General features: G+C 71.8%; 52 protein-coding genes and 1 riboswitch (2 of these 53 cut by a window edge). Of the genes, 23 read left to right on the top strand and 29 right to left on the bottom strand.

All coding sequences use genetic code 11. The annotated features are described in order from the left end of the window. Positions 1–685, bottom strand: partial view of a DUF6049 family protein gene (locus AB0E83_RS00525; RefSeq protein ID WP_362103930.1) — the 5' portion only. Its footprint begins 1,733 nt before the window's first position; only the first 685 of its 2,418 coding nucleotides appear in the window; its start codon is at positions 683–685; its stop codon lies off the left edge, out of view. Between the two features lie 270 nt (positions 686–955). Here AB0E83_RS00525 and AB0E83_RS00520 point away from each other — a divergent pair, with 270 nt between their 5' ends. Further along, positions 956–2,398 (top strand): CCA tRNA nucleotidyltransferase, encoded by a 1,443-nt coding sequence (locus AB0E83_RS00520; protein WP_362103928.1) that lies wholly within the window; start codon positions 956–958, stop codon positions 2,396–2,398. Positions 2,399–2,467: 69 nt separating this feature from the next. Here the strand turns inward: AB0E83_RS00520 and AB0E83_RS00515 are convergent, their stop codons facing one another. The 3 genes from AB0E83_RS00515 to AB0E83_RS00505 form a co-directional block, all read right to left on the bottom strand. Further along, complete coding sequence (locus AB0E83_RS00515) at positions 2,468–3,748, bottom strand: MFS transporter (protein ID WP_362103926.1); 1,281 nt, start codon at positions 3,746–3,748, stop codon at positions 2,468–2,470. 84 nt (positions 3,749–3,832) lie between these two features. Then, complete coding sequence (locus AB0E83_RS00510; protein ID WP_282695001.1) at positions 3,833–4,915, bottom strand: inositol-3-phosphate synthase; 1,083 nt, start codon at positions 4,913–4,915, stop codon at positions 3,833–3,835. Between the two features lie 47 nt (positions 4,916–4,962). Then, positions 4,963–5,637 (bottom strand): helix-turn-helix transcriptional regulator, encoded by a 675-nt coding sequence (locus AB0E83_RS00505; protein ID WP_362103924.1) that lies wholly within the window; start codon positions 5,635–5,637, stop codon positions 4,963–4,965. Between the two features lie 406 nt (positions 5,638–6,043). Here AB0E83_RS00505 and AB0E83_RS00500 point away from each other — a divergent pair, with 406 nt between their 5' ends. Both AB0E83_RS00500 and AB0E83_RS00495 read left to right on the top strand, forming a co-directional pair. Continuing rightward, positions 6,044–8,911, top strand: coding sequence for a transglycosylase domain-containing protein (locus AB0E83_RS00500; RefSeq protein ID WP_362103922.1), 2,868 nt, complete (start codon positions 6,044–6,046; stop codon positions 8,909–8,911). A 167-nt stretch (positions 8,912–9,078) separates the two neighbouring features. After that, positions 9,079–10,632: a glycosyltransferase 87 family protein gene (locus AB0E83_RS00495; protein WP_362103920.1), complete on the top strand. Its 1,554-nt coding sequence runs from the start codon at positions 9,079–9,081 to the stop codon at positions 10,630–10,632. A gap of 25 nt (positions 10,633–10,657) precedes the next feature. Here the strand turns inward: AB0E83_RS00495 and AB0E83_RS00490 are convergent, their stop codons facing one another. The 3 genes from AB0E83_RS00490 to AB0E83_RS00480 all read right to left on the bottom strand — a co-directional run bounded on the left by AB0E83_RS00490 (position 10,658) and on the right by AB0E83_RS00480 (position 13,350). Then, positions 10,658–11,689: an alanine racemase gene (locus AB0E83_RS00490; protein WP_362103918.1), complete on the bottom strand. Its 1,032-nt coding sequence runs from the start codon at positions 11,687–11,689 to the stop codon at positions 10,658–10,660. A 110-nt stretch (positions 11,690–11,799) separates the two neighbouring features. Beyond that, a complete protein-coding gene (locus AB0E83_RS00485) occupies positions 11,800–12,918 on the bottom strand; it encodes a peptidoglycan bridge formation glycyltransferase FemA/FemB family protein (protein WP_362103916.1) in 1,119 nt (372 codons plus the stop codon). A gap of 117 nt (positions 12,919–13,035) precedes the next feature. Next, positions 13,036–13,350: a hypothetical protein gene (locus AB0E83_RS00480; RefSeq protein ID WP_362103914.1), complete on the bottom strand. Its 315-nt coding sequence runs from the start codon at positions 13,348–13,350 to the stop codon at positions 13,036–13,038. Positions 13,351–13,676: 326 nt separating this feature from the next. Here AB0E83_RS00480 and rpsF point away from each other — a divergent pair, with 326 nt between their 5' ends. The 4 genes from rpsF (at position 13,677) to rplI (ending at position 15,406) form a co-directional block, all read left to right on the top strand. After that, a complete protein-coding gene (rpsF, locus tag AB0E83_RS00475) occupies positions 13,677–13,967 on the top strand; it encodes a 30S ribosomal protein S6 (protein WP_004950685.1) in 291 nt (96 codons plus the stop codon). 72 nt (positions 13,968–14,039) lie between these two features. Beyond that, positions 14,040–14,624 carry a single-stranded DNA-binding protein gene (locus AB0E83_RS00470; protein WP_362103912.1) on the top strand — a complete coding sequence of 195 codons (585 nt, stop codon included), beginning with the start codon at positions 14,040–14,042 and terminating at the stop codon, positions 14,622–14,624. Between the two features lie 80 nt (positions 14,625–14,704). Continuing rightward, positions 14,705–14,941, top strand: a complete 237-nt coding sequence (gene rpsR, locus AB0E83_RS00465) for a 30S ribosomal protein S18 (RefSeq protein ID WP_005315025.1) — start codon at positions 14,705–14,707, stop codon at positions 14,939–14,941. Positions 14,942–14,959: 18 nt separating this feature from the next. Continuing rightward, positions 14,960–15,406: a 50S ribosomal protein L9 gene (gene rplI / locus AB0E83_RS00460; protein ID WP_362103911.1), complete on the top strand. Its 447-nt coding sequence runs from the start codon at positions 14,960–14,962 to the stop codon at positions 15,404–15,406. A gap of 83 nt (positions 15,407–15,489) precedes the next feature. Here rplI and AB0E83_RS00455 read toward each other — a convergent pair whose 3' ends face one another. Next, positions 15,490–16,827 (bottom strand): MATE family efflux transporter, encoded by a 1,338-nt coding sequence (locus AB0E83_RS00455; protein WP_362103909.1) that lies wholly within the window; start codon positions 16,825–16,827, stop codon positions 15,490–15,492. Between the two features lie 442 nt (positions 16,828–17,269). Here AB0E83_RS00455 and dnaB point away from each other — a divergent pair, with 442 nt between their 5' ends. After that, positions 17,270–18,739, top strand: coding sequence for a replicative DNA helicase (dnaB, locus tag AB0E83_RS00450; RefSeq protein WP_362104262.1), 1,470 nt, complete (start codon positions 17,270–17,272; stop codon positions 18,737–18,739). Between the two features lie 37 nt (positions 18,740–18,776). Then, positions 18,777–20,159, top strand: a complete 1,383-nt coding sequence (locus tag AB0E83_RS00445) for a serine hydrolase domain-containing protein (protein ID WP_362103907.1) — start codon at positions 18,777–18,779, stop codon at positions 20,157–20,159. Positions 20,160–20,227: 68 nt separating this feature from the next. Here the strand turns inward: AB0E83_RS00445 and AB0E83_RS00440 are convergent, their stop codons facing one another. The 3 genes from AB0E83_RS00440 to AB0E83_RS00430 form a co-directional block, all read right to left on the bottom strand. Further along, entirely contained in the window at positions 20,228–20,680 is a 453-nt protein-coding gene (locus AB0E83_RS00440) for a GNAT family N-acetyltransferase (protein WP_362103905.1), read from the bottom strand. 40 nt (positions 20,681–20,720) lie between these two features. Continuing rightward, positions 20,721–21,179: a MarR family transcriptional regulator gene (locus AB0E83_RS00435; protein WP_362103904.1), complete on the bottom strand. Its 459-nt coding sequence runs from the start codon at positions 21,177–21,179 to the stop codon at positions 20,721–20,723. 110 nt (positions 21,180–21,289) lie between these two features. Continuing rightward, positions 21,290–22,153 (bottom strand): GNAT family N-acetyltransferase, encoded by an 864-nt coding sequence (locus AB0E83_RS00430; RefSeq protein WP_362103902.1) that lies wholly within the window; start codon positions 22,151–22,153, stop codon positions 21,290–21,292. Positions 22,154–22,400: 247 nt separating this feature from the next. Here AB0E83_RS00430 and AB0E83_RS00425 point away from each other — a divergent pair, with 247 nt between their 5' ends. Continuing rightward, a complete protein-coding gene (locus tag AB0E83_RS00425) occupies positions 22,401–23,630 on the top strand; it encodes a globin domain-containing protein (RefSeq protein WP_362104260.1) in 1,230 nt (409 codons plus the stop codon). Here AB0E83_RS00425 and AB0E83_RS00420 read toward each other — a convergent pair. The 5 genes from AB0E83_RS00420 to AB0E83_RS00400 all read right to left on the bottom strand — a co-directional run bounded on the left by AB0E83_RS00420 (position 23,562) and on the right by AB0E83_RS00400 (position 27,382). Beyond that, the gene (locus AB0E83_RS00420) at positions 23,562–24,041 is read right to left on the bottom strand and encodes an NUDIX hydrolase (protein WP_362103900.1); all 480 of its coding nucleotides are present in this window, start codon (positions 24,039–24,041) and stop codon (positions 23,562–23,564) included. The two genes, AB0E83_RS00425 and AB0E83_RS00420, sit on opposite strands and share 69 nt — an antisense overlap. A 112-nt stretch (positions 24,042–24,153) precedes the next feature. Then, positions 24,154–25,050, bottom strand: a complete 897-nt coding sequence (locus AB0E83_RS00415) for a LysR family transcriptional regulator (protein ID WP_362103898.1) — start codon at positions 25,048–25,050, stop codon at positions 24,154–24,156. Positions 25,051–25,323: 273 nt separating this feature from the next. After that, on the bottom strand, positions 25,324–26,484 hold the full coding sequence (locus tag AB0E83_RS00410; protein ID WP_362103896.1) for a cystathionine gamma-lyase: 1,161 nt from the start codon (positions 26,482–26,484) through the stop codon (positions 25,324–25,326). Between the two features lie 4 nt (positions 26,485–26,488). Further along, positions 26,489–26,995 carry a low molecular weight protein-tyrosine-phosphatase gene (locus tag AB0E83_RS00405; RefSeq protein WP_362103894.1) on the bottom strand — a complete coding sequence of 169 codons (507 nt, stop codon included), beginning with the start codon at positions 26,993–26,995 and terminating at the stop codon, positions 26,489–26,491. Between the two features lie 9 nt (positions 26,996–27,004). Next, positions 27,005–27,382, bottom strand: a complete 378-nt coding sequence (locus AB0E83_RS00400; RefSeq protein ID WP_030493801.1) for a phage holin family protein — start codon at positions 27,380–27,382, stop codon at positions 27,005–27,007. 50 nt (positions 27,383–27,432) lie between these two features. Between AB0E83_RS00400 and AB0E83_RS00395 the strand changes: the two genes are divergently transcribed. From AB0E83_RS00395 to AB0E83_RS00380, 4 genes are all read left to right on the top strand, one after another. Next, positions 27,433–27,750, top strand: coding sequence for a cupin domain-containing protein (locus tag AB0E83_RS00395; protein WP_189851978.1), 318 nt, complete (start codon positions 27,433–27,435; stop codon positions 27,748–27,750). A gap of 231 nt (positions 27,751–27,981) precedes the next feature. Further along, positions 27,982–28,200 carry a DUF5326 family protein gene (locus AB0E83_RS00390; RefSeq protein WP_362103892.1) on the top strand — a complete coding sequence of 73 codons (219 nt, stop codon included), beginning with the start codon at positions 27,982–27,984 and terminating at the stop codon, positions 28,198–28,200. A 288-nt stretch (positions 28,201–28,488) separates the two neighbouring features. Beyond that, a complete protein-coding gene (locus AB0E83_RS00385) occupies positions 28,489–29,253 on the top strand; it encodes a helix-turn-helix domain-containing protein (protein ID WP_362103890.1) in 765 nt (254 codons plus the stop codon). Between the two features lie 138 nt (positions 29,254–29,391). Beyond that, positions 29,392–29,832: an SsgA family sporulation/cell division regulator gene (locus tag AB0E83_RS00380; RefSeq protein WP_362103889.1), complete on the top strand. Its 441-nt coding sequence runs from the start codon at positions 29,392–29,394 to the stop codon at positions 29,830–29,832. A 283-nt stretch (positions 29,833–30,115) separates the two neighbouring features. Here the strand turns inward: AB0E83_RS00380 and AB0E83_RS00375 are convergent, their stop codons facing one another. Then, on the bottom strand, positions 30,116–31,519 hold the full coding sequence (locus tag AB0E83_RS00375) for a YibE/F family protein (protein WP_362103887.1): 1,404 nt from the start codon (positions 31,517–31,519) through the stop codon (positions 30,116–30,118). A 38-nt stretch (positions 31,520–31,557) separates the two neighbouring features. Next, positions 31,558–31,705: riboswitch (TPP riboswitch) on the top strand. On the opposite strand from AB0E83_RS00375, the gene thiC reads away from it, so the two are divergent. Beyond that, positions 31,700–33,487 (top strand): phosphomethylpyrimidine synthase ThiC, encoded by a 1,788-nt coding sequence (gene thiC / locus AB0E83_RS00370; protein ID WP_362103885.1) that lies wholly within the window; start codon positions 31,700–31,702, stop codon positions 33,485–33,487. (Overlaps the previous riboswitch by 6 nt.) A 61-nt stretch (positions 33,488–33,548) precedes the next feature. Here thiC and AB0E83_RS00365 read toward each other — a convergent pair whose 3' ends face one another. The 3 genes from AB0E83_RS00365 to AB0E83_RS00355 form a co-directional block, all read right to left on the bottom strand. Next, entirely contained in the window at positions 33,549–34,175 is a 627-nt protein-coding gene (locus AB0E83_RS00365) for a hypothetical protein (RefSeq protein ID WP_362103884.1), read from the bottom strand. A 161-nt stretch (positions 34,176–34,336) separates the two neighbouring features. Then, complete coding sequence (locus AB0E83_RS00360) at positions 34,337–35,749, bottom strand: metallophosphoesterase (RefSeq protein ID WP_362104258.1); 1,413 nt, start codon at positions 35,747–35,749, stop codon at positions 34,337–34,339. 330 nt (positions 35,750–36,079) lie between these two features. Beyond that, complete coding sequence (locus tag AB0E83_RS00355) at positions 36,080–37,186, bottom strand: LacI family DNA-binding transcriptional regulator (protein ID WP_362103882.1); 1,107 nt, start codon at positions 37,184–37,186, stop codon at positions 36,080–36,082. A 391-nt stretch (positions 37,187–37,577) separates the two neighbouring features. Between AB0E83_RS00355 and hisC the strand changes: the two genes are divergently transcribed. Beyond that, positions 37,578–38,675, top strand: a complete 1,098-nt coding sequence (gene hisC / locus AB0E83_RS00350) for a histidinol-phosphate transaminase (RefSeq protein ID WP_362103880.1) — start codon at positions 37,578–37,580, stop codon at positions 38,673–38,675. 15 nt (positions 38,676–38,690) lie between these two features. On the opposite strand, the gene AB0E83_RS00345 is transcribed toward hisC, so the two are convergent. Next, positions 38,691–39,065 carry a cyclophilin-like fold protein gene (locus AB0E83_RS00345; protein WP_362103878.1) on the bottom strand — a complete coding sequence of 125 codons (375 nt, stop codon included), beginning with the start codon at positions 39,063–39,065 and terminating at the stop codon, positions 38,691–38,693. A 203-nt stretch (positions 39,066–39,268) separates the two neighbouring features. Here AB0E83_RS00345 and AB0E83_RS00340 point away from each other — a divergent pair, with 203 nt between their 5' ends. The 4 genes from AB0E83_RS00340 (at position 39,269) to AB0E83_RS00325 (ending at position 47,448) form a co-directional block, all read left to right on the top strand. Continuing rightward, positions 39,269–40,777, top strand: a complete 1,509-nt coding sequence (locus AB0E83_RS00340) for a cytochrome ubiquinol oxidase subunit I (RefSeq protein WP_362103876.1) — start codon at positions 39,269–39,271, stop codon at positions 40,775–40,777. Between the two features lie 18 nt (positions 40,778–40,795). Then, a complete protein-coding gene (gene cydB / locus AB0E83_RS00335; protein ID WP_362103874.1) occupies positions 40,796–41,797 on the top strand; it encodes a cytochrome d ubiquinol oxidase subunit II in 1,002 nt (333 codons plus the stop codon). Between the two features lie 138 nt (positions 41,798–41,935). Continuing rightward, the gene (gene cydD, locus AB0E83_RS00330) at positions 41,936–45,487 is read left to right on the top strand and encodes a thiol reductant ABC exporter subunit CydD (RefSeq protein ID WP_362104256.1); all 3,552 of its coding nucleotides are present in this window, start codon (positions 41,936–41,938) and stop codon (positions 45,485–45,487) included. 245 nt (positions 45,488–45,732) lie between these two features. Continuing rightward, a complete protein-coding gene (locus tag AB0E83_RS00325) occupies positions 45,733–47,448 on the top strand; it encodes a GAF domain-containing protein (RefSeq protein WP_362103872.1) in 1,716 nt (571 codons plus the stop codon). Here the strand turns inward: AB0E83_RS00325 and AB0E83_RS00320 are convergent. Beyond that, the gene (locus tag AB0E83_RS00320; RefSeq protein WP_362104254.1) at positions 47,445–48,302 is read right to left on the bottom strand and encodes a Cof-type HAD-IIB family hydrolase; all 858 of its coding nucleotides are present in this window, start codon (positions 48,300–48,302) and stop codon (positions 47,445–47,447) included. The two genes, AB0E83_RS00325 and AB0E83_RS00320, sit on opposite strands and share 4 nt — an antisense overlap. 354 nt (positions 48,303–48,656) lie before the next feature. Between AB0E83_RS00320 and AB0E83_RS00315 the strand changes: the two genes are divergently transcribed. Next, positions 48,657–49,571: a DUF72 domain-containing protein gene (locus AB0E83_RS00315; RefSeq protein ID WP_362103870.1), complete on the top strand. Its 915-nt coding sequence runs from the start codon at positions 48,657–48,659 to the stop codon at positions 49,569–49,571. A gap of 215 nt (positions 49,572–49,786) precedes the next feature. Here the strand turns inward: AB0E83_RS00315 and AB0E83_RS00310 are convergent, their stop codons facing one another. From AB0E83_RS00310 to AB0E83_RS00295, 4 genes are read right to left on the bottom strand one after another with little or no spacing between them, the layout of a single operon-like run. Then, positions 49,787–50,188: a DNA-binding protein gene (locus tag AB0E83_RS00310; RefSeq protein WP_362103868.1), complete on the bottom strand. Its 402-nt coding sequence runs from the start codon at positions 50,186–50,188 to the stop codon at positions 49,787–49,789. After that, complete coding sequence (locus tag AB0E83_RS00305) at positions 50,185–50,433, bottom strand: hypothetical protein (protein ID WP_362103866.1); 249 nt, start codon at positions 50,431–50,433, stop codon at positions 50,185–50,187. The genes AB0E83_RS00310 and AB0E83_RS00305 overlap by 4 nt, the downstream gene beginning before the upstream one ends. A gap of 55 nt (positions 50,434–50,488) precedes the next feature. Next, positions 50,489–51,625 (bottom strand): hypothetical protein, encoded by a 1,137-nt coding sequence (locus AB0E83_RS00300; protein ID WP_362103864.1) that lies wholly within the window; start codon positions 51,623–51,625, stop codon positions 50,489–50,491. A 52-nt stretch (positions 51,626–51,677) separates the two neighbouring features. Beyond that, positions 51,678–52,028: a hypothetical protein gene (locus tag AB0E83_RS00295; protein WP_362103863.1), complete on the bottom strand. Its 351-nt coding sequence runs from the start codon at positions 52,026–52,028 to the stop codon at positions 51,678–51,680. Between the two features lie 101 nt (positions 52,029–52,129). Between AB0E83_RS00295 and AB0E83_RS00290 the strand changes: the two genes are divergently transcribed. Together AB0E83_RS00290 and AB0E83_RS00285 are read left to right on the top strand one after the other, a co-directional pair. After that, entirely contained in the window at positions 52,130–53,023 is an 894-nt protein-coding gene (locus AB0E83_RS00290; RefSeq protein ID WP_362103861.1) for an LLM class flavin-dependent oxidoreductase, read from the top strand. Between the two features lie 254 nt (positions 53,024–53,277). Further along, positions 53,278–54,546, top strand: a complete 1,269-nt coding sequence (locus tag AB0E83_RS00285; RefSeq protein ID WP_362103859.1) for a hypothetical protein — start codon at positions 53,278–53,280, stop codon at positions 54,544–54,546. Here the strand turns inward: AB0E83_RS00285 and AB0E83_RS00280 are convergent. The 3 genes from AB0E83_RS00280 to AB0E83_RS00270 all read right to left on the bottom strand — a co-directional run. Beyond that, positions 54,527–54,979, bottom strand: coding sequence for a hypothetical protein (locus tag AB0E83_RS00280; protein WP_362103858.1), 453 nt, complete (start codon positions 54,977–54,979; stop codon positions 54,527–54,529). The two genes, AB0E83_RS00285 and AB0E83_RS00280, sit on opposite strands and share 20 nt — an antisense overlap. A 7-nt stretch (positions 54,980–54,986) precedes the next feature. Continuing rightward, positions 54,987–55,532: an RNA 2'-phosphotransferase gene (locus tag AB0E83_RS00275; RefSeq protein WP_362103856.1), complete on the bottom strand. Its 546-nt coding sequence runs from the start codon at positions 55,530–55,532 to the stop codon at positions 54,987–54,989. Between the two features lie 96 nt (positions 55,533–55,628). Continuing rightward, on the bottom strand, positions 55,629–56,054 hold the 3' end of the coding sequence (locus AB0E83_RS00270) for a MerR family transcriptional regulator (protein ID WP_362103854.1). It continues 516 nt past the right edge of the window; only the last 426 of its 942 coding nucleotides appear in the window; its start codon lies beyond the right edge, outside the window; it ends in the stop codon at positions 55,629–55,631.

Genomic DNA, 56,054 nt, shown 5'->3' with positions numbered 1-56,054 from the left:
CGTCCTGGAAGACGGGGGTCTGCTGGTCGTCCGAGGCAGTGTCGGCCGAGATGTGGGCCGAGGAGACCAGCGGCCAGAGGTAGGTGAGCTGGGTCCGCTTGCCCGTGGGCTCGGGCTGGTACGGCAGGAAGGTCCGCTCGATGCCGAGGACGCGGTCGTACTGCTGGTCCGAGGTCTGCCCGGTGAGGGAGACGCCCAGTTGGTAGACGCCGCCCTCCTCGTCGAGGCCCAGCTTGGAGACGGGCACGGAGATCCGGAAGTCATGGCTGACGCCGGCCTCCAGGCGCTCGATCTCGATCTCGGGGGCGTCCAGCGGCTGCGGATCGCTGTCGGAGCGGAAGCCCTTCCGCCGGGTGACCTGGTCGATCTCGCTGCGGCTGGTCATCCGCGGGCCGACCCGCAGGTTCACCGTGGCGTCGGTGACGGCCCGCTTGCCGCGGTTGGTCAGGGTGCCGGTGACGGTGACGGTGTCCCCCTCGACCGGGGCGCTCGGGGCGAGCGTGTCGATCGACACATCGACGGTCCGCGACCCCGTGCCCTCCTCGGCGGCCCGGGCCGGCGTCGCGGAGGGGTGCTGGAGCAGGCCGGCGAGGAGCGGTGCCCCGACGGCGACGGTGAGGGTGCGCCGCAGCCATCGGCGGGCGGGGGAGGGACCGGTTCCCTGGAAAGCTGCCGCCTCAGCCACGCGTTCGCCCGTCCTCGTCGTTGTCGGTGGTGCCCGTGATGCCAGTGGTTCCGGTTGCTGTGTCCAGGCATGGTAACGAGGCACGGCGGGGCCGAGTGCCGGGGACTCCTCCAGCCGATGACGCGGAAGGAGGCCGTTCTCACAGGAACCCCACAGACGTCCCGCGCCCGGGCGGGAGCGACGGGGACGGGCGGGGCGGGGAGCGTACGGCGGGAGGGCGCCGGAAAACGGGGACGTCGGGGCGGAGCGGTGCACGTACCCTTTTCTGTTGTGCCGAACGCCAACGAAGACACCTCGACCGAACTGAGCCAGGTGCAGCGCCGCGCCGTCAGCGAACTGCTGCGCGTGTCCCCTGTCGCCGACGATCTCGCCCGCCGCTTCCAGGAGGCCGGGTTCCGTCTCGCCCTGGTCGGCGGCTCGGTACGGGACGCCCTGCTCGGCCGGCTCGGCAACGACCTGGACTTCACCACGGACGCCCGCCCCGAGGACGTCCTGAAGATCGTCCGGCCCTGGGCCGACGCGGTCTGGGAGGTCGGGATCGCCTTCGGGACCGTCGGTTCGCAGAAGGACGGGTACCAGATCGAGGTCACGACGTACCGCTCCGAGGCGTACGACCGCACCTCCCGCAAGCCCGAGGTCTCCTACGGCGACTCCATCGACGACGACCTCGTCCGGCGTGACTTCACCGTCAACGCGATGGCCGTGGCACTGCCCGAGAAGGAGTTCATCGACCCGTACGGCGGCCTGGAGGACCTCGCGGCCCGTGTGCTGCGCACCCCGGGCACGCCCGAGGAGTCCTTCTCCGACGACCCGCTGCGCATGATGCGGGCGGCCCGCTTCGCCGCTCAGCTCGACTTCGAGGTCGCTCCCGAGGTCGTCACGGCGATGACCGGGATGGCGGACCGGATCGAGATCGTCTCCGCCGAGCGCGTCCGGGACGAGCTGAACAAGCTGCTGCTCTCCGCGCACCCGCGCAAGGGGCTCGGCCTGCTCGTCGAGACCGGCCTCGCCGCCCACGTCCTTCCCGAGCTGCCCGCGCTGCGGCTGGAGAGCGACGAGCACCACCGGCACAAGGACGTGTACGAGCACTCCCTGACCGTCCTGGAGCAGGCGATCGACCTGGAGGAGGACGGGCCGGACCTGGTGCTGCGGATCGCCGCCCTCCTCCACGACATCGGCAAGCCGCGCACCCGCCGCTTCGAGAAGGACGGCCGCGTCTCCTTCCACCACCACGAGGTGGTGGGCGCCAAGATGACCAAGAAGCGCATGACCGCGCTGAAGTACTCCAACGAGATGATCAAGGACGTCTCGCGCCTCGTGGAGCTGCACCTGCGCTTCCACGGGTACGGGACGGGCGAGTGGACCGACTCGGCCGTGCGCCGTTACGTCCGTGACGCCGGCCCGCTGCTCTCCCGGCTCCACAAGCTGACCCGCTCGGACTGCACCACGCGCAACAAGCGCAAGGCGGCCGCGCTCTCCCGCGCCTACGACGGCCTGGAGGACCGCATCGCCCAGCTCCAGGAGCAGGAGGAGCTGGACTCGATCCGCCCGGACCTCGACGGCAACCAGATCCAGGAGATCCTGGGGATCAAGCCGGGCCCCGCGGTCGGCCAGGCGTACAAGTTCCTGCTGGAGCTGCGTCTGGAGAACGGCCCGATGGAGCACGAGCGGGCCGTGGCCGCGCTCAGGGAGTGGTGGGCCGCGCGCGACTGACGCGCCCCCGTGTTTCACGTGAAACATCGCGGCCGTCGGCGCTCGGCGGTCCGTGTTTCACGTGAAACATCACCCCTCCTCGTTCCCTTCTCCCTCCCTGCCCCGGTCTCCGCGCAGCAGCAGGGCGATGGCCGCGTACCCGGCCGCCACCAGCACGATCAGCAGCGGGGAGCGGCCGTCGGGCGGCAGCATCAGCGCGGCGACCCCGGCCGCCGCGACGAAGGCGACGTTGAACAGCACGTCGTAGAGGGAGAAGACCCGGCCGAGGTAGGCGTCGGCCACGTTCGTCTGCACCACGGTGTCGGTGGCGATCTTCGCGCCCTGGGTGATGAGTCCGAGGACGAAGGCGGCCATGAGGAAGGGTGCCGGCGCGAAGGGCAGGGCGAGGGCCGGGACGAGGACGGCCGCCGCCGCCGAGCACAGGACCATCCAGCCGAAGGGGCCGAACCGGCCCACCGCCCAGGGGGAGAGGAGGGCGGCGGCGAAGAAGCCGGCTCCCGAGGCGGCGACGGCGATCCCCAGCAGCCCCAGTCCCTCGGACTCGGTGGTGCTCCAGGCGTAGCGGCAGAGCATGAGCACGGTCACGAGCAGGGCGCCGTAGCAGAAGCGCATCAGCCCGACCGCGGTGAGCGCCCGCGCGGCCGGCCGGTGCTCGGCGAGGTGGCGCAGTCCGGCGGCGAGCCCCCGGGCGGTGGAGGCGAGCGCGGTGGAGAGCCGGGGCGGCGTCCGGTCCGGGTCGGGGCCGAGCAGCGTACGGGCGATCCGGAGCGAGGCGAGAGCGGCGCACAGATAGAGGACGGCGCCGAAGGCGACCACGGCCGCGTCGGAGCCGTCGGCCAGCAGCCGGACGCCGAAGGCGAGCCCGCCGCCGGTGGTGGCGGCGAGGGTGCCGGCGGTGGGCGAGAGCGAGTTGGCCATGACGAGCCGTTCCTCGTCGACGACCCGGGGCAGGGCGGCGGAGAGTCCCGCGAGGACGAAGCGGTTGACGGCCGTGACGGAGAGGGCGGAGGCGTAGAAGAGCCAGTCCGGGACGGAGGCGAGGACGAGCACGGCGGTGCCGCCGGCGAGCAGGGCGCGGAGCAGGTTCCCGTAGAGGAAGACCTGGCGGCGCTGCCAGCGGTCCAGGAGGACCCCGGCGAAGGGGCCGACGACGGAGTACGGGAGCAGGAGCACGGCCATGGCGGAGGCGATGGCCGCGGGGGAGGTCTGCTTCTCGGGGGAGAAGACGACGTACGTGGCCAGGGCGACCTGATAGACCCCGTCGGCGCACTGGGAGAGCAGCCGGACGGCGAGCAGGCGCCGGAAGTCGCGCAGGCGCAGCAGTACGCGCAGATCACGTACGACGGACATGGCAGCAAGACTCACATACGGCGAGGGTCCCCGGGCAGTGCCGCGGGGACCCTCGTCAGGTGGAACGAATCGGACCCGGTGGGGTCAGCGCTCGACCTCGCCCTTGATGAACTTCTCGACGTTGGCGCGGGCCTCGTCGTCGAAGTACTGCACCGGCGGGGACTTCATGAAGTAGGAGGACGCGGAGAGGATCGGGCCGCCGATGCCCCGGTCCTTGGCGATCTTCGCGGCGCGCAGGGCGTCGATGATGACGCCCGCGGAGTTCGGGGAGTCCCAGACCTCGAGCTTGTACTCCAGGTTCAGCGGGACGTCACCGAAGGCGCGGCCCTCGAGGCGGACGTAGGCCCACTTGCGGTCGTCGAGCCACGCGACGTAGTCGGACGGGCCGATGTGGACGTTCTTCTCGCCGAGGTCCCGGTCGGGGATCTGGGAGGTGACGGCCTGCGTCTTGGAGATCTTCTTGGACTCCAGGCGCTCGCGCTCGAGCATGTTCTTGAAGTCCATGTTGCCGCCGACGTTCAGCTGCATCGTGCGGTCGAGGATGACACCGCGGTCCTCGAAGAGCTTGGCCATCACGCGGTGCGTGATGGTCGCGCCGACCTGGGACTTGATGTCGTCGCCGACGATCGGGACACCGGCCTCGGTGAACTTGTCCGCCCACTCCTTGGTGCCGGCGATGAAGACCGGGAGGGCGTTGACGAAGGCGACCTTGGCGTCGATGGCGCACTGGGCGTAGAACTTCGCCGCGTCCTCGGAGCCGACGGGCAGGTAGCAGACGAGAACGTCGACCTGCTTGTCCTTGAGGACCTGGACGACGTCCACCGGGGCCTCGGCGGACTCCTCGATGGTCTCGCGGTAGTACTTGCCGAGGCCGTCGAGGGTGTGGCCGCGCTGGACGGTGACGCCGGAGGCGGGCACGTCGCAGATCTTGATGGTGTTGTTCTCGCTGGCGCCGATGGCGTCCGCGAGGTCGAGGCCGACCTTCTTCGCGTCGACGTCGAAGGCGGCCACGAACTCCACGTCACGGACGTGGTAGTCGCCGAACTGGACGTGCATCAGGCCGGGCACCTTGGACGCCGGGTCGGCGTCCTTGTAGTACTCGACGCCCTGCACCAGCGACGCGGCGCAGTTGCCCACGCCGACGATGGCTACGCGAACCGAACCCATTCCGGTTGCTCCCTGTGTGATCGTGGAAGCCCTGCTGGCGCAGGGTTTCACTTGGCGGTGTCGTCGGACGGATCCGGCCGGGTACTGCCCCCGTGCCGGGGCAGGCCGCCCGTCTCTCCAGAATCGTTGTCGTGCGGAGCGTCGGTGCCGGGCCGCTGGTCGCGTCCCGCCCGTTCGCTCTCGATGAGCTCGTTCAGCCAGCGCACTTCGCGCTCCACGGACTCCATTCCGTGGCGCTGGAGCTCAAGCGTGTAGTCGTCGAGTCGCTCGCGCGTCCGGGCCAGCGAGGCGCGCATCTTCTCCAGGCGCTCCTCCAGCCGGCTGCGGCGGCCTTCGAGGACCCGCATCCGCACCTCGCGCTCGGTCTGGCCGAAGAACGCGAAGCGGGCGGCGAAGTGCTCGTCCTCCCAGGCGTCGGGGCCGGTGTGGGAGAGGAGCTCCTCGAAGTGCTCCTTGCCCTCCGGGGTCAACCGGTAGACGATCTTGGCCCGTCGCCCCGCGAGTGACGAGGCGAGCGCCTCCTCGGGCGCGCTGCCCGGTTCCTCGATCAACCAGCCGTTGGCGACCAGCGTCTTGAGGCAGGGGTAGAGCGTCCCGTAGCTGAACGCCCGGAAGATGCCGAGCGAGGTGTTGAGGCGCTTGCGCAGCTCGTAGCCGTGCATGGGGGCTTCGCGCAGCAGACCGAGCACGGCGAACTCGAGGATGCCGGAGCGTCTGCTCATCCGTCGCCTCCTCCGTCCCGGGTCCTGTGCTCGGAAACCTTGTGCCGAAACCTCGCGCCGATGCTTATGCCGCGCTGATGTATCGACTCGATACATCACGACGATAGAACGGCCCGAGAGGTCGGACAAGTGGGGGTGCCGTGACCGGCGTCACATCGTCAATTCACAGCGTGCGACTTGCCTGATTTGGGGTGAACTCCGGCGCAAGAGGGGTTTTGGCCGTGCGTAGTCTGTGCGGCATGCACACCACCGGGAACCAGGAGCCGCGCTGGGGCGTCAGTGCAGCGGGTGACCGGCTGCGGTACGAAAGGGGCCTCCGATGGGCTCCGGTCGTACGCATTTCGGGGGGACCGGAACTCAACTGCCGCTTCCAGGCGTACACGCCTGCCCGAGGAGTAGTCGTTCGATGAGCGAGCATCGTCGCAGGATGCCGTCGCAGGAGCCGCCGACGGGCGGCCGCGCGGCGGCACGACGCGCCGCCCAGCAGCCGACGGGCCGCAGGTCGGCCCCGGCCCATGACCCCGGTACGGGGACGCCTCCGTACGGATCGCCGACCCCCTACGGGTCCTCCGGTTCGTACGGTTCGTCCGATCCGTACGGGTCCTCGTCCTCCCACGGGGAGGAGGCGCGCCCGTACGGCGGACGCGCGGAGGCCCGCCGCGCCGCCCAGCGCGGCGGTCGCCGGCGCGCGCCCGCGGGCGGTCCCGGCGGGCCGAGCGGCCCCGGCGGCGGTGGCCGCCGCGGTGGCGGCGGTGGCGGCGGACGCGGCGGCGGTCCGGGCGGACGTCCGCCGGGCAAGAAGCGGCTGATCGACTACCCGCGCCACGACAAGGACGGCTGGCGTCGCTGGATGCCGTCCTGGAAGCTCGTCACGGGCACGTTCCTCTTCTTCTTCGCCCTGCTCATGGGTGGTTCCGTCTTCGCGTACATGAAGGTGGGCATCCCCCAGGTGGACGCGACGGCGACCTCGCAGAACAACATCTACTACTGGGCCGACGGCAGCCGCATGGTCGCCACCGGCGCAGGCCAGAACCGCCAGATCATCGGCCTCGAGCAGATCCCGAAGGTCATGCAGGAGGCCGTGGTCTCGGCCGAGAACAAGACCTTCTGGGACGACTGGGGCGTCGACCCGATGGGCATCGGCCGCGCCGTGTGGAACATGGCGAAGGGCGGCGAGACCCAGGGCGGCTCGACCATCACCCAGCAGTACGTGAAGAACGGCCTGCTCAACGACCAGTCGCAGACGCTCTCCCGGAAGGTGAAGGAACTCTTCATCTCCATCAAGGTCGGCAACGAGCTCGACAAGCGCGACATCATGGCCGGCTACCTCAACACCGCGTACTACGGGCGCGGTGCCTACGGCATCCAGGCCGCCGCCCGCGCGTACTTCAACAAGGACGCCAAGCACCTCAACGCCTCCGAGTCGGCGGTGCTCGCCTCCGTGCTCAAGGGCGCCACGTACTTCGACCCGGCCGGCTACCCCGAGGTCGACCCCGAGGCCACCCCCCAGAAGAACCTGGACCGGCTCACCAAGCGCTGGTCCTGGATCCTCGACGAGATGGTCAAGGACGGGAAGATCCCGGCGGAGGAGCGGGCGAAGTACACGGCCCTGCCGAAGATCCAGAAGCCGAAGCAGGACGCCCAGCTGAGCGGCCAGATCGGTTACCTGGTCGCCACCGCGAAGGCCAACTTCCGCAGCAAGTACGACATCAGCGCCGAGGCCCTGGATCTGGGCGGTTACGAGATCCACACCACCTTCGACAAGAAGAAGGTGAAGGCCATGGAGGACTCGGTCAAGAAGATCTACGACGAGTACATCGACGAGAAGAAGCGTCCCGAGGACGACACCAACGTCGAGTTCGGCGGCGCCTCCGTCGACGTCAAGACCGGCGCCCTCGTCGCGATCTACGGCGGCCAGGACGCGACCAAGCACTACACCAACAACGCCGACACCACCGGCGCCCAGGTCGGTTCGACGTTCAAGCCCTTCGTGCTCGCCGCCGCGATGAAGGACGGCGTCCGCGACCCGGAGGGCCCCCCGGACCAGGGCCCCTCCACGCGCACCCTCGTCGACCCCGACAAGAGCCGCTACAACGGCAAGGACGACCTCAAGGTCCGCACCTACAAGGGCGAGATCTGGCACAACGAGAAGGGGGAGGAGTGGGAGCAGAACAACGAGGGCGACCAGAGCTACGGCAACATCAGCCTGCGCCGGGCGATGATCGTCTCCGCCAACTCCCCCTTCGTGCAGCTGGGCATGGACGTCGGCATCGACAAGGTGCGTGAGGCGGCCGTCACCGCCGGCCTGCGCCCCGACTCCCTGGTGAAGGGCGAGGTCCCGTCGTTCTCGCTCGGCATCTCCAGCCCGAGCGCGATCCGCATGGCCGGCTCCTACGCCACCTTCGCCAACCAGGGCGTTCGCAACGAACCGTTCTCGGTGACCAAGGTGCTCAAGAACGGCCGGGTCATCTACAAGCACGATGCCCAGGGCCAGCAGGCCTTCTCCACGGCCATCTCCTCCAACATCACCGACGTGCTCCGCAGCGTCGTCGAGGACGAGGACGGCACCGGCAACAACGCCGCCATCCCGGGACGCCACGTGGCCGGCAAGACCGGTACCACCGACGACAACATGTCGGCCTGGTTCGTCGGCTACACCCCGCAGCTCTCGACGGCGATCGACATGTACCGCTTCGACGACGACGAGACGAAGAAGAACCGCAAGTTCCAGGAGATGTATGGAACGGGTGGCCAGGACTCGATCCACGGCTCGTCCTTCCCGTCCCAGATCTGGAACGACTACATGACGGACGCGGTCGCCGGCATGCCGGTCGAGGAGTTCCCCGAGCCGGAGAAGCTGCCGGACGCCCGCGCGGTCTACGGCGGCGGCGCCACGCCCAAGCCGACGGCCACCCCGACCCCGACCGAGACGGCGACGCCGACCGAGACGGCCACCACCGCTCCGACGACGACCCCCCCGGCGACGCCCACCGACCCGGGCCGTCCGACCACCGACAAGCCCAAGCCCGGCAAGACCACCTGTGGGGTCTTCGACTGGAACTGCGACCCCGGCTCGGGCGGTGGCGACTCGGGCGGCAACGACGGCGGTCCCACCGGCCCGACACCGACGGACAGCACGTCACCGACGACGACGCCCCCGGCGACGGAGACCGGCGGCAACGGGAACGGCGGCGACGGCAACGGCGGCGGCTCGAACGGCGGCGGAGGCGGCGGAGAGCCGACCGAAGACTCCAGCGGCAGCATCTTCGGCTGACGCCGCCGGCACCCCGGCGAGGCGAGGGCCGTCGCGGCCGCTCCGTACGACACGTACGGAGCGGGCCGCGGCGGCCCTTCGTGTTTCACGTGAAACAACGGGCCCGGCAGCGGTTTTCCGTCCTGGCCACGGCCGGATTCCCAGGTCCGTACGGCAGGATGTCCCCCATGCCGAGCCTGAAGAAGACGAGCGGCCTCCCGGAGGGACCCGCGGCGCCGGACGGAGCGCGCGGGAGCACCTTCCCCACCGTCGCCCCCACCCGGCGGGACGAGGTGGCCGCCGCGGGCAGCGAGCTCATCGGCGGTCGCTACGGGCGCCACTCCCTGCCCGGCAGCGGTCCCGCCGGCGGGCAGTTCACCCCGGTGCGGGTGGTCGCCCTCGTCGCCATCGGCATGTTCGCCCTCGGCATGGTGCAGAAACTGCCCTGCTACAACTGGGCCTGGTTCCGCGGCACCACCTCCCAGTACACGCACGCCTGCTACTCGGACATCCCGCACCTCTTCGCCGGACGCGGCTTCTCCGAGGGCCTGGTGCCCTACTTCGACCGGCTCCCCGGCGACATACCGTTCCTGGAGTACCCCGTCCTGACGGGCCTCTTCATGGAGGTCGCGGCCTGGCTGACGCCCGGAGGGGAGATCCAGGAACGCGAGCAGGCGTACTGGCTGATCAACTCCGGCCTGCTGATGGCCTGCGCGGCCGTCCTCGCCGTCTGCGTGGCCCGGACCCACCGCCACCGCCCCTGGGACGGCCTGCTGGTCGCCCTGGCGCCCGCCGTGGCGCTGACCGCCACCATCAACTGGGACCTGCTCGCCGTGGCCCTCACCGCCGCGGCGATCCTGATGTGGGCCCGCTCCCGGCCGCTCGCCGCCGGTGTCCTGCTCGGCCTCGCCGTCGCGGCCAAGTTCTACCCGGTGCTGCTCCTGTGGCCGCTGCTGCTGCTCTGCCGGCGGGCCGGGACGTGGCGCGCCTTCGGCACGGCGGCGCTCGGCGCGGTGGGCTCCTGGCTGGTGGTGAACCTGCCGGTGATGCTCCTCGCCCCCGACGGCTGGAAGCAGTTCTACCTGTTCAGCCGCGCCCGGAACGTGGACTTCGGCTCGGTCTGGCTGCTCGTCAGCCAGCGCGGCGGGCAGACGATCCCGCCCGAGCGGGCCAACCTGTACGCGCTGCTGCTCCTGGCGCTGGCCGCGGGCGGGATCGCCTGGCTGGCGTTCACCGCGCCCCGCCGGCCCCGGCTGGCCCAGCTGGCGTTCCTGACGGTCGCCGCGTTCGTCCTCGTCAACAAGGTCTACTCGCCGCAGTACGTGCTCTGGCTGGTGCCGCTCGCCGTGCTCGCCCGGCCGCGCTGGCGCGACTTCCTGATCTGGCAGTCCTGCGAGGTCATGTACTACCTCGGCGTGTGGATGCACCTCGCGTTCACCGGCAGCGGCAACAAGCAGGGCCTGCCGCTGGACGGCTACCACTTCGCGATCGTGCTGCACCTGCTGGGCACGCTGTACCTGTGCGCCGTGGTCGTACGGGACGTCCTGGCGCCCGAGAAGGACCCGGTCCGGCGGGACGGCTCCGACGACCCCTCCGGGGGCGTCCTGGACGGCGCCCCGGACGTCTTCGTGGCCGGCCGGGCGGCCCGGCCGGCCCGGCACGCGGCCCCCGCGCCCGAGAACGGCGAGCCGGAGCCGCTCGTGACATGGGGAACCCCCGGGGCCGAGGGCTCCCGGGGGTGACCCGAAGACGTGACGTACGGCCGGCTCAGCGCTCCACGAGTCGGTCGTACTGCGTCGTGGTGTGCCGCAGGTGCGCCACCAGCTCGTCGCCGACCTGCGGCTCCTGTGCGTCGGCCGGCACGAAGAGGATCGACACCTGCATGTGCGGCGGCTCGGCGAACCAGCGCTGCTTGCCCGCCCAGACGAACGGCGACAGGTTCCGGTTGACCGTGGCCAGACCGGCCCGGGCCACGCCCTTGGCGCGCGGCATCACGCCGTGCATCGCCTTCGGGGCCTCCAGGCCCACGCCGTGGGAGGTGCCGCCGGCGACCACGACCAGCCAGCCGTCCGAGGCTGCCTTCTGCTGGCGGTAGCCGAACCGGTCGCCCTTGGCGACCCGGGTGACGTCCAGGACCGAGCCGCGGTACTCGGTGGCCTCGTGGTCGCCCAGCCAGAGCCGGGTGCCGATCCGGGCGCGGAAGCGGGTCTGCGGGAACTGCTGCTGGAGCCGGGCCTGCTCCTCGGCCCGCAGGTGGCTCACGAACATGGTGTGCAGCGGCAGCCGGGCGGCGCGCAGCCGGTCCATCCAGGCGATGACCTCCTCGACGGCGTCCGTGCCGTCCGGGCGGTCGAGCGGCAGGTGCAGGGCGAAGCCCTCCAGGCGCACGTCCTCGATCGCCGACGGGAGCAGCGCGAGCTCCTCCTCGCGGACACCGTGCCGCTTCATCGAGCTCATGACCTCGATGACGACCCGGGCGCCGACCAGGGCGTGCACGCCGTCCACCGAGGAGACCGAGCGGATCACCCGGTCGGGCAGCGGCACCGGCTCCTCGCCCCGCCGGAAGGGGGTGAGGACCAGCAGGTCGCCGCCGAACCAGTCCTTGATCTTCGCGGCCTCGTAGGTGGTCCCCACCGCGAGCATGTCGGCGCCGAACCGGGCCGCCTCCTCGGCGAGCCGCTCGTGGCCGAAGCCGTAGCCGTTGCCCTTGCAGACCGGGATCAGGCCGGGGAACTGGTCGATCACGGTCTTCTGGTGCGCCCGCCAGCGAGCGGTGTCGACGTAGAGGGAGAGCGCCATGGCCGGCCCGGAACCTTTCTGATGGCTGCGGTGGGGGGTTTAGCAGGTGTGTACGAGACTCGCGGAACTACTCGTGGGACTACGAGGTTACGCAAGCCCCGCGCGGTGCGTCAGCGGCGCGACATGTAGATGTCCAGCGCCTTGTGCAGGAGCTTGTTCAGCGGGAAGTCCCACTCGCCGACGTACTCCACGGCCTCGCCGCCGGTGCCGACCTTGAACTGGATCAGGCCGAAGAGGTGGTCGGTCTCGTCGAGCGAGTCGGAGATGCCGCGCAGGTCGTAGACGGTCGCGCCCATCGCGTACGCGTCCCGGAGCATCCGCCACTGCATGGCGTTGGACGGGCGGACCTCGCGGCCGATGTTGTCGGAGGCGCCGTACGAGTACCAGACGTGGCCGCCGACGACGAGCATGGTCGCCGCGGAGAGGTTCACGCCGTTGTGGCGGGCGAAGTACAGGCGCATCCGGTTGGGGTCCTCGTTGTTGAGGACGGTCCACATGCGCTGGAAGTACGAGAGCGGGCGCGGCCGGAACTTGTCGCGGACGGCGGTGATCTCGTACAGGCGCTGCCACTCGGCGAGGTCCTGGTAACCGCCCTGGACGACCTCGACGCCGGCCTTCTCGGCCTTCTTGATGTTGCGGCGCCACAGCTGGTTGAAGCCCTTGAGGACGTCGTCCAGGGAGCGGTTGGCCAGCGGGACCTGGAAGACGTAGCGGGGCTGCACGTCGCCGAAGCCGGCGCCGCCGTCCTCGCCCTGCTGCCAGCCCATCCGGCGCAGCCGGTCGGCGACCTCGAAGGCCTGCGGCACGACCTCGGTGGCCTGCACGTCCTTGAGGCGCTTGACGTCCGGGTCCTGGATGCCGGACTTGATCGCGGCCGCGTCCCAGCGGCGGATGACGACCGGCGGGCCCATCTTCACGGAGAAGGCGCCCTGCTGCTTGAGGTGGGCCAGCATGGGCTGGAGCCACTCGTCGAGGTTGGGCGCGTACCAGTTGATGACCGGGCCCTCGGGGAGGTAGGCCAGGTAGCGCTTGAGCTTGGGGAGCTGGCGGTACAGGACCAGACCGACGCCGACGAGCTCGCCGTTCTTGTCGAACCAGCCCAGGTTCTCCGAGCGCCATTCGGTCTTCACGTCCGCCCACGCCGGGACCTGGCAGTGGCTCGCGCCGGGCAGGGTCTGGATGTACGCCAGATGCTGCTCTCGGCTGATGGTCCTCAGGGTCAGGCTCATGCGGGGCGCTCCTCGGCAGGTGTGTCCCCATCGGTCAGGGGCTCCGGCTCTCGCGCCGAAGCCTACTGCGACCGGGGAGCGCCCCGAAGGGCCACGTGGCCCCTGACGTGCTCCGCGTCAGTTGATCACGCCGGTGAAGAGCCCTCCGTGAGCCATGCCGAGGTAGAACCCCACCGCCGCGGCGCCGAGCCCGATGATGAGGAAGAAGCGCTCCCGGGTGGTGACGGAGATGAACTGTCCGTAGGCCCCGGTCAGGATGCCGATCAGGCCCGACCACGAGCTGAGCAGGTGCAGGTTGTGGAACTGCGCCGTGACGAAGGACAGGACGCCGAGCACCAGGGTCACCGCGAGCAGCGTGTCCTGGAGCGGGTGCGGCTTGCCGTCCGTCGCGAAGAGGGAGTGGCCGGGGTCGGGTCGCATTGCCTGTGCCATGGAGCACCTCCTGGCGTGCCGTGCGGAGGGCGGCGCATCTTAGCGCCGCCGACGTCCGTTGTGTACAGATTGCGTCCCCTCCCCGGCGGATTTCAACCGCAAGGCGATGTGCGGGTACTCTGTACGGTCTGCGCCGGTGTCTGCCCTGGTCCTGCCAGCCTGGTTCCTCCAGCTTGGTTCTTCCAGCCTGGTTCTTCCGGGAGCCGCCGATCCGCTCCGCTCGTCGGGGCCGGTTGTCGGTGGCCGCCGATATCGTCGCTCACGCATCACGACCCTCCTGCCACGGAACGACCGTGGCCGCTGAGTCCAAAGGAGGTGGGTTCCACATGCGTCACTACGAGGTGATGGTCATCCTCGACCCCGATCTCGAGGAGCGCGCTGTCTCCCCGCTGATCGAGAACTTCCTCTCCGTCGTCCGTGAGGGCAACGGAAAGGTCGAGAAGGTCGACACCTGGGGCCGTCGTCGTCTCGCCTACGAGATCAAGAAGAAGCCCGAGGGCATCTACTCGGTCATCGACCTGCAGGCCGAGCCTGCGGTCGTCAAGGAGCTCGACCGCCAGATGAACCTGAACGAGTCGGTCCTCCGGACCAAGGTCCTCCGCCCCGAGACCCACTGAGCTTCCGCTCAGAGGTAATCGGGTCCGAGTAGCAGCAAGCAGCCAGAAGCAATCCCGCCGAGAGGTTCACCCATGGCAGGCGAGACCGTCATCACGGTCGTCGGCAATCTCGTCGACGACCCCGAGCTGCGCTTCACCCCGTCCGGTGCGGCGGTCGCGAAGTTCCGCGTCGCGTCCACTCCCCGCACCTTCGACCGCCAGACCAACGAGTGGAAGGACGGCGAGAGCCTCTTCCTGACCTGCTCGGTCTGGCGTCAGGCGGCGGAGAACGTCGCCGAGTCCCTCCAGCGCGGCATGCGCGTCGTCGTGCAGGGCCGGCTGAAGCAGCGGTCCTACGAGGACAACCAGGGCGTCAAGCGCACGGTCTTCGAGCTGGACGTCGAGGAAGTCGGCCCCAGCCTGCGCAACGCCACGGCCAAGGTCACCAAGACCACCGGCCGCGGTGGCCAGGGTGGCGGCGGCGGCTTCGGCGGCGGCGGCCAGCAGGGTGGCGGCGGCTGGGGTGGTAACTCCGGCGGCGGCCAGCAGGGCGGCGGAGCCTCCTCCGACGACCCCTGGGCGACCGGCGGCCCCTCCTCCGGCGGCCAGCAGGGCGGCGGAGGCGGCGGCTGGGGTGGCAACTCCGGCGGCGGCTACTCGGACGAGCCCCCCTTCTAGGGATCCCCTTCCGGCCTGCCGGAAGCGTCCCGAGAAGCGGGCTCGTACCCCACACTTCTTGATCACACAGGAGAAACACCATGGCGAAGCCGCCTGTGCGCAAGCCTAAGAAGAAGGTCTGCGCGTTCTGCAAGGACAAGACCGCGTACGTGGACTACAAGGACACGAACATGCTGCGGAAGTTCATTTCCGACCGCGGCAAGATCCGTGCCCGCCGCGTGACCGGCAACTGCACGCAGCACCAGCGTGACGTCGCCACGGCCGTCAAGAACAGCCGTGAGATGGCGCTGCTGCCCTACACGTCCACCGCGCGATAAGGGAAGGGTGACCGACTAATGAAGATCATCCTCACCCAGGAAGTCTCCGGCCTCGGTGCGGCCGGCGACGTCGTCGAGGTCAAGGACGGCTACGCTCGCAACTACCTGGTCCCGCGCGGTTTCGCGATCCGCTGGACCAAGGGTGGCGAGAAGGACGTGGCGCAGATCCGCCGCGCCCGCAAGATCCACGAGATCGCGACCATCGAGCAGGCCAACGAGATCAAGGCCAAGCTCGAGGGCACGAAGGTCCGCCTGGCCGTTCGCTCCGGCGACGCCGGCCGTCTCTTCGGCTCCGTGACCCCGGCCGACGTCGCCTCGGCGATCAAGTCCGCCGGTGGCCCCGAGGTCGACAAGCGTCGCGTCGAGCTCGGCTCGCCGATCAAGACCCTGGGCTCGCACCAGGTGCTCGTGCGTCTGCACCCCGAGGTCGCCGCGAAGCTCGGCATCGAGGTCGTCGCCGCGTAACGCAGCGCTCAGCGGTACGGATGGGCCGCACCCCCGAGGGGGTGCGGCCCATCCGCCGTTTCACGTGAAACACGAGGCCGCGGTCAGCGGGTGGCGCCCGTGACGATCCAGCGGCCGGAGCGCATCCGGAACCACAGGGTGGCCATCCGGACCGTCATCATCAGCGTCATCGCCCACCAGAGCGCGGTCAGTCCGCCGCCGAGCACCGGCACGAGCAGGGCGACGGGTGCGAAGACCGCCAGGGTGAGCAGCATCGCCCAGGCGAGGTAGGGGCCGTCGCCGGCGCCCATGAGAACGCCGTCGAGGACGAAGACGACCCCGGAGACCGGCTGGGAGAGGGCCACGACGAGCAGGGCCGGCAGCAAGGCATCCCGGACGGCGGGGTCGCCGGTGAAGAGCGGGACGAAGAGCGGGCGGGTCAGGACGAGCAGAAGCCCGAGGACCACGCCGGAGACCACGCCCCACTGGACCATCCGGCGGCAGACCTGGCGCGCGCCCTCGGCGTCGTCGGCACCCAGGTAGCGGCCGATGATCGCCTGGCCGGCGATGGCGATGGCGTCCAGGGCGAAGGCCATCAGGCTCCACAGGGAGAGGATGATCTGGTGGGCGGCGACCTCGGTGTCGCCCATGCGGGCGGCGACCGCGGTGGCGATCATCAGGACGGCGCGGAGCGAGAGCGTACGGACCAGGAGCGGGACGCCGGCCTGGGCGGAGGCCCGGATGCCGGCGACGTCGGGCCGCAGTGCGACCCCGTGGCGCCGGGCGCCGCGGACGACCACGACGAGGTACGCGGCGGCCATGCCGCACTGGGCGATGACGGTGCCCCAGGCGGAGCCCGCGATGCCGAGCCCGGCGCCGTAGACCAGCCCGAGGTTGAGCGCGCCGTTGGCCACGAAGCCGCCGATGGCCACGTAGAGCGGGGTGCGGGTGTCCTGGAGGCCGCGCAGGACGCCGGTGGCGGCCAGCACGATCAGCATCGCGGGGATGCCCAGGAGGGAGACCCGGAGGTACGTGGTGGCGTACGGGGCCGCGGTGTCGGAGGCTCCGAAGACCTGGACCAGCCAGGGGGCGGCGGGCAGGGCGGCGGCGACGACCGCGAGGCCGAGCAGCAGGGCCAGCCAGATGCCGTCGACGCCCTGCCGGAGGGCGGCGGCCAGATCGCCGGCGCCGACCCGCCGGGCGACGGCGGCGGTGGTGGCGTAGGCGAGGAAGACGAAGACGCTGACGGCGGTGGAGAGCAGGGTGCCGGCGATGGCGAGGCCCGCGAGCTGGGGCGTCCCGAGGTGCCCCACGATGGCGCTGTCCGCCATGAGGAAGAGCGGTTCGGCGACGAGGGCGCCGAAGGCCGGCAGGGCGAGCGAGAGGATCTCGCGGTCGTGGCGGCGCGGCGCGGCCTTGGGACTCGTGGGGGCCTGGGTCATGCGTCCAATCTAATCGTCCACAGGTAAGAGATGCAATGCATGAGTGATCCTTACTTGTGGGGGGATCGCGGCTTCGGGTGTGGGCTGTTTGTTCTGATCGTGGCCCAGGGGGAAAACTTTTTCTCCCCCACAGCCGGTGGATGGGGAAAGTACAGGTCAGAGGGGTAGGAGGGCGGTGTCTATGAGTTTGTCCACATGACTGTCCCCCGGTCCGTGCACAGGATCTGGCGGCTTATCCACAGCAATGGGGCCTTCACCCACAGGGCCTGTGGATAACCAGATTGGCGGATGCCCCTCCCGGGCCTACCGTGGACCGGCGCCCGACGCGCCAGAAGCGGTCGCAAAGCCACTCTTTGAACGAGGCCGTGGCATAAGAAGGTGTGGCGCGGCAAGGTCCGCGGAGCGGACGGGAAGAGGTGGCCTGGTGAGCGTTCCCGAGCCCATGGACGACCCCTGGGCCGACGGCGGACCGAGCGACCGACTGCCCGTCCGCACCCGGGGCGAGGGACGGGGCGAGGGCCGCGGACGCGGGCGCGAGGAACAGCACGAGCGCGGCAGCGACGGGCCCTGGGACGGCGGTCTCTCCGGCTTCGAGCGGGTCCCTCCGCAGGACCTCGACGCCGAGCAGTCCGTGCTCGGCGGCATGCTGCTCTCCAAGGACGCCATCGCCGACGTCGTGGAGATCATCAAGGGCCACGACTTCTACAAGCCCGCGCACGAGACCGTCTTCGGCGCGATCCTCGACCTGTACGCCAAGGGCGAGCCCGCCGACCCCATCACGGTCGGCGCCGAGCTCACCAAGCGCGGCGAGATCAACCGCGTCGGCGGCGCCTCCTACCTGCACACCCTCGTCCAGTCGGTGCCGACCGCGGCGAACGCCTCGTACTACGCGGAGATCGTCCACGAGCGGGCCGTGCTGCGCCGGCTCGTCGAGGCCGGCACCAAGATCACGCAGATGGGATACGCGGCCGACGGCGATGTCGACGAGATCGTGAACTCGGCCCAGGCCGAGATCTACAAGGTCACCGAGCAGCGGACCACCGAGGACTACCTGCCGCTCGGCGACATCATGGAGGGCGCGCTCGACGAGATCGAGGCGATCGGCTCCCGCAGCGGCGAGATGACCGGCGTGCCCACCGGCTTCAGCGACCTCGACTCGCTCACCAACGGCCTCCACCCCGGCCAGATGATCATCATCGCGGCCCGTCCCGCCATGGGTAAGTCGACCCTCGCCCTGGACTTCGCCCGGGCCGCGTCGATCAAGCACAACCTGCCCAGCGTCATCTTCTCCCTCGAAATGGGCCGCAACGAGATCGCGATGCGCCTGCTCTCGGCCGAGGCGCGGGTCGCCCTGCACCACATGCGCTCCGGCACGATGACCGACGAGGACTGGACCCGGCTCGCCCGCCGGATGCCGGACGTCTCGCAGGCCCCGCTCTACATCGACGACTCCCCGAACCTGTCGATGATGGAGATCCGCGCCAAGTGCCGCCGCCTCAAGCAGCGCAACGGCCTCAAGCTCGTCATCATCGACTACCTCCAGCTGATGCAGTCCGGCGGCTCCAAGCGCGCCGAGAGCCGCCAGCAGGAGGTCTCCGACATGTCACGAAACCTCAAGCTCCTCGCCAAGGAGCTGGAGCTCCCGGTGATCGCGCTCTCCCAGCTGAACCGTGGCCCCGAGCAGCGCACCGACAAGAAGCCGATGGTCTCCGACCTGCGTGAGTCCGGCTCGATCGAGCAGGACGCCGACATGGTCATCCTGCTCCACCGCGAGGACGCCTACGAGAAGGAGTCCCCGCGCGCCGGCGAGGCCGACATCATCGTCGGCAAGCACCGTAACGGCCCGACGGCCACCATCACCGTCGCCTTCCAGGGCCACTACTCGCGCTTCGTGGACATGGCGCAGACCTGATCGTGCCGGGGCCGGGCGCCGGGGCATGATCGGTCGCATGACCTCAGCCTTCGAAGCCCTGCTGCCCACCACCGAGCGTTCCCTGCTGCACCGCGTGGCCCGCGCCCAGAGCGAGGGCCGCGCGCCCTCGTTCGTGGGGGCCGTCGCCCGCGGGGGAGCGATGGTCTGGAGCGGTTCCCGCAGCTGCGTCGACGGGCACGCCCCGGACGCCGACACGCAGTACCGGATCGGTTCGATCACCAAGGTGTTCACCGCCGTCCTCGTCCTGAGGCTGCGGGACGAGGGGCTGATCGGCCTCGACGACCCGCTGGAGAAGCACCTGCCCGGCACGGGGGTGGGCGAGGTGACCGTCGCCCAGCTGCTCGGCCACACCGCGGGGCTCGCGGCGGAGACCCCGTCGCCCTGGTGGGAGCGGACGCCCGGGGCGACGCGGCCCGAGCTGTCGGACGTCCTGGGAGAGGCGCCCGCGCTCCACCCGGCGGGCCGGAGCTTCCACTACTCCAATCCCGGCTACACCCTGCTCGGCTCGCTGGTCGAGGCGGTGCGCGGGGTCTCCTGGGAGGAGGCGCTGCGCACCGAGGTCCTGGAGCCGCTGGGCCTGGACCGTACGACGGTGGGGCCGGTGGCCCCGCACGCCTCGGGCTGGGCGGTGCACCCGTGGGCCGACGTCATGCTTCCCGAGCCCTCCGAGGACCTGGGGGTGATGGCCCCGGCCGGCCAACTGTGGTCGACGGCCGCCGACCTCTGCCGCTTCGGCCTCTTCCTCGCGGAGGGCGACGACCGGGTGCTGAGCGCCGCGACCGTCGCGGAGATGCGGGTCCCGGCCGCCCCGCCGGCCGCCGGGGACGCGCAGATGGGGTACGGCCTCGGTCTCCAGCTCGCCCACGGGGAGGGCGGCACGCTCATCGGGCACGGGGGATCGCTGCCGGGCTTCGTCGCCGGGCTCTGGGTGGACGTCGCGGAGGGAGTGGTCGGCGTGGCCCTCGCCAACGCGACGAGCGGCCCGCAGCCCGGTGTCGTCGCCGCCGACCTCGTACGGATCGTGGCGGAGGCCGAGCCGCGGTTCCCCGAACCGTGGCGGCCGCTTCCCGCGGCCGAGGCCGATCAGGAGCTCGTGGCGCTGACCGGGCCCTGGTACTGGGGGACGTACTCCTTCGGCCTGCGGCTCGGCGCCGGACGCGGGCTGGTCCTGGAGCCGCTGCGGGGCCCCGGCCGCCGTGCCCGCTTCCGGGCCCTGCCCGAAGGCGGCTGGATCGGTCTCGACGGCTACTACGCGGGGGAGACCCTGCGGGTGGTGCGGCGGCCGGACGGCACCGTCAGCCATCTCGACCTCGGCTCCTTCGTCTTCACCCGGGAGCCGTACGAGCCGGGGGACGCGGTTCCGGGCGGGGTGGACGCGGCGGGCTGGCGCGGGCTGTGAGCCGGCCCCGGCCGGAGCGCACGGGTCTGTGTTTCACGTGAAACACGGACCCCGCGGACGGAGGGAGGTCAGAGGGCCCGCTTGAAGCCCACGTGGCTCGCCTCGAAACCGAGGCGCTCGTAGAAGCGGTGGGCGTCGGTGCGGGTCGCGTCGGAGGTCAGCTGGACCAGGGCGCACTCCAGGCGCCGGGACTCCTCGACGGCCCATTCGACGAGCACCGTCCCCAGGCCGCTGCCGCGCTCCTCGGAGTGGATCCGTACGCCCTCGATGATCGAGCGGGTGGCGCCGCGGCGGGAGAGGCCGGGAACGATCGTCAGCTGGAGCGTCCCGACGACCTTCCCGCCGCGCGTGGCGACGACGAGGTGCTGGTTCGGGTCGTCCGCGAGGCGGCCGAAGGCGGTGAGGTACGGCGTCGGGTCGTCCGGGGACTCCCGCTGGGCGCCGAGGGGGTCGTCGGCGAGCATCGCGACGATCGCGGGCACGTCCTCCGCGGTGGCGGGGCGGATCTCAAGATCGCTCATGCCCGCAGCGTACGGCCCGGCGGACGCCGGAGAGAGGCGGTCAGACGGTGACGGTCTCGCCCTCGAGGACCCGCACCAGGGGGGCCAGCTCCGGGTTCTTCGCCGCTTCGTCCAGGGCCTCGCGGAGGGCCCGGTCGTTGGTGGGGCGGGCCTCCTCCAGGAGCTTCCGGCCGGCCTCGGTGACGTCGGTGTAGATGCCGCGCCGGTCGGTGGCGCAGAGGTAGCGGGTGAGCAGGCCCCGGTCCTCCAGGCGCGTGACCAGGCGGGTGGTGGCGCTCTGGCTGAGCACGACGGCGTCGGCGACCTGCTTCATCTGGAGGTGCCCGCCGGGACCGTCGTGCTGGCGGCTCAGGACGTCGAGGAGCGAGTACTCGCGGGCGCTCAGCCGGTGACCGGACTCCAGCGCGCGCTCGATGTGGGACTCGATCCGGCCGTGCAGCAGGGAGAGGGCGCACCAGCGCTGCGCGAGCCCGGTGAGGGCGGGATCCGTCGCGGTCATGTCTCTCCTCGTCCTCTCCTCGGCGAGTGGCCTGTCCGGTCCAGGGTAGACGATGGTCCGCAATAATGCGCGTGTGCAACTATTGCGGCCCGTGTGCCGTGCCGATGGTGTCAGCCCGCCGCGACGGTCAGCGGGGCGAAGCGCCGGTCGGCGTCACCGGGGAGGTCCGGCAGCGAGCGGACCATCATCGCGTTGGTGGTGATCGGGTCCATACCGTTCTCCTTGAGCCAGCGCAGCAGCTCGGTGTGGCGGAGGTCGACGTCGGTGCGGAGCGGGCGGTCCGTGGCGTCCGCCAGGGAGGCGACCAGCGCCTGCGCGGTGGCGGTGTCGCGGGCGATCAGCGGGCCGACGACATGGGTGTCCATGTTGGGCCAGGCGGCGGCGAAGCCGGTGACCGCGCCGTCCTCGACGGCGACCCGCAGGTGGTCGGCGAAGGCCGGGAGCCGGGCGATGAGCGGGGTGCGGTCGAGGCCGAAGATCTCCAGGTCGAGCCGGAGGACGGCCTGGAGGTCCTCGGCGGTGGCCGGGCGGACCGCGCGCCGCGGGGCGGGCACGGCGCCGGAGAAGCGACCCCGCAGCATCTCGGACCGGCCGACCTCGGTGAACCCGAGTTCTTCGTAGAGCGGCCGGCCGTTCGGGGTGGCGTAGAGCGTCAGCGGGGTCTCCCCGGCCTCCTCCAGGACGTGCCGCATCAGCCGGCGGCCCACGCCCCGGCGGGCGTACCGCTCCGCGACGAGCACCATGCCGATGGCCGCGAGCCCGGGGCCGTAGGAGGTGACCACACAGGCGGCGAGCAGCCCGTCGCCGTCCGGGTCGTCGATGCCGTACCCGGTGCCCGCCGTGAGCAGCAGCCCCCACTTGTGCTCCTCGCGGAGCCAGCCGCGGTTCTCGGAGAGGTCGGAGCAGGCCAGGAGGTCGGCGGTGTCGAGGCGCCGGACGGGGAGCTGGGCGAGGGCGGAGGGGGAGATCGGCATGACGGTCAGGCTCTCCGACGGGGTGATCTTCCGTCCAGGGGTTTTCGCGCGATGTTTCACGTGAAACACGGCCCTTGTCCGGGAGCCGGGCGCACCCGTGCGGACCCGCGTCCCCGCGCGCGCCGAAAAAGCGGAGCCTAGTCCGCACCCCGGCCCTTTGGCCCGAGAACGCCGCTTTCCGTCCGAAGCGCCCCGGCGGCCGCCATGCTGCGAACACGGAAGCCGGCTGCGTGAGGCGAGGCACATGATGGATGGTCCGACCAGCACGACGGGCGGGACGGGGGCCCGAATAACGGAGCCCTCCCCCGATGCGGTGCTCGTCCGCCGCACCCTCGAGGAGATCGCTCCGGTCGCCGACAAGGTGACCTCGTACTTCTACGCCCTGCTCTTCGTCCGGAGCCCCGCCCTGCGCGAGCTGTTCCCCGCCGCGATGGACACCCAGCGGGACCGCCTGCTCAAGGCCCTGCTCACGGTCGCCGAGCGGATGGACGACGGGGCGTTCCTTGGCGAGTACCTGGGGCACCTCGGCAGGGGGCACCGCAAGTACGGCGTCGAGGCGGCCCACTACCCGGCGGTCGGCGAGGCCCTGATCGGCGCGCTCGCGCGGTACGCGGAACGGAGCTGGGACGAGGGGACCGAGGCGGCCTGGGTCCGGGCGTACACGGCGATCTCGCAGATCATGATCGACGCGGCCGCCGAGGACGAGGCGAGGGCCCCCGCCTGGTGGCGGGCCGAGGTGGTCTCGCACGACCTGCGGACCCCCGACATCGCCGTGCTCACCCTGCGGCCCGACGCGCCCTACCCCTTCCTCGCCGGGCAGTACACGACGCTGGAGACCCCCTGGTGGCCGCGCGTGTGGCGGCACTACTCCTTCGCCTCGGCGCCCCGCCCGGACGGGCTGCTCACCCTCCACGTCAAGGCCGTCCCGGCCGGCTGGGTGTCCCAGGCGCTGGTCCACCGGGCCCGCCCGGGGGACGTGCTCCGCCTCGGACCGCCGGCCGGTTCCATGACGGTCGACCACGCCACCGACGACGGACTGCTCTGCCTGGGGGGCGGGACCGGCATCGCCCCGATCAGGGCGCTGGTGGAGGACGTCGCGGAACACGGCGACCGCCGGCAGGTCGACGTCTTCTACGGGGCGCGCCGCGGCCACGACCTCTACGACATGGACACCCTGCTGCGGTTGCAGAAGACGTTCCCGTGGCTCGCCGTCCATCCCGTCACCGAGGCGCAGGGCCCGCTGCCGGAGGCGGTGCGGGAGGCCGGTCCGTGGAACGAGCGGGACGCCTACCTCTCGGGGCCGCTCGGCATGGTCCGGCAGGGCGTCGACGTGCTCCGCGGCGCGGGGATCCCCTCGGAGCGGATCCGCCACGACTTCCCGACGGAGCTCGCCCCCGCGGGGGCCGGGTCAGCCGAGGTCGGGGGCGTGCATGGCGCGGACGCCTTCGATGTTGCCGTCGAGGTAGTGGCGCAGTGAGAGCGGCACCAGGTGGACGGCGGCGATCCCGACGCGGCTGAAGGGCACCCGGACGACCTCGTACTCGCCGACGGGTTCGTCGACCTCGGGGCCGTGCCGCCGGCTGAGGTCCATCGACTCCAGCCGGCAGACGAAGAAGTGCTGGACCTTCACGCCGGAGACCCCGCCGTCGACGATGTGCTCGACGGTGTCGACGAAACAGGGGACCACATCGACGATCTTGGCGCCGAGTTCCTCGTGCACCTCGCGGTGGAGGGCCTCGACGACGGTGGAGTCGGAGGGCTCGACGCCGCCACCGGGCGTCACCCAGTACGGATCCACCCCCGGCTTGGTGCGCTTGATGAGGATGAGGTCGTCTCCGTCGAGCAGGATGGCGCGTGCGGTGCGCTTGACCACGGGCCGTTCGGTCATGGGAAGAAAATGGCCCGTTCTCGCCGGGCTGAAACTCATCACCGCCCCGCGGACCGCGCCGGCGCGCCGGACCGCACCGCCTTTCGCCGGGCCCGTGGCGGTGCGCCGGACCTCACCACTCCCTCGCGGCCCGGACCAGTTCCTCGTGCGCCCGGGCGATGTGGGCCAGGGCGAGGGTGCCCGTCCGCACCACCAGGAAGTAGGTCCGCAGCGGTGGCACCGGCGGGTCGAGCAGCGCCACGAGCCGTCCGGCCGCCAGCGCCTCCTCGCAGAGGTAGCGGGGCAGCACCGCCAGGCCCGCGCCGGCGGCCGCGGCCTCCCGGACGGCCCGCAGGTCGGGGGCGATGACGGTGGCCGCCGCGGCCGGCGCGGTCTCGAAGACGGCCGCCCAGTAGCGGCCGGCGAAGGGCAGCGACTCGTGCACCTCGACCACCGGGAGCTGCTCCAGGACCACCGCGCCGGTGGAGAGCAGCACCTCGGGGGAGAGCCGGGCCGCCCAGCGCGGGGCGGCGACCAGGACGAGCTCCTCGTCGCAGAGGGGGGTGGCGGCGAGCAGTCCGCCGCGCGGCCGGGCGGTGGCGAGGGCCAGGTCGTGGTGGCCGGCGGCGAGCCCGTCGAGCAGCTCCTCCGTGTTGCCGAGGAAGGAGGCGCGCAGGGCCAGGCCCCGCGCGACGAGCGGGGCGAGCGCGGGCAGGGCGCGCAGGGAGGTGAACTCCGGCGGGCCGGCGACGTGGAGGGTGCGGGGGCCGCGCTCGGAGTCGAGCCCGGTCTCCGCGATCTCGACCAGGGCGTCCAGGTGCGGGGCGGCCCGGTGGGCCAGTTCGTCGCCGATGCTGGTGGGGGTGACCCCACGGGCCCGCCGGTGGAAGAGCGGCCGGCCGAGCTGGCGCTCCAGGGTGCGGATCTGGCTGGTGACGGCGGGCTGGGAGAGGCCGAGGAGCGCGGCGGCGCGGGTGAAGGAACCGGCCCGGTGCACGGCGACGAACGTGCGCAGCAGGGACAGATCCATGCCCGCCCCTTCCGGTCGGCAGCCCGTCGTCCCGGGACCGCTCCCACTATAAATATGCCGATAGGTCCCTGTCGCTACCGTGATTGGACACTGACGCTCGGTCAACTAGCCTTGTCCGGGCGGGTTCCGCGTGAGGACCGGCGGCGTTCCGAGCCACGAGGGGGGAGGCTCGGAACGCCCCGGTCCGAGCCCCGGCCGGGACCCTCCGAGCCTCGCGGTCCGAGCCCCGCCCGAGCCCGCCCGGGACCCTCCGAGCCTCGCGGCCCGGGCCCGTCAGCCCGCCTTCCGCGCCGCGTCGAGCGCCCGCAGGACGTCGGCGATCAGGTCCTCCGGGTCCTCGGCGCCCACCGAGAAGCGGATGAAGCCCTCCGCGACGGCGTCCCCGCCCCAGCGCCCGCGCCGTTCCGCCGAGGAACGCACCCCGCCGAAACTGGTGGCGTCGTCGACCAGGCGCAGTTCCTCCAGGAAGCGCTCCGCCCGGGCGCGGTCGGCGAGCTCGAAGGAGAGCACCGAGCCGAAGCGGCGCATCTGCCGGGTGGCGATCGCGTGCGAGGGGTCCTCCGGGAGGCCGGGATGGCGCAGCCCGGTCACGTCGGGGTGGTCGGCGAGGACGCGGGCGAGCTCCAGGGCGGTGGCGCACTGGCGGTCGACCCGCAGCTGGAGCGTGGCCAGCGAGCGGTGGGCGAGCCACGCCTCCATGGGGCCGGGAATGGCACCGACGACCTTGCGCCAGCGCCGTACCTCCGCGGCCCGCCGGGGGTCGCGGCAGCTGACGTGGCCGAGCAGCAGGTCGCCGTGGCCGGTCATGCCCTTGGTGTCGCTGGCGACCGAGAAGTCCGCGCCCAGCTCCAGCGGGCGCTGGCCGAGCGGGGTGGCGAGGGTGTTGTCGACGGCGACGAGCGCCCCGCCGGCGTGCGCCTCGCGGACCAGCCGGCGGACGTCGCAGACGTCGAGCCCGGGGTTGGACGGGGTCTCGATCCACAGCAGCTTGGCGCCGTCGAGCACGTCGAGCTGGGCGTCGCCGCCGGTGGGGGCGGAGCGCACCTCGACGCCGTACGCGCGCAGCTGCTCGTGGAGGAGCGGGAGGGCCTGGTAGCCGTCGGACGGAACGACGACGGCGTCGCCGGCGGAGAGCTGGGAGAGCAGCACGGCGGAGATGGCGGCCATGCCGGAGGCGAAGACGACGGTCTCGACCTCGGGGTCCCCGGGCGCCTCCAGGGTGCCGATGGCCCGTTCCAGATGGGTCCAGGTCGGGTTCTCGTCGCGGCCGTAGGTGTAGGGGCCGGTGGGGTCGCCCGGCAGGTGGAAGTGGGCGGCGAAGACCGGGCCCGGCAGGGTCGGTTCGTGCTTCACGGGCTCGGGCAGTCCGGCCCGCACGGCGAGGGTCCCGTCTCCGGGACCGTCGCCGCGGTGGTGCTGTTCCTGAGGGCTCACGGGTTCACAGGGTCCTTTCCTTCAGTTCGTCCCCCCGTAGTGCGGCCCGGACGGTGGCGAGGAGTCCCTCGCTCGCGGCCTCGACCATCTCCAGACAGTGCTCGAAGCCCTCGCGCCCGCCGTAGTACGGGTCGGGGACGTCGAGCGCGTCCCCCGCGGCGGGGTCGTACGAGCGGAGCAGGTGGACCTTCGCCGCCTCGTCGGGGGTGCGGGCGAGGCGGCGGAGCTCCCGGAGGTGGCCCTCGTCGAGCGCGATCACCAGATCGAGGCCGGAGAACCAGGAGGCGCTGAACCGGCGGGCGGTGTGCGCGGAGGTGTAGCCGTACTCCTCCAGGACGGCGACGGTGCGCGGATCGGCGCCGTCGCCCTCGTGCCAGCCGTCGGTGCCCGCGCTGTCCACCTCGACCGCTCCGCCGAGGCCGGCCTCCTCCACGCGCGCGCGGAAGACGTGTTCGGCCATCGGGGAGCGGCAGATGTTGCCGGTGCAGACGAAGCAGACGCGATAGGTCATGGCGGTTCCTCAGTCCCCGTCGGGCAGCACCACGTTGAGCGCCCACGAGACGACGGAGATGATCAGGCCGCCGAGGACGGCGGTCCAGAAGCCCTCCACGTGGAAGCTGAGGTCGAACTGGTCGGCCAGCCACGAGGTGAGCAGCAGCATCAGGGCGTTGACCACCAGGGTGATCAGGCCGAGGGTCAGGATGAAGAGGGGCAGCGTCAGCAGCTTCACGATCGGCTTGACCAGGAAGTTGACGAGCCCGAAGACGAGGGCGACGAGCAGCAGGGTGACGACCTTCTTGCCCGTGCTCTCACCGGTCAGGGTGATGTCCTGGAGAAGCCAGATGGCGACCGCCAGGGCGCCCGCGTTGGCGAGCGTCTTGACTACGAAATTCTTCATGTGTCTGATCGTGGCAGAGACGATCGGGCCTAGGGCAGGGGCGAACGGCAGTGAAGGCATTCCGGCTGGACGAACTGGAGGCGGAGCGCGTCGCCAACCAGGGGGCGTACCTCCAGTTCCTGCGCGAGCGGAACATGTCGGTGGGGTTGTACGCGCTCGACGCGGGCGAGCTGGACCCGCAGTCGCCGCACGGCCAGGACGAGGTGTACTTCGTGGTCTCCGGGCGGGCGGCGATCACCGTCGGCGAGGAGACGACGCAGGTGGCGCGGGGCAGCGTGGTCTACGTGCCGGCGGGGGTGCCGCACCGCTTCCACCACATCAGCGAGGACCTGCGGGTCCTGGTGGTCTTCTCACCGCCGGAAGCCTGAGCGGCCGGGGCCTGAGCAGACGGAAGCCCGGGCGGACGGATGCCCGAGCGGCCTGAGCGGGGAGCCGTCGGCGGCCCGGATCCTCGGGGACGGACCCCCCGCTTCCCCTAGGGGGCGGATCAGGGGAGAGCCCGGGCCCCGGGGGCCCCGCCGGCGGCCGGTGCCCGCCTAGCCTTGAGGTGTCCGGGGCGGAGGGTTCCGGGCGGGGAGTCGAGAGCGAGGGAGAGCACCATGGCGGTACAGGAGATTCTCGCGGGGCTGCCGTGGTGGGTGAAGTGGATCGCCATACCCGCCCTGGTCCTGCTGGTCTTCGGCGGAGTCATCACCAGCGTCCTCACCTTCGTGATCAGCCTGCTGTTCAAGGTGCTGCTGTTCGTCGCGCTCGTGGCCGGACTCATCTACGTCGTACGGAAGTTCGGCACCCCGTCGAAGTCCGACCGGGACTGGTAGCACAAGCTACTCATCGGTATTGGGCGTCTGCCGGGCGTTAGCCCGGCAGGGGGAACGCGCAGGTCGAAACAGGGTGGGGGGCGAGGACGAGCCACTAGAGTGGCAGATCTCCGCCGAGTCGGGGACTACGGGTGTAGATCTCCGGCAGACCAGCGGTTTCCCGCTCGTCCCTGAGGGGTCCGTCCGTCGGACCCCATCGGTGTCCCAGGCCTGGCGGGTGTGCGCGGGGGCGGCCCCCGCGAGCGGGTGCGGTGCATCCGTTGTCACGCCTGGGGGTGACCTTTGGCCATGGCTACGCAGACAGCTGCGCCGACCCTGATCGGCTCGGTGCAGCGGGCGCTGAGACTTCTGGAGGCGGTGGCCTCCCATGCGGACGGTGCCCCCGCCAAGCAGCTCGCCCGGGAGACGGGCCTTCCGCTGCCCACGACGTACCACCTTCTCCGCACCCTGACGCACGAGGGCTATCTGCTCCGCGACAAGGGTGCGTTCTATCTGGGCGAGGCGGCCACCCGGCTGGCCGGCGGCGGAGCTGTGCAGAATCGTCGCATCAAGATCGAGGACTCCCTCGCCCACTGGCGGGACGCGCTCGGCGTGCCGGTCTACTTCGCCCTCTACCGCGACGGCGAGATCGAACTGATCTCCGTCGCGGACACCCTCAACTCCCCCGCGGTGGAGGAGTGGGCCGACTTCCGGGAGACCGGTCACGCCCACGCGATCGGGCAGTGCCTGCTCAGCCAACTCGATCTGAGATCTCGTCAAGACCACCTTGACCGCCACCCGGTGGAAGCCATCACTCCGTACACGGTGCGTAACCGGCGGGTGCTTTTGGAGCGTTTGGGCGGTTTGGGGCGAATGGAGCCCCTGGTGGAGCGTCAGGAATATGCGCTCGGCACGGTTTGCGCGGCCATCCCCCTTACGGTGGGCTCCGCGGCGGCCACTCTGGCCATTTCCCTCCCGCTTCACCAGGAAGAACGGTTGCTCCCAGCAGTCGAGCGGCTACGTACGGAGATCGGGAGCCTCTTCAGTTCGCTCGCCTTCTCTATCAGTATCTGAAAAATCACTCCTTGTGATCCGCTAGCGCGTACAGCACGATTGCGTCAAGAGGGCCACGGGGGATCATTCCTGGCCGTTTCGGTCACAGCTTTCAGCAGCTGTGTTTACACAACTGCTCCATCTACTGCGGGGTACATGATGCGAGAGTCGGTTCAGGCCGAGGTCCTGATGAGCTTCCTCGTTTCGGAGGAGCTCTCCTTCAAGATCCCTGTCGAACTGCGATACGAGACCCGGGACCCCTACGCGGTGCGGATGACCTTCCACCTTCCCGGGGACGCGCCCGTGACCTGGGCGTTCGGCAGGGAGCTGCTGCTCGACGGGATCAACCGTCCGAGCGGCGACGGCGACGTGCACATCGCCCCGACCGACCCCGAGGGCCTGTCGGACGTCTCCATCCGGCTCCAGGTGGGCGCGGACCGCGCCCTGTTCCGCGCCAGCGCCCCGCCGCTCGTCGCCTTCCTCGACCGCACGGACAAGCTCGTCCCGCTCGGTCAGGAGCAGGCCCTGGGCGACTTCGAGGACAGCCTGGAGGCCGCGCTCGGCCGGATCCTCGCCGAGGAGAGCGCCGGACCGGCCTGACCCCGCGCCCCGCTCCGTACGACCGCCGACCGGGTGAACCGCTCCGCACGGCCACCGGGCCGAATGGCGTGATCCGTACGGCCTCCGGACCGGACGCCCCGACTCCGTACGCCCTCCGGGCGGAACGACCGGGCCCCGTACGCCCTCAGGGCGGAACGGCCCCGGACCCGTACGGCCTCTGGACCGGACGCCCCGACCCCGTACGCCCACAGGGCGGGACGACCCCGGACCCGTACGGCCGTCGGGCAGGACGCTCGGGTCCCGTACGGCCGTCGCGCGTCCGTCACTTCGCGCGGCGCCGCCGTCCGCCGCGGCCCGCCGGCCGGGCGCCGGCCTCCCCCGACGGGCGGTCGGCCGACACCACCAGTGCCGCGAGCGCCGTGGTGACCGGCACCGAGGCGACCAGGCCGATCGAACCCACCAGGGTCCGGACGATCTCCTCCGCCACCAGCTCGCTGTTGGCCACCGTCCCCACGCTGCTCTGCGCGATGGTGAAGAGCAGCAGCAGCGGCAGCGCGGCACCGGCGTAGGCCAGGACCAGGGTGTTGACCACCGAGGCGATGTGGTCGCGGCCGATCCGGATCCCGGCCCGGTAGAGCGCGCGCGGACCCATGCCCGGATCGGCCTGGTGCAGCTCCCAGACCGCCGAGGTCTGGGTCACCGTGACGTCGTCCAGGACACCGAGCGAACCGATGATCACACCGGCGAGCAGCAGGCCGGACATGTCGATCTCCGGGTAGAGACCGTGGATGAGCCCGGTGTAGTCGTCGGTGTTGCCGCTGAGCGAGGCCCAGCCGATGAAGAAGGACCCGAGCAGCCCGATCAGCAGCAGCGAGATCAGCGTGCCCAGGACCGCGACCGAGGTGCGGGCCGACAGGCCGTGGCACAGGTAGAGCGCGAGCAGCATGATCGCGCTCGACCCGACCACTGCCACGACCAGCGGATTCGAACCCTCCAGGATTGCGGGCAGGATGAAGAGCGTGAGCACCAGGAAGCTCACCGCGAGCGCGATCAGCGCCATCACGCCCCGCATCCGCCCGACGAGGACCACCGCGAGCGCGAAGATGGCGGCGAGGACCGCCATCGGCACCGTCCGGTCCACGTCCGTCACCGAGTACTGCAGGTCCTTCGGGGCGTCGGGGGCGTAGGCGACCACCACGCCCTGCCCCTCCTCCAGTTGGCGCGGGGCGTCCGGCTGCACGATCTCGGTGAAGGTCCGTCCCTTGTCCGGCCCGCTCGTCACCTCGACCGTCGCCTTCGCGCACTGCCCCTGCTGCGCGTCGACCGCCTCGCGGCCCTGCGGGGTGGTGGTGTCCCCGGTGGGCGGCACCTGCGCCGCGTTCACGTCCTTGCAGTCCACCCGCTCGACCGCCACGACCCGGCCCTGCTCGGTCTGCCGGTCGAAACCGACGCCGGTCCGCTGGTGCGCCGGGGCGCCGCCGGGCCAGAGCACCGCGAGCCCGACGAGGACGGCGGTGGCGAAGGGGATCAGGACCGCCGCGATGACTCTTCGCAGATGGCGGGAGACGGGCGCGGCGGGCCCGTGGCTGTGGCTGTGCCCGTGCCCGTGCCCGGCACCGTGTCCGGCGCCGTGGCCGTGCTCGGTGCCGTGCTCGTGGCCGTGCGGATCGGGGGACTGCTGCGGGGAAGTCACCGACCGATCATCGCAAGAACGGTGGGGGCCCACTGTTCAGCACGCCCGGAAGGGCGCTAGCGTGGTGGCACCTTTGCACACGCGGGAGCTCGGAGCACCGGGCTGAGAGGGCGCTGATCACCGTACGCGCGTACATGCCGTACGTACGGGAGGAGGCTGCGCCGACCGCCGAACCTGTTACCGGGTAATGCCGGCGTAGGGAGATTCGGTCTCATGACCATTCAGGACGCACGCACGCCTGCCTCCGACCAGAACGACTCGAACGGCGCGCGCACGCCGGGCTGGCACAAGGGGTACGTCGAGGGCTCGCGCCCCGACATCCGGGTGCCGGTCCGTCAGGTGCACCTCACCAACGGCAAGGACGTGACGCTGTACGACACGTCCGGCCCGTACACCGACCCCGCCGTCGACACCGACGTGCGCCGGGGTCTGCCCCCGCTGCGCGAGAACTGGATCATCGCGCGCGGCGACACCGAGGAGTACGCGGGCCGCCCGGTCCGCCCCGAGGACGACGGCATCAAGCACACCTCGCCGCGCGGCGGCGGGCTCAAGAACCTCGACGCGGTCTTCCCCGGCCGCCCGCGGCTGCCCCGCCGGGGCCGCGCCGGGCAGGCCGTGACCCAGCTCGCGTACGCCCGCCGGGGCGAGATCACCCCGGAGATGGAGTACGTGGCGATCCGGGAGAACGTCTCGCCGGAGGTCGTCCGCGAGGAGATCGCGGCGGGCCGAGCGGTGCTGCCGGCCAACGTCAACCACCCGGAGATCGAGCCGATGATCATCGGCAAGCGGTTCCTGGTGAAGGTCAACGCCAACATCGGCAACTCCGCCGTCACCTCCTCCATCGAGGAGGAGGTGGAGAAGATGACCTGGGCGACCCGCTGGGGCGCCGACACGGTCATGGACCTGTCCACCGGCCGCAACATCCACACCACCCGCGAGTGGGTGCTGCGCAACTCCCCCGTGCCGATCGGCACCGTGCCGCTCTACCAGGCCCTGGAGAAGGTCGACGGCAAGGCCGAGGAGCTGACCTGGGAGATCTACAAGGACACGGTCATCGAGCAGGCCGAGCAGGGCGTGGACTACATGACCGTGCACGCCGGCGTGCTCCTGCCGTACGTGCCGCTCACCGCGCGCCGCAAGACCGGCATCGTCTCGCGCGGCGGCTCGATCATGGCCGCCTGGTGCCTCGCCCACCACAAGGAGAACTTCCTCTACACGCACTTCGAGGAACTCTGCGAGATCCTGGCGGCGTACGACGTCACCTACTCGCTCGGCGACGGGCTGCGCCCCGGCTCGATCGCGGACGCCAACGACGACGCCCAGTTCGCGGAGCTGCGCACGCTCGGCGAGCTGAACACGATCGCCAAGCGCCACAACGTGCAGACGATGATCGAGGGCCCGGGCCACGTCCCGATGCACAAGATCAAGGAGAACATCGACCTCCAGCAGGAGATCTGCGAGGAGGCGCCGTTCTACACCCTCGGCCCGCTGACCACGGACGTGGCGCCCGCGTACGACCACATCACCTCCGGCATCGGCGCCGCGATGATCGCCTGGTGGGGCACGGCGATGCTCTGCTACGTCACGCCCAAGGAGCACCTGGGCCTGCCGAACCGCGACGACGTGAAGACCGGCGTCATCACGTACAAGATCGCGGCGCACGCGGCGGACCTGGCCAAGGGCCACCCGGGCGCCCAGGAGTGGGACGACGCGCTCTCCGACGCGCGCTTCGAGTTCCGCTGGGAGGACCAGTTCAACCTGGCCCTCGACCCGGACACCGCCCGCGAGTTCCACGACGAGACGCTGCCGGCGGAGCCCGCGAAGACCGCCCACTTCTGCTCGATGTGCGGTCCGAAGTTCTGCTCGATGAAGATCTCGCAGGACATCCGCCGTGAGCACGGCGGGGACCTGAAGGCGGACGAGATCGAGGCCGGCATGGCCGAGAAGTCCGCCGAGTTCGCCGCCTCCGGGAACAGGGTCTACCTGCCGCTGGCGGAGTAGCGGCCGCCCGCCGCACGCACCCCGGCCCGCGGTCCACGGGGGGATCGCGGGCCGGGGCGCGTCAGGGACCCGGGGGCGCCGGGTCGGTGGTGGCGGTGAGGGCGGCCTGGAGGAACGGGAGGATGCCGCGCTCCAGGAGGGCGTGGCGCCAGGCGGCGCGGGCGCGGGTGAGCTCGTCGTCGGGGGGACCGGTCTCGGCGGGGCTGTTGCGGAGGGCCGTCAGCAGGAGACCGACGCCGGCGCAGAGGAGGCCGGCGGCGGCGAGGGCACCGAAGACCAGTCCGGCGGTGAGCAGGGTGGTGCCGAGGGCGGCGTCCGGGGCGAGCAGCCGCACCACCGCGCCGACCAGCAGGAAGATGGCGGCGGCCGTGCCGGCGAGGACCGGGACGAGGACGGTGAGGACCGCGACGGCGCCCGGGGACTCGTCGGGAGCGGGGATCCGCGGGCGGTTGGACGCGGCGCGGTCCCGCTCGCGCACCTTGACGAAGTGCTCGTACTCGCTCGCCGCCGCCGCGGTGATCAGCGCCGTCGCGTTCAGCGCCATCACCCGGAGCTGGGCGGCCGTCAGCCGCTCCCCCGCTCCGGCGAGTTCCGGCCGTTCCTGTGCGGTGCGCAGTGCGTCGTCGAGGACGCGCTCGTACTCGGCGCGGTCCTCGGTCAGCAGGTGCGGAGCCACGTTCATGTGCATCCCCCGATGCTCGGTGGGCCGGGACCGGCCGTGGAGCACGGCGGTCCGGGCGGAAGCGGAGGAGAGCCTGCCTACCTGGGGAGACCGATGGTAGGGCCGTGACCGTCCGTGCTGACAGGGGGTTTCCGGAATTCGCCCGGCCCGGCTGCGCGGAGTGAGGGTCAGCTCGCCAGGGGGAGTTGGACCACCAGCAGCGTCCCGGCCATGGTCACGCCGCCGTCCATGGCGATGGCGAGCCCGTCGGCGTAGACGTGCGGACCGTCGACGGCCGGGCGGGAGTCCTCCTCGCCGTCCTCCGTGCCGACCTGGCCGAGGAGGTACGGGATCGGGCTGTGGCCGTGCACGATCCGGGAGCCGCCGTAGGTGCCGAGCAGCTCCTGGACGGCCTGCGGGCCGGCCTCGTCGCGGAAGGCGAAGCGCTTGGTGAACTTCCGGAAGAGGTCCCAGACCTCGTCGGCGTCGTTGCGCCGGATGATCTCGTGGACCGTCTCGTTGACGTCCTCGATGGTCTCGCCGTACTCCAGGTACGCGGTGGTGTCGGAGTGCAGCAGCAGGTGACCGTCCTCGTGGACGACGGCGTCGAGCCGGGACATCCACTGGAGGTGGTGCTCCTGGAGGCGGTCCATGTCGTGCTTCTGTCCGCCGTTGAGCAGCCAGGCGGCCTGGAAGGTGGCGGTGCCGGCGCCGGAGTTGACCGGGGTGTCGCCGAAGCGCTTGGCGCCGATGAGCAGCAGCTCGTGGTTGCCCATGAGGGCCTTGCAGTAGCCGCCGGCGGCGGCCGCCTCGGCGGAGAGCCGCATGACGAGCTCGATGACGCCGATGCCGTCGGGGCCGCGGTCGGTGAAGTCGCCGAGGAACCACAGCCGGGCGTTGCCCGCGGCCCAGCCGCCGTTCTCGTCGACGAGGCCCTGGGCGCGCAGGGCGGCGACGAGTTCGTCGAGGTAGCCGTGGACGTCGCCGACGACGTAGAGCGGGCCGGGGCCGTCCCCGGCGGGGACGGGCGCCGGCGCGGCGGCCGGGGCGACGGGGACCTGGAGGGTGTCGCCGCGCTGGATGACCGGCAGGTCGCGCTCGGTCGGGGTGTAGCCCTCGGGGAACTCGTCGGCGTACCCCCCGCCGGGGTGGCCGGCGGCGGTGGCGACGGGCGGTACGACGGGGGGGACGGACGCGGCGGCGGGGGCGGGCGGCGCGACGGGGGCCGGGTCCGGGTACGCGGCGGCGGGGCGCGGGGCGGCGGCGGGCGGCACGACGGCGGCCGGTTCCGGGTACGGGGCGGCGGCCGGCTCCTGGTACGGGGCGGGCTCGGGGCGCGGGGCCGGTTCGGCGTGCGCGGCCGGAGCGGCCGGGGTGGCCGGAGCGATCGGCGCGGGCGGTGCCGGGAACGCGACGGGTTCGGGGTACGCGGGCGGGCGGGTGCCCAGGTGGAGCGTGGGGTCGGCGGGCGCGACGGGCGGCTCGGCCGGGTGGCCCTGCACGGGCACCCGGGCGTACGGGGGTACGCGGAAGTCACGCAATGTCGCCGTGCGCTCCACGGGATCCTGCCCGGCCCCCTGAGTCATCGACCCCTCCACCACCGTCGCGATGCCCTGCACATCGCGGACCGGCCTGGTCGGGGTGGTCCGCGGTGTCGTGCGCCCATCATAGGAATGAGGGTCCGCCTGTGTGACGCACCAGGGGTGGTGAATCCGGGTTCGCTCCGGGTTCACCGGTTGTTTCGCCCGAATTGAGAAGGTCCAGTCCAGGGCCGGGTCCGGTGGGGTGGCCGGTTTCGCCGACTCCGCCCACGGGCAGGGGCGGAACGGCGCTTCGTTCCTCCGGCCGCTCCTTCGGCGCGGCCGGCGTTCGGCGGGGGTGTCCGGGGGCGCCCGACGGGGGTGTCCGGGGGGGCGCCCGGCAGGGGGTGCTCAGTCCTTGGCGGGCGAGCGCGGCGGGCTGACCGTCGTCCGCGGCGAGCGGCGCTGCGAGGAGGTGCGGACGATGAGTTCGGTCGGTATCACCTGCTCGACCGGACCGTCGCCCTCGACCCCCTCGATGGCGTCGATGAGCAGCTGGACCACGGCCGTGCCGATGCGGCGCGGCTTGAGCGAGAGCGTGGTGATGGGCGGTTCGGTGGTGGCGTAGACGGTGGACTCGCTGCAGCACACGATCAGCAGGTCGTCGGGGACGCGCAGGCCGTAGCGGCGGGCGGCGGCGAGGAGGTCGGTGCCGTTGGGGTCGAAGAGGCCGTACACGGCGTCGGGGCGGTCGGGGCGGGCGAGCAGCCGGTCGGCCGCGACGGCGCCCGCGCACGGGTCGTGCGCCGGGTAGGCCTCGTAGACGGGGTCCTGCCCGACCCGCTCGCACCAGTCGAGGTACGCGGTGGTGGAGAGGCGGGTGTAGGTGTCGGTGGTGGTGCCGGTGAGGAGGCCGATGCGGCGGGCGCCGGCGGCGGCGAGGTGGTCGAGGAGGTCGAGGACGGCGGCCTCGTGGTCGTTGTCGACCCAGGCGGTCACCGGGAGGGTGCCGGCCGGGCGTCCGTCGGAGACGACGGGGAGGCCCTGCCGGACGAGTTCGGTGACGACGGGGTCGTGGTCGGAGGGGTCGATGACGACGGTGCCGTCGAGGGCGACGTTCGACCAGACGTCATGGCGGGAGGTGGCGGGGAGGATGACGAGGGCGTAGCCGCGGGCGAGCGCGGCCGAGGTGGCGGCCCTGGCCATCTCCGCGAAGTAGGCGAACTCCGTGAAGGTGAAAGGTTCATCCCCGTACGTGGTCACGGTCAGGCCGATGAGTCCCGACTTGCCGGTGCGGAGCGTGCGGGCCGCCGCGGAGGGGCGGTAGCCCAGCCGGTCGGCGACCTCGCGGACGTGCCGGCGGGTGGCGTCCGGGAGACGGCCCTTGCCGTTGAGCGCGTCGGAGACAGTCGTGATGGAGACCCCGGCGGCGGCGGCCACGTCCCGGATGCCTGCCCGGCCCTGCCGGCTTCCCCGGGTCTGTGCCCGGCTCACCTGGTGCTTCCCTGCTGCTGTCATGGCGAGCCGATAGTAGGGCGACGAGGGGTGGGGGGGACGGCCGCATATGCAGGCGTTGACAGGCACGTTTCTGCATGGTCGACAGGGCTCAAAGATGCCTTAATCAAAGGTAGTTGACGGTTCTTGCATGCGACTCGATGTCGTGGGGAGGGATGGGCCTGGCGAGGGGGCGAGGTCTCGAAGAGGTCTCAACTCACCTCTACGGGGGATGCGCGCCACGGCGCTCGCCACCGGCGCGCGCCACCCGTCCGCGCGCCCCCCGGGCGGGCGGGCCCGGCGGGAGGGTCGTCCACAGCGTTGCAGGGCTGTTGTCCACAGCCCATTCGCAGCGGGCGTGAATCCTCATAAAGTGAGAAGCATTGGCGGTACGGACGGTCGAGGAGGCCACACTGTGAGCGAGACCAGCGGGACGAGCGCGTCCCACCCGAAGCTGCGCGCCGAGCTGGACGGCATCCCCACGTACAAGCCGGGCAAGCCGGCCGCGGCGGGCGGCCCGGCCGCCTTCAAGCTGTCCTCCAACGAGAACCCCTACCCGCCGCTGCCGGGCGTGCTGGAGAGCGCGCTGGCCGCCGCCGCGAGCTTCAACCGCTACCCGGACATGGCCTGCACCGCGCTGTCGGAGGAGCTGGCCGACCGCTTCGGCGTCCCGGTCTCCCACATCGCCACCGGCACCGGCTCGGTCGGCGTCGCCCAGTCGCTGCTCCAGTCGACCTCGGGCCCGGGCGACGAGGTGATCTACGCCTGGCGCTCCTTCGAGGCGTACCCGATCATCACCCAGATCAGCGGGGCCACCTCGGTGCAGGTGCCGCTGACCGAGGACGAGACGCACGACCTCGACGCGATGGCGGCGGCGATCACCGACCGGACCCGGCTGATCTTCGTCTGCAACCCCAACAACCCGACGGGCACCGCGGTGCGCCGGGCCGAGCTGGAGCGCTTCCTCGACCGGGTGCCCTCCGACGTCCTGGTGGTGATCGACGAGGCGTACAAGGAGTTCGTCCGCGACACCGACATCCCGGACGGCGTCGAGATCTACCGCGACCGGCCGAACGTGGCGGTGCTGCGCACCTTCTCCAAGGCGTACGGCCTGGCGGGGCTCCGGGTCGGCTTCGCGATCGCCCACGAGCCGGTGGCGGCGGCGCTGCGCAAGACGGCGGTGCCGTTCGGCGTGAGCCAGCTGGCGCAGGACGCGGCGGTGGCCTCGCTGCGCGCCGAGGACGAACTGCTCGGGCGGGTCGGCTCGCTGGTGGCGGAGCGCGAGCGGGTCCACGCGGGGCTCGTGGCCCAGGGCTGGACCGTGCCGGACGCGCAGGCGAACTTCGTCTGGCTGCGGCTCGGCGAGCGGACCGTGGACTTCGCGGCGGAGTGCGAGCGGCACGGCGTGGTGGTGCGGCCGTTCGCGGGGGAGGGCGTGCGCGTCACGATCGGCGAGACCGAGGCGAACGACCTGTTCCTGAAGGTGGCGGAGGGCTTCCGCCAGGGGGCCTGAGCGGCCCGGCGGGAATCAGGCGAGTTCCACGCGGATCGGGTCGCCGTCGCGGACGGTGGCCAGGATCCGCGGGTCGTCGTCGAGCGAGCCCAGCAGGTTGCAGGGGCTCGCCAGCCGGCACTCCTCGCCCCGTGAGATCGGGGTCGGTCCGTAGGGGAGGGCGAGGGCGTCGCCCTCGGTCCAGAAGGCGACCGTGCCGGGATCGACGACCTGGAGCGCCCCCTCCTCGCGGGGGACCGAGACCGGAGTGTCGAAGTAGACCTCCTCGCCCCAGGTGCGGGCGGTGGAGACGATCGGCAGAGCCCCCACGAGCGCCGTGCTCGTGGGGGTTTCGTCGAGGGTGGCCGTGGTGTGTCCGGCCGGCCAGGAGAGGCGTATCCGAAGGGTCATGGCCCGGATTCAACAATATGTTGAAGGTCTTGGGAAGGTGTGACCTTCGGTACACGACCCCGACCTCCAGTACGGATTTCGTATGAGTCATAATGCTTGTGAATGTGAACGCGTTCACAAGCGTGTCCCTGTTCATCCCGAAATAAGAAGGATTAAAGGGGCAGACTGCCGCTGTGATCACGGCGATGTAAGGAGAAGACGACGTGGACCTAGCTCTGGCGCCAGAGACTCTGGCGCGCTGGCAGTTCGGCATCACCACCGTCTACCACTTTCTCTTCGTCCCCCTGACGATCTCACTCGCCGCCCTCACCGCCGGTCTCCAGACCGCCTGGGTCCGGACGGAGAACGAGAAGTACCTCAAGGCGACGAAGTTCTGGGGGAAGCTCTTCCTCATCAACATCGCGATGGGGGTCGTCACCGGCATCGTGCAGGAGTTCCAGTTCGGCATGAACTGGTCGGACTACTCCCGCTTCGTCGGTGACATCTTCGGCGCCCCGCTCGCCTTCGAGGCGCTCATCGCCTTCTTCTTCGAGTCCACCTTCATCGGCCTGTGGATCTTCGGCTGGGACAAGCTGCCGAAGAAGATCCACCTCGCCTGCATCTGGATGGTGTCGATCGGCACCGTCCTCTCCGCGTACTTCATCCTGGCCGCCAACTCCTGGATGCAGCACCCGGTCGGCTACCGGATCAACGAGGAGCGCGGCCGCGCCGAGCTCACCGACTTCTGGGCGGTGCTCACCCAGAACACCGCGCTCACCCAGTTCTTCCACACCATGACGGCGGCCTTCCTCGTCGGCGGCGCCTTCATGGTCGGCATCTCCGCCTTCCACCTGGCCCGCAAGCGGCACGTCCGCGTCATGCGGACCTCGCTGCGCGTCGGCCTGATCACCCTGATCATCGCCGGCCTCGGCACCGCCATCAGCGGTGACCTGCTCGGCAAGGTCATGTTCAAGCAGCAGCCGATGAAGATGGCCGCCGCCGAGGCGCTGTGGGACGGCGAGGCCCCCGCACCCTTCTCGATCTTCGCCATCGGCGACGTCGACAAGGGCCACAACAAGGTCGCCATCGAGGTCCCCGGAATACTCTCCTACCTCGCCAACGGCGACTTCGACTCGTACGTCCCCGGCATCAACGACGTCAACAGGGCCGAGCAGGAGAAGTACGGCCCCGGCGACTACCGCCCCAACATCCCGGTCGCCTACTGGGGCTTCCGCTGGATGATCGGCTTCGGCATGGCCTCGCTCACCGTCGGCGTCGTCGGGCTCTGGCTGACCCGCAAGAAGTTCCTGATCGCCCCCGGCCTGAGGACCGGTGAGGACGAAGTGCCGAACCTCGTCCTCTTCAGGAACAAGGCGCTCAGTCCCAAGATCGGCAAGTGGTACTGGGTCGTGGCCCTCTGGACCATGCTCTTCCCGCTGATCGCCAACTCCTGGGGCTGGATCTTCACCGAGATGGGCCGCCAGCCCTGGGTCGTCTACGGCGTGCTGCGCACCAGCGCGGCCGTCTCCCCCGGCGTCTCCCAGGCCGAGGTGCTCACCTCGATGCTCGTCTTCACCACGCTCTACGCGATCCTCGCCGTCATCGAGGTCAAGCTCCTCGTGAAGTACGTGAAGGCGGGCCCGCCCGAACTCACCGAGGACGACCTCAACCCGCCCACCAGGATCGGCGGGGACTCCCGCGACGCCGACCGGCCCATGGCCTTCTCGTACTGAGGCTCAGGAGATCGAGGCATGGAACTCCACGACGTCTGGTTCGTACTCATCGCCGTCCTGTGGACCGGCTACTTCTTCCTGGAGGGATTCGACTTCGGGATCGGCGTCCTCACCAAGCTGCTCGCCCGGAACCGGCCCGAGAAGCGGGTCCTCATCAACACCATCGGACCCGTCTGGGACGGCAACGAGGTGTGGCTGCTGACTGCCGGCGGCGCGACCTTCGCCGCCTTCCCCGAGTGGTACGCGACCCTCTTCTCCGGCTTCTACCTGCCGCTGCTGATCATCCTGGTCTGCCTCATCGTCCGTGGCGTCGCCTTCGAGTACCGCGCGAAGCGACCCGAGGAGAACTGGCAGCGCAACTGGGAGCAGGCCATCTTCTGGACCTCGCTGATCCCCGCGATCCTGTGGGGCGTGGCCTTCGGCAACATCGTCCGGGGCGTGAAGATCGACGCGGACATGGAGTACGTCGGCGGCTTCTGGGACCTGCTCAACCCGTACGCCCTCCTCGGCGGACTGGTCACGCTCACCCTCTTCACCTTCCACGGCGCGGTCTTCGCGGCGCTGAAGACCGTCGGCGACATCCGCGTCCGGGCCCGCGCGCTCGCCGTGAGGCTGGGCCTGGTCACGGCGGTGCTCGCGCTCGCCTTCCTGATCTGGACCCAGGTCGACACGGGCGACGGCTGGAGCCTCGCGGCGATGCTGATCGCGGCGGTCTCGCTGGTCGGCGCGATCGGGGCGATCAAGGCCGGACGCGAAGGCTGGTCGTTCGCGCTCTCGGGGGTGACGATCGCCGCCGCGGTCGCGATGCTGTTCCTGGCGCTCTTCCCGAACGTCATGCCGTCCTCGCTCGACCCCGCGTGGAGCCTGACGGTGACGAACGCGTCGTCGAGCCCGTACACGCTCAAGATCATGACCTGGTGCGCGGCGATCGCCACCCCCCTGGTCCTGCTCTACCAGGGCTGGACCTACTGGGTGTTCCGCAAGCGGATCGGCACCCAGCACATCGCCGACGCCCACTAGGCCGTTTCTTTCCGGATCGGGCCGTCTCTTCCGGCACGATCCGGAAGAGACGGCCCAGGCACCCGCCGGCACCTGCCAGTGCCGTCGTCGCCCGGGTCCGCGAGGGCCCGGGCGCTCATCCAGAGGGGCATGTTTCACGTGAAACCGATCGACCCGCGTCTGCTCCGGTACGCCAGGGCGACCCGCTTCTTCCTCGCCGCGGTCGTCGTGCTCGGCCTGGCCGGGGCGGCGCTGGTCGTCGCCCAGGCGATGCTCATCGCCGAGATCGTGGTGGGGGCCTTCCAGAAGGGCCTGTCGGTCTCCGCCCTCACCACTCCCCTGCTGCTGCTCGCGGGGGTCGCGGCCGGGCGCGGCCTCGTCTCCTGGCTGACCGAGCTCGCCGCCCACCGGGCGAGCGCCGCGGTCAAGTCCGAACTCCGCGGCCGGCTCCTCGACAGGGCCACCGCCCTCGGACCGGGCTGGCTCGGCGGACAGCGCACCGGCTCGCTCATCGCCCTCGCCACCCGGGGCGTGGACGCGCTCGACGACTACTTCGCCCGCTACCTGCCCCAGCTCGGCCTCGCGGTCGTCGTCCCGCTCGCCGTCCTCGCCCGGATCGTCACCGAGGACTGGGTCTCGGCCGCGATCATCGTCGTCACCCTGCCGCTCATCCCGGTCTTCATGATCCTGATCGGCTGGTACACCCAGGCCCGGATGGACCGGCAGTGGAAGCTACTCTCCCGGCTCTCCGGCCACTTCCTCGACGTCGTCGCCGGTCTGCCCACCCTCAAGGTCTTCGGCCGGGCCAAGGCCCAGGCCGCCTCGATCCGTGCCATCACCGCCGACTACCGGCGGGCGACCATGCGCACCCTGCGGATCGCCTTCCTCTCCTCCTTCGTCCTGGAACTGCTCTCCACCCTGTCGGTGGCGCTCGTCGCCGTCACCATCGGCATGCGGCTCGTCCACGGCACCCTCGACCTCTACACCGGGCTCGTCATCCTGGTCCTCGCCCCCGAGGCCTACCTGCCGCTGCGCCAGGTCGGCGCGCAGTTCCACGCGGCGGCGGAGGGGCTCGCGGCGGCCGAGGAGATCTTCGAGGTCCTCCAGGCCCCGGTGCGCGGCGGCGGTACGCGGGCGGTGCCGGACGCGCTCCGGATCGAACTGGACCGGGTGACGGTCCGCCACGCCGGCCGGGCCGAACCCTCGCTGGACGCGGCGAGCCTCACCGTCGAGCCGGGGGAGAAGGTGGCCCTCGTCGGGCCGAGCGGCGCCGGGAAGTCGACCCTGCTCGACGTCGTCCTCGGCTTCACGGAGCCGGAGGAGGGCGGAGCCGTACGGATCGGGGGCGTGGACCTCGCGGAGCTGGACCCGGAGGCCTGGCGGTCGCGGATCGCGTGGGTGCCGCAGCGGCCGTACCTCTTCGCCGGGACCGTCGCCGAGAACGTGCGGCTCGCCCGGCCGGAGGCGAGCGACGAGGAGGTGCGGGCGGCGCTGCGGGACGCCGGGGCGGACTCCTTCGTGGCCGGGCTGCCCGAGGGCGCCGCGACCGTGCTCGGCGAGGACGGGGCCGGGCTCTCGGCCGGACAGCGGCAGCGGCTCGCGCTCGCCCGCGCCTTCCTGGCGGACCGGCCGCTGCTGCTGCTCGACGAGCCGACGGCGGCGCTGGACGGGGAGACGGAGGCCGGGATCGTCGACGCGGTGCGGCGGCTCTCCGCGGGGCGGACCGTGCTGCTGGTCGTGCACCGGCCGGCGCTGCTCGCCGTCGCCGACCGGGTGGTGACGGTCGGGGCGGCGGCCGGCGCGGCGGACCGCGCCGACGGGGCGGACGCCGACCGGACCCCGGCCGCCGTCGCCTCCGCCCCCGCACCCGCCCCGGGCCCGGCGGCCGCCGCGGCGGAGCCCGTACCCGCGTCCGCATCCGCGACCGGGGGCGGCGTTCTCGCCCGGGTCCGGGCGGCGGCCGGCGGGCTCAAGGGGCGGATGGGGCTCGCGCTGCTGCTCGGCAGCCTGGCGCTCGGCTCGGCCGTGGGACTCATGGCCGTCTCCGGCTGGCTCATCTCGCGGGCCTCGGAACAGCCCCCGGTGCTGCACCTCATGGTCGCCGTGACCGCCACCCGCGCCTTCGGCATCGGCCGGGCCGTCTTCCGGTACGCCGAGCGGCTCGTCTCGCACGACGCCGTGCTGCGGATCCTCGCCGAGCTGCGGGTCTCCGTCTACCGGCGGCTCGAACGGATCGCCCCCGCGGGGCTGCGCCGCACCCGGCGCGGCGACCTGCTCTCCCGGCTCGTCCAGGACGTCGACGCCCTCCAGGACTACTGGCTGCGCTGGCTGCTCCCGGCCGGTGCCGCGCTCGTCGTGGGGCTCGGCTCGGTCGGCTTCACCGCCTGGCTGCTGCCCGAGGCGGGCGCCGTGCTCGCGGCCGGCCTGATCGTCGCGGGCGTGCTCGTGCCGCCGCTGGGCGCCGCCCTGGCCCGCCGGGCCGAGCGGCGGCTCGCCCCGGCGCGCGGGGCGCTGGCCACCGCCGTCGCCGATCCGCTGCGCGGCTGCGCCGAGCTGACCGTGGCCGGGGCGCTGCGGGAGCGGCTCGACCGGGCGAAGGCCGCCGACCGCGTCCTCACCGGCATCGCCTCCCGGCAGTCCGCCGCCGCCGCGCTCGGCGCCGGGCTCTCGGCCGTGGTGTGCGGTCTGACGGTGGTGGCCGCCGCCCTCGTCGGCGTCCAGGCCGTGCGGGACGGCCGGCTCGACGGGGTCGCCCTCGCGGTCGTCGTGCTCACCCCGCTCGCCGCCTTCGAGGCCGTCACCGGGCTGCCGCTCGCCGTCCAGTACCGGCAGCGGGTCAAGCACAGCGCCGAGCGGGTCTTCGAGGTGCTGGACGCGCCCGTCCCCGTACGGGAGCCGGCCGTGCCCGCCGCTCCCCCGGCGAGCCCGTTCCCGCTGGAGCTGGCGGGGATCGGGGCGCGGTACGCCGGGCAGGACCGGCCCGCGCTCGACGGGTTCGCGCTCACGCTGGAGGCCGGGCGGCGGGTCGCCGTCGTCGGCGCCTCCGGCTCGGGCAAGACGACCCTCGCCCAGGTGCTGCTGCGCTTCCTGGACGTGGAGGCCGGCACGTACCGGCTCGGCGGGGTGCCCGCGTGGGAGCTCGACGGCGACGACGTGCGCCGCTCGGTCGGGCTCTGCGCGCAGGACGCGCACCTCTTCGACAGCTCGGTGCGGGAGAACCTGCGGCTCGCCCGTCCCGACGCGGACGACGAGCGGCTGCGGGAGGCGCTGCGCCGGGCCCGGCTGCTCGACTGGGTGGACGGGCTGCCCGACGGGCTCGACACCCTCGTGGGCGAGCACGGCTCGAAGCTCTCCGGCGGCCAGCGGCAGCGGCTCGCCCTGGCCCGCGCGCTCCTCGCCGACTTCCCGGTCCTCGTCCTCGACGAGCCGGCCGAGCACCTGGACCTGGCCACCGCGGACGCGCTCACCGACGACCTGCTGCGCGCCACCGAGGGCCGTACCACCGTCCTCATCACCCACCGGCTGCGCGGCCTCGACGCGGTCGACGAGGTGGTGGTCCTCGACGGCGGCCGGACGGTGCAGCGCGGGCCGTACGCCGAGCTCGCCGCCGAGGACGGGCCGCTGCGCCGGATGCTGGAACAGGAGCGGGCGACCGACCTGCTCCTCGGCGGGGCGGGGGAGGCCGGGCCGGTGGTGACCGGGTCGCGGTGATCGGGGTGCGGTGACCGGTTCGCGATGACCGGGGCACGGGGATCGGACCGCGGTGATCGGGGGCCGGGAGCGGGGCCGGAGCCGGGACCGCGGTGATCGGGGCCGGGCGGTCGGGGTTGTGCGTGGGGGCGGGGCCAAGGCGGTCGGAGTCGGGCGGTCGGGGCTGTGCGTGGGAGCAGGGCCGGAGCGGTCGGAGTCAGGCGGCCGACTTTTCTCGCCAAATGGGACTAACTAGGCTCGGGCCCATGACCGCCGCCGCCACGCCCGAATCCCCGGACCCCCTGGCCACCGCCACGGAGGCCACCCGGAGCCTCCAAGGGCTGTCCACGGAGCTGACCGCCCGGGTGCCGCAGCTGCTCGAAGCCATGCGGTCGGTGGGCACCGGCCTCGAACTCCACACCACCCTCGACCGGATCTGCGAGACCGCCGCGGAGCTCGCCGACGCCCGCTACGCGGCCATCGGGGTCGTCGACGAGGAGGGCGAGGGGCTCTCCGACTTCGTCACGTACGGCGTCGCCGAGGACGTGGCCCGGCGCATCGGACGCCGGCCCGACGGGCACGCCGGGCTGCTCGGCGCGCTCATCCGCGAGCCGCGGACGATCCGGCTCGCCGACCTCGCCTCCGACCCGCGCTCGGCGGGCTTCCCGGCCGGCCATCCGGTGATGCGGACCTTCCTCGGCGTCCCCATCCGCGTCCAGGGCGAGATCTTCGGCAACCTCTACCTCGCGGAGAAGCGGGGCGGCGAGGAGTTCAACGACTACGACGAGCACATGGTCCGGGTGCTCGCCACCGAGGCCGGCATCGCCATCGGCAACGCCCGGCTCTACGAGGCCGCGCGCCAGCGCGAGCGGTGGATCGACGGCTCGGTCGCCGTCACCACCGCCCTGCTCTCCGGCGGCGACGCCGACGACGCCCTCGCCGTCGTCGCCGAGCAGGCCCGCCGGCTCGCCGACGCGGACGCCGGGATTGTGCTGCTGCCGGCCGAGGAGGGCGGCCTGGAGATCGTCGCGGTCTCCTCGGAGCGGGCCACCCGGCTGCTCGGCGTGGTCGTCTCGCCGGAGAGCGCGATCGTGGAGCAGCTCCTGGAGGGCGAGGCCGTCTTCATGCAGGACGCCTCGACGGACCCGCGCATGGTCACCCCGATGAGCGCCGCGTACGGGCCCGGCATGATCCTGCCGCTGCAGAGCGGCGGCCGGGTCCTCGGCGCGCTCGCGATGCCCCGCGAGCGGGGCGGCAAGCCCTTCACCGAGGCCGAGCGGACCCTCGCCACCCAGTTCGCCTCGCAGGCCGCGCTCGCGCTGATGATGGCCGAGGCGCAGCGCGACCGGGAGCGGCTCGCGGTCTTCGAGGACCGCGACCGGATCGCCCGCGACCTGCACGACCTCGTCATCCAGCGGCTGTTCGCCACCGGGATGATGCTGGAGGGCGCCCAGCGGAAGGCGGTCGTGCCGGCCGTCCAGGAGGGCGTCGGCAAGGCCGTGGACGAACTGGACGTGACCATCCAGGAGATCCGCACGGCGATCTTCGCGCTCCAGCAGGGGCCCGCGGAGGCCCCGTCGGGGCTGCGCACCCGGGTGCTGCGGGAGATCAACATGGCGGCGGTGCCGCTGGGCTTCAAGCCCGCGCACCGCTTCCTCGGCGCGATCGACGCCACCGTCGGCGAACTGACCGGCAAGAACCTGATCGCCGCGCTCCGCGAGGCGCTGTCCAACGCCTTCCGGCACGCCGAGGCGGCCCGGATCGAGGTCGTCGTCGACGCGACCGTGACCCTGCCGGACGGTTCGCCCGGGGTACGGCTCACGGTCGCGGACGACGGCGTCGGCCTGCCGGAGGGCGGCTGGCGCAGCGGCCTGCACAACCTCGCCCGCCGCGCCGAGTCGCTCGGCGGCGCGAGCTGGTGCGGCCCGGGCCTCGGCGAGGACGGCGGCGGCACGTCGGTGGTGTGGGAGGCGCCTCTCTAGAGCCGGGGTTCGTCGCCCCGGGCCGGGGCTCCGGGGGCGGGGCCCGCCGCGAGGGCTTCGGCGACGAGCCGTTCGATGACGACGGCGACGCCGTCCTCGTTGTTGCCGACGGTGCGGCCCGAGGCGGCGGCGATCACGTCGGGGTGGGCGTTGCCCATGGCGTACGAGCGTCCCGCCCAGCTCAGCATCTCGATGTCGTTCGGCATGTCGCCGAAGGCCACGACCTCGTCCGCCGTGATGCCCCGCTGGGCGCAGCAGAGTTCGAGCGTCGACGCCTTGGAGACGCCGAGGGCGCTGATCTCGATGAGCGCGGTGGGGCTGGAGCGGGTGAAGGAGGCGAGGTCGCCGGCGGCCTCCCGGGCGGTGGCCAGGAAGGCGTCGGGGTCGAGCGCGGGGTGCTGGGCGAGCAGCTTGAGCACGGGCGCGGCGGCGCCCGGCTCCTCCTCGTAGAGGAGCTTCTCGGCGGTGGCGACGGTGGCGCCGGGGTCGAGGAAGAAGGGCGGGTACTGCGGCTCGTAGTGGATCCCGGTGGTCAGCTCGACGGCGAAGCTGGTGCCGGGGGCGGCGGCCCGCAGGGCCCGTACGACGTCGAGGGCGACGGGCCGGGGCAGGGGGCGGACCTCCAGGAAGACGCCGCCCGCGTGCAGGTCCACGACGGCGGCGCCGTTGGCGCAGATGGCCAGGCCGTGGCCGTGGACGTGGGCGCTGACCACGTCCATCCAGCGGGCGGGCCGGCCGGTGACGAAGAAGACCTCGATCCCCGCCCGCTCGGCCGCCGCGAGGGCGGCGACGGTGCGCTCGGAGACGGACTTGTCGTCGCGCAGGAGGGTGCCGTCGAGGTCGGTGGCGATCAGCCGGGCGGCGGGGCGGCCGGCGGGTTCGCCGCCGGAGCGGACGGTGGGGTGGGTGGCGGGGGAGCCGGCGGAGCGGGCGCCGGCGGGGCCGACGGGAGCGCCGGCGGATCGGGTCGAGGGTCGGGGAGAGGTCACCTCCTCATTGTTCCGCACCGACCGCACGGGCGTGCGGGTCACCGCACATTTGAGTAGGCCGGGTGGGGTGGGGCGGGCGGGCCCGTACCGGTGGGGGATCGCAGGCCTCGGGAAGGAACAGGGAGGAAAAGGAAGGAACAGGGGGAAATTGAAGAAGAGGGGACGAGCGTGAGGAGACAGGGAGGAATCAGCGGACCGGAGGCCGGGCAGACGCCCGCCATGGGTGACGTTCTCGTCGGGGTGTGTTCGTGGACGGACCGGGAGCTGCTGTCCAGCGGCTGGTACCCGGAAGGCCACCGCGGCGCGGAGGCCGCGCTGCGGTACTACACCACGAGATTTCCGCTGGTCGAGGTGGACGCCACCTACTACGGGCTGCCCAGCACGCGGAACAGCGCGCTCTGGGCCGAGCGCTCCCCGGACGGCTTCCGGTTCGACGTGAAGGCGTTCTCCCTGCTGACCGGGCATCCGACCCGGCCCGGCGCGCTGCCGGCCGACCTGCGGACGGCACCGACCGGGCGGAACGGCCGGACGGCGGCGGACCCCGAGCTGCTCGACGAGGTGTGGCGCCGGTTCAGCGGCGCCCTTGAGCCGCTGCGCCGGGCGGGGCGCCTGGGGACGGTCCTCTTCCAGTTCCCTCCCTGGCTCGCGCCGGGCGCGTCGGCGGCGTCGATGCTGCGCCGGTGCAGGGAACGCACCGAGGGCTGGCCGGTGGCGGTGGAGTTCCGGCACCCCGACTGGTGGCGGCCGGACCGTTACGCCGCCACCTTCGGCCTGCTGGCGGAACTGGACCTGGCCGCCGTGGCCGTGGACATGGCGCAAACGCTCCCCACGTCCATCCCGCCGGTCGCCCCGGTCCCCTCCGACCGGCTCGCGGTGCTGCGCTTCCACGGCCGCAACCGCGCCTGGGGAACGGGCTCGAAGGAAGAACGGTTCCGCCACCGGTACACGCCGGAGGAGCTCGCGTCCTGGACGCCGGCCGTCCGCGAGATGGCCGACCGGGCCCGCGAGGTCCACGTCCTGTTCAACAACTGCTGCGGTGACGCGTCCGTGCGCGCCGCCGAGACGATGGGCCGTCTCCTCGGCACGCCGTCCGGCGCCTCCGCCCCGGGCGACCGGGCGGAACGGCCGTCCTGAGCGACGACGCAGAACGGCAGGGGGTGCCCCGCAGGGTCGACGGCATGCGACGGAGCACGGTGATCCTCAGACTCCAGCGGTCGACCCCGGTCCGGGGGCCGGGATGAAGCCGGTCAGCAGGATCTTGCCCCACCGGTCGAACCTCGCTCACTCATCGCGGCCTGCCCTGGGAAGACGTACGCTGAGCGTCTTGGTCCCGACCCGACCGAAGCGGATCAGAGCGCGATGAGCCGGACGCGGTCACCACACAGCTTGGCCATGTCGTCGATGTCCGACGTGAGCATGGCCACCGGGCCTGGCTGGCGGAGCGCGAGCTCGGCGACGGTGGCATCGATTGCGTACTTGTGGCCGTGCAGGCCGGTTTCCTTCAGTAGGCCGGCGGCGGCTCCGGCCGCCTGCTCGGTCACCGCTTCCACCTTGACTTGGGAGAGCACCCAGTTCAGTCGGGCGGTGTTCACCCGGGCGTGCATGACTTCCACGATGGTGTTGACGCAGACCACGAGATCGGCAGCCATCGAGTGGAAGGACCGGATCATCGCGAGCACGGCCCGGTCCTGTGAGATCCAGGCGGACAGCCCTTGGGAGTCCAGTACGACGGTCTCGATGCGGTGGTTCACGCGGCGCTCGCCGGCTCCTCGTGCTCGGCCGTGCCGAAGATCCTGGCCTGGGCCGCGGCCAGCTCCTCGTCGGTGAACGCGCCGTGCTCATCCTCGTAGCGGCGCAGCTCCTCACCGAGCAGCTGGTGCCTGATCTGGCGGGCGACGGCCTCCGCGACGTAGCCGGAGACGTTGTCCGTGAGCCTCTTCAGCTCCGCCACCTGCTCCGTGGGCAGAGTGACCGTGATGCGGGTCGTATCAGCCATGGAGCCAGCATACTGCGGTATGCGCGCCCTCTCTCGGGCTTCTCCGCCTGCGAGCTCAGCGCCGTCCCGCACCGAGCAGCTCGCGTAGACGATCGCCGATCACGGACACCCCGGGGCGCGGGTCGCTCTCGTAGTACCAGGGCTTGCGTCGGCGCAGCAGCGCGTCACCGTGCTCGCTCCAGGTGAATCCGGGCTTCCTCAGCAGTTTCCGGAACACGGCGTCCGCCGTCTCCGGGTGAGCGGCGACCAGCCGGCGGATCGGCAGTGGCGTGATCGACTCCTCGCGCAGGTACGTGCGCAGCAGGTCCTGGTGCTGTCTGCGACCCGTGAGGGCGGGCTCCGCGAAGAGGTCCCGCAGCATCCCGTAGTCGGCGTAGAAGTTGAGTCCGTCGACCTGGTCGTAGATGACGCCGACGGTGTCCGAGTCCGCCAGTTCTGACGGCAGCTCGAAGAAGGGCAGTTGGCGGTGGCGGTAGTGGGCGTTGAGGAGGTCCTCGGCTTCAGCAGGCGGAAGGACCAGTTCGTCGCCACCGCAGAACTCGATGAACGCTGCTCGGTCCTCCCGCATCCGCTGCCATCCCTGCTCGATCTTCCGGGGGTTGCGGAAGACCAGTTCGGGGTGGTGTGTGGCCAGTTGCAGAGCTGCCCGGGCGATCTCGGTGGCGCTGGACCTGGGGTAGCTCGTCATCGCCCCGGACACCAACCACGTCCCGCCGACCGGGTGGACGGGTACCAGGCAGGTATGGAGGAATCCCCCCTCGGACACTCCGCGGAACGCCGCCCGCCCGACGTTCGAGTACGTGCGGTACTCCAGGTCGTCGACGAGGTTCAGCAGGACGACGGCATCCCCGTCCTTGCGCCGGATCTCGAAGACGCCCTCGACCGGGTCACGCCAGCCGAGCAGCATTTCCCGGTCGGCCGCGGTCAGGTCTTTCCGGCCGGCGACGAACCGGTCCACCACGGTCGAACCGTCCGGCAGGCGGTACCGCAGGACGAAGTGGTCGGTGATCCGGATCGCCTCGCCCTCGTCCAACTGCCGTTCAGGTCCAGCGGCCTCCAGCAGGAGGGGTGTCAGCCACCGTTCGAAGCGGGCACTCTGTGCGAAGGTGACCAGCCGCTCCTTCAATTCGGCGCTGCGCTCGATGAGGTCGGCCGGCGAGGGTCCACCCGCGCCCTGTACGGCGTCAGCCACGTTCAGCCCTTTCGTGCAAGCCGGTTCCGCGTGAAGTGAGGGGTGCCCGGCCTCAACCGGCCCAGTGACGGTACGCCTCGATCCTTCCCCGAGCTCTCGGCTCCGCTCGAGCAGGGGAGACCCCGTTCGCCCCTTCGGGCGCCGGGCTGGGCGACGGCGGATCCAGGATCCCGATCGACTGCCGGGCGTGACCGCGAGAGCACAAGGCGACGATCCTGCCGTCGGGCGTGAGGTCGACGCCGCGTACCGTCACCTCGGCGCCGAGAACGGCGGTGGCGAAGGGCAGGGCGAGGTGCTCCTCAAGCAGTGTGAACAGACCGGTCAGCTGTTCGCCCTCGCCGTGGGCGCCCACCGTCGCCTCTTCGATCATGGCCTCAAGCCCGGCCCTGCCCAGCGTGCCCATGACGCCACGGTAGTGGCCCGCACAGCGACGTCGAAGCGGCTTCCCGAATCTGGGCCGCCGGCAGAACCATGGCAGCGGAGAGCCCGCGTATCGTCGAGGTCATGCGTCTGAGCACGGTGATCCTCCCCATCCACCGGTGGGCCGAAGGGCAGAAGATCTGGCGGCGGGCCGAAGACCTCGGCTTCCATGCCGCGTACACGTACGACCACCTGTCGTGGCGGTCGTTCCGGGACGGGCCGTGGTTCGGTGCCATTCCCACGCTGACGGCGGCAGCGGCAGCTACACAGAGTATGCGATTGGGCACGCTCGTCACCTCGCCCAACTTCCGGCACCCGGTGACGCTGGCCAAGGAGCTGATCACGCTCGACGACGTCTCCGGGGGCCGGGTCACCCTCGGCATCGGGGCCGGCGGCAACGGCTTCGACGCCACCGCGCTCGGCCAGGAGCCGTGGACGCCGAAGGAGCGGGCCGACCGGTTCGCCGAGTTCGTCCCGCTGCTCGACCGGCTGCTCACCGAGGACGTGGTGACGGAGCGCGGCACGTTCTACTCGGCCGACGAGGTCCGCGACATCCCCGGCTGCGTGCAGCGCCCCCGGCTGCCCTTCGCGGTCGCGGCGACCGGCCCGCGCGGCATGCGGCTCGCCGCCCGGTACGGGCAGGCATGGGTGACGACCGGCGACCCGAAGCTGTACGAGACGGGCACCGCGGCCGAGTCGGCGGAGGCCCTGCGCGGCCAGATCGAGCGGCTCGGCAAGGCGTGCGCGGAGAGCGGCCGGGACGTGGCCGAGCTGGACAAGGTCCTGCTCACCGGCTTCACCCCGGAGAAGAACGCCGTGCTCGACTCCCTCGAAGCCTTCGTGGACTTCGCGGGCGTCCACCGCGACCTCGGTTTCACCGAGATCGTGATCCACTGGCCGATCCAGGACTCGGTCTTCGCCGCCGATCAGGCCGTCTTCGAGGCCATCGCCACGGAGGCCCTCGGCCGGCTCGGCTGACGCGCGCGGCCGGTGCCTCCGCCGGTGCCGGGTGCCGCGCCCGGCACCGGCGGAGGTCGCTGGTACGGGCAGCCGATGGCCGGCGCCGGCGCTTTCACCGGTGACCGCCGGGGCTCCCGCATACTCCTGTCATGTCCCAGACCCCGGCGCCGATACCGGCCTCCTCACCGTCCCCAGGGCCGGAGCCGAGCCCAGGGCCGGAGCCGAGCCCGAGTCCGATCCCAGGCCCGAGTCCGAGCCCGAGGCCCGAGCTGGTGCGTCTGCCCTCCGGTCCGCCGGCCGACGGGGTGCCCGGCTGGCGGGCGGCCGACGCGACGGCCTGGGCGGCCGCCGGGCCCGGCCGGTGGGCCCGGCCCCTGTGGCCGTTCCTCGGACTGCTGGTGACGGTGTTCGCGGCCATCGCCACGGAGCCGGTGCCCGTGTGCTCCGACGCCTCCCCGTGCGGCCCCGACTGGGTCGGCATGGTCCAGACGGGCCTGGCCCTCGGCCTGTTGCACTGGACCGTCCGGCTCCCGGAACTCACGCTCCTCGCCGCCCCGGCCCTCGCCGTCATGGTGGCGACCGACCAGTTCCCCGCCCCCACCGCCGCGTCCGGCGCGGCGAACGCGGCGGTGCTCGCCGTCCTCGCCCTCGCCTGGGCCTCCGCCTGTGCCCGCCTGGCCGCCCGCCGCCGGCAGCGCCTGCTCTTCGTACGGGCCTCCGGTGCGGTCACCCGCCCGATGAACCCCGCCGACCTGCCGCGACGGGGCACGCGCCCGCTCACCGCCGGCCTGCTGCTGTGCGCGGTGGCCGCCGCGACGACCCTCTTGGGCCTGGACGGAGTGCACGAGGACGAGGAGCGGGCCGCCCGGGCGACCCGGGTCGAGGCCGAGGTCACGAGCCGTACGGAGACGTCGCTGCGGCTCCGCGGTCCCGAGGGCCGCCGGTTCTCCGTCGAGGCCCTCTTTCCCGAGGACCACCGCGTCGGGGCCACCGTCACGGTGCTGGAGGACGGGACCTGGCGCCGCCTGGTCGCCGAGCCGTACGACCCCTTCGGCCGGCAGTTGCTCGCCCTGGCCGCCGGACTGCCCGGCATCTCCCTGGCGTGCACGGGGCTCCGGACCCACCGCCGCTTCCTGGTGATGCGCCGGGAGGAGCTGCCGGCCGTGCGCGTGCTCAAGGCGACGGACGGCGAGGGCACGGCCCGGATCCACGCCGCCGACGACACCGACCTGAGCGCACCCCTGGCCGTCTTCACCTGGGCGTCACTCGTCTTTCCCCACGCCTTTCCCCATGACGGGGCCGAGGACGGCGGCCCGGAGGGGGACGACGGGGACGACGGGGACGAGGGGGAAGACCCCGACGGGGACGACGAGTTCACCCTCGTCAGCCTCCAGGAGGTCGTCATGCTCGGCGTCCCCTACGAAGGCGCGGTTCCGGCCTTCGTCGTGCCCACCTCGGGCGGGATCCCCGGCACGGTCGTCGGTACGGCCCGCCTCCACCTCCCCTGGAAGGGGCCGCGCGTCAGCGGACGCGCCCGCTGAGCCACGGCGTGAGCGTCATCATCGGGACGAGCTCCTTGTAGGTCTCGCCGCCGGGCACGGGGACGATCAGCCACTGGCCGGGCGGGAAGAACCGTCCCTTCACATGGGCCAGGCCGGTGTGGACCGCCCGTACGAAGCCGGGGACGGCGTCCCTCGGCACATCGGCGAACTCGACGCCGTCCACCGTGATCCTGGCGTCGTCCTCGGGATACAGCCGCACGGAGACGTGCGGGGATCCGCCGAGCTCGACGAAGGCCTCGTGCGGCAGCGAGCCGTCCTCGTCGAGCACGCTGAAGGCGCCGGCGGAGGTACGGCGGGAGGTCTGGTCCGCGCCGATGTCGTCGGTGACCGTCATCTCCAGGTGGAACTCCCGGGCGAGCGCGCGGACGGCCTCGACGGCGGCCTGGGTGCTGGGCAGGTGGGGGTGGGCCATCCTCCGATCATGCCTCGGGGAAGCGGATGAACTCCGGGGGCACGGCCCCGGTGAGCCAGACCCCGTTGGCGCTGACCCGGAACTCGTGCCCCGCCCGGTGCATCGCACCGGCGTCCACGCTCAGCACCACCGGCCGGCCCCGGCGCGCCCCGACCCGGGTGGCCGTCTCGCGGTCGGGGGAGAGGTGCACGTCGTGGCGGGCCAAGGGCCGCAGCCCCTCCGCCCGGATCGCGGGAAGCCGGCCGGCGACCGTGCCGTGGTAGAGGTACGCGGGCGGTTCGGCGGCCGGCAGGTCCAGGTCGACGTCGATCGTGTGGCCCTGGCTGGCCCGGATCCGGGTGCCCTCGACCGCGAACCGCTTCTTGTCGTTGGTGGCGACCACGTGGTCCAGCTCCGCGCGGCTGATCGGGAACCCGTGTGCGGCCGCGGCGGCGAGCAGCGCGTCGATCTCGGTCCAGCCGTGCGCGTCGAGGACCAGGCCGATCCGCTCCGGCTGGTGCCGCAGGTGTTTCGAGAGGTACTTCGACACCTTCACCGTACGACGTTCGTCCATCGTTCTTTCCCCTTCAGGTTTGGTCCACAGCCAAGTCAAGTTATCCACAGGCCCGTTGGGGATTCTGTGGACAACCGCCCTGAAGAATCAAATGGTTTATTGAACTATGGGCGAATCAGGGGCATTTGCCGCAAGTGAGTCCAATGTTCTTTTGTTGAGCTCTCGTTCCGTGGCGGCCGTCACGAAGGCGGACACGTTCTCCGCGCCGACGAGCTCCTGAACGGCCCTGATCGTGCCCGCCGGAACCTGCACCGGACGCGGCTCCTCGTCCTGCGCGGGCGGCGGTTCGGGGGACAGGTGGATCTGGAGGTGACGGGTCGCCAGGATCCGCATGGCCCGGGCCAGTTCGGCGTCCACCGTCTGCTGGGCGAGCGGCCTGAGCCGCCGCACCATCGTCGCCGCCTCGGCCGCGTCGGAGTCCGTCGGCGGCCGGTGCTCCAGGTAGCGGGCGAAGACGTGCTCGGTGGTGAACTCCAGGAAACGGCCCGCTATGTGCTCGACCTGCTCCCGAAGTTCCCTCAG

It is taken from the genome of Streptomyces sp. NPDC035033, assembly GCF_040636735.1.
Classification (GTDB): Bacteria; Actinomycetota; Actinomycetes; order Streptomycetales; family Streptomycetaceae; genus Streptomyces.
This window is presented reverse-complemented; position numbering and strand designations above follow the sequence as displayed.

Bases quoted from the DNA above. Each gene is read 5' to 3' on its own strand.
- AB0E83_RS00505 (WP_362103924.1), bottom strand. From the start codon at position 5,637: ATGAGCAGACGCTCCGGCATCCTCGAGTTCGCCGTGCTCGGTCTGCTG.
- cydB (WP_362103874.1), top strand. From the start codon at position 40,796: ATGGAACTCCACGACGTCTGGTTCGTACTCATCGCCGTCCTGTGGACC.
- AB0E83_RS00385 (WP_362103890.1), top strand. From the start codon at position 28,489: ATGGCTACGCAGACAGCTGCGCCGACCCTGATCGGCTCGGTGCAGCGG.
- AB0E83_RS00365 (WP_362103884.1), bottom strand. From the start codon at position 34,175: ATGCACATGAACGTGGCTCCGCACCTGCTGACCGAGGACCGCGCCGAG.
- AB0E83_RS00325 (WP_362103872.1), top strand. From the start codon at position 45,733: ATGACCGCCGCCGCCACGCCCGAATCCCCGGACCCCCTGGCCACCGCC.
- AB0E83_RS00500 (WP_362103922.1), top strand. From the start codon at position 6,044: ATGAGCGAGCATCGTCGCAGGATGCCGTCGCAGGAGCCGCCGACGGGC.
- AB0E83_RS00445 (WP_362103907.1), top strand. From the start codon at position 18,777: ATGACCTCAGCCTTCGAAGCCCTGCTGCCCACCACCGAGCGTTCCCTG.
- rplI (WP_362103911.1), top strand. From the start codon at position 14,960: ATGAAGATCATCCTCACCCAGGAAGTCTCCGGCCTCGGTGCGGCCGGC.
- AB0E83_RS00420 (WP_362103900.1), bottom strand. From the start codon at position 24,041: ATGACCGAACGGCCCGTGGTCAAGCGCACCGCACGCGCCATCCTGCTC.
- AB0E83_RS00345 (WP_362103878.1), bottom strand. From the start codon at position 39,065: ATGACCCTTCGGATACGCCTCTCCTGGCCGGCCGGACACACCACGGCC.
- AB0E83_RS00355 (WP_362103882.1), bottom strand. From the start codon at position 37,186: ATGACAGCAGCAGGGAAGCACCAGGTGAGCCGGGCACAGACCCGGGGA.
- AB0E83_RS00425 (WP_362104260.1), top strand. From the start codon at position 22,401: ATGGATGGTCCGACCAGCACGACGGGCGGGACGGGGGCCCGAATAACG.
- AB0E83_RS00435 (WP_362103904.1), bottom strand. From the start codon at position 21,179: ATGACCGCGACGGATCCCGCCCTCACCGGGCTCGCGCAGCGCTGGTGC.
- AB0E83_RS00510 (WP_282695001.1), bottom strand. From the start codon at position 4,915: ATGGGTTCGGTTCGCGTAGCCATCGTCGGCGTGGGCAACTGCGCCGCG.
- rpsR (WP_005315025.1), top strand. From the start codon at position 14,705: ATGGCGAAGCCGCCTGTGCGCAAGCCTAAGAAGAAGGTCTGCGCGTTC.
- AB0E83_RS00295 (WP_362103863.1), bottom strand. From the start codon at position 52,028: ATGGGCACGCTGGGCAGGGCCGGGCTTGAGGCCATGATCGAAGAGGCG.
- thiC (WP_362103885.1), top strand. From the start codon at position 31,700: ATGACCATTCAGGACGCACGCACGCCTGCCTCCGACCAGAACGACTCG.
- AB0E83_RS00480 (WP_362103914.1), bottom strand. From the start codon at position 13,350: ATGGCACAGGCAATGCGACCCGACCCCGGCCACTCCCTCTTCGCGACG.
- AB0E83_RS00415 (WP_362103898.1), bottom strand. From the start codon at position 25,050: ATGGATCTGTCCCTGCTGCGCACGTTCGTCGCCGTGCACCGGGCCGGT.
- AB0E83_RS00440 (WP_362103905.1), bottom strand. From the start codon at position 20,680: ATGAGCGATCTTGAGATCCGCCCCGCCACCGCGGAGGACGTGCCCGCG.
- AB0E83_RS00315 (WP_362103870.1), top strand. From the start codon at position 48,657: ATGGGTGACGTTCTCGTCGGGGTGTGTTCGTGGACGGACCGGGAGCTG.
- AB0E83_RS00380 (WP_362103889.1), top strand. From the start codon at position 29,392: ATGCGAGAGTCGGTTCAGGCCGAGGTCCTGATGAGCTTCCTCGTTTCG.
- AB0E83_RS00470 (WP_362103912.1), top strand. From the start codon at position 14,040: ATGGCAGGCGAGACCGTCATCACGGTCGTCGGCAATCTCGTCGACGAC.
- AB0E83_RS00490 (WP_362103918.1), bottom strand. From the start codon at position 11,689: ATGGCGCTCTCCCTCTACGTCGACACCGCTCGCTGGCGGGCGCACCAG.
- AB0E83_RS00515 (WP_362103926.1), bottom strand. From the start codon at position 3,748: ATGTCCGTCGTACGTGATCTGCGCGTACTGCTGCGCCTGCGCGACTTC.
- AB0E83_RS00405 (WP_362103894.1), bottom strand. From the start codon at position 26,995: ATGACCTATCGCGTCTGCTTCGTCTGCACCGGCAACATCTGCCGCTCC.
- AB0E83_RS00290 (WP_362103861.1), top strand. From the start codon at position 52,130: ATGCGTCTGAGCACGGTGATCCTCCCCATCCACCGGTGGGCCGAAGGG.
- dnaB (WP_362104262.1), top strand. From the start codon at position 17,270: ATGGACGACCCCTGGGCCGACGGCGGACCGAGCGACCGACTGCCCGTC.
- AB0E83_RS00390 (WP_362103892.1), top strand. From the start codon at position 27,982: ATGGCGGTACAGGAGATTCTCGCGGGGCTGCCGTGGTGGGTGAAGTGG.
- AB0E83_RS00455 (WP_362103909.1), bottom strand. From the start codon at position 16,827: ATGACCCAGGCCCCCACGAGTCCCAAGGCCGCGCCGCGCCGCCACGAC.
- AB0E83_RS00280 (WP_362103858.1), bottom strand. From the start codon at position 54,979: ATGGCCCACCCCCACCTGCCCAGCACCCAGGCCGCCGTCGAGGCCGTC.
- AB0E83_RS00495 (WP_362103920.1), top strand. From the start codon at position 9,079: ATGCCGAGCCTGAAGAAGACGAGCGGCCTCCCGGAGGGACCCGCGGCG.
- AB0E83_RS00305 (WP_362103866.1), bottom strand. From the start codon at position 50,433: ATGGCTGATACGACCCGCATCACGGTCACTCTGCCCACGGAGCAGGTG.
- AB0E83_RS00275 (WP_362103856.1), bottom strand. From the start codon at position 55,532: ATGGACGAACGTCGTACGGTGAAGGTGTCGAAGTACCTCTCGAAACAC.
- AB0E83_RS00430 (WP_362103902.1), bottom strand. From the start codon at position 22,153: ATGCCGATCTCCCCCTCCGCCCTCGCCCAGCTCCCCGTCCGGCGCCTC.
- AB0E83_RS00485 (WP_362103916.1), bottom strand. From the start codon at position 12,918: ATGAGCCTGACCCTGAGGACCATCAGCCGAGAGCAGCATCTGGCGTAC.
- rpsF (WP_004950685.1), top strand. From the start codon at position 13,677: ATGCGTCACTACGAGGTGATGGTCATCCTCGACCCCGATCTCGAGGAG.
- AB0E83_RS00400 (WP_030493801.1), bottom strand. From the start codon at position 27,382: ATGAAGAATTTCGTAGTCAAGACGCTCGCCAACGCGGGCGCCCTGGCG.